Genomic DNA, 57,671 nt, shown 5'->3' with positions numbered 1-57,671 from the left:
AATGAAAGGCGCGGCGAGTGGAAGGCCTACGTAGTGACCACCGATGCCTACCTGTTTGAGTACGACATCCACGACAAAACCCCGCCCAACCTCGAAGGCGCTGTGCCTTGTAAACGCATGGCCAAGTCGGCGTCCTCGCGCTGCGTGATGATTCCTGATGCGACTCGCTCCACAAAAATCTGGCTGGGTTTCAGCGACGTAGCCTGGACAGCACGGGTGCTGGAGCGCCACCGGCAGCAGGCTTGCCGGGAACGCCATATGCGCTGCATCGATATCGGGGCGTGGTCCAACAGCCAGGGGCAGCAGGCGCACTTGGCCGGTTTGGCCACGGCCCACGAGTGCGTGGCCGAGTATCAGCTGCCGGCCCCGGGAGACGGGGCGTTGAGCGATTCGCCCCAGGTTTTTCAGAGCGGTCACGACGACCTTGAGCCGTTTTTGGCCAGTGCCCTGGCCTCAAGCCAAGGTGTGCCAGCCGCCATGGTGGCGCTGATGGACCCGGTGGGCATCGCCTTGGAACTCAACGGCTTGATCCACGGCCAGGTCGAGCGTTATGAAAGCAACGAGGAGCGTCACTGGAAAAAGTCCACCTCCAGCGCCATCCAGGGGCTGCGCCACATGCTTGAAGAGGATGCGCTGGCCCGTGCGTTAACCGTGCAGAAACTCGCGCGCCACACCCACCAAATGGACAGCCTCCTGTACTTCCCGCAGGACGAGGACGAGGCTCTGTCCGCCGAGCAAGAGCAACAGGTGCGCGCCGATGCCTGGGCCCGTTACACCGACAACTACCGCGAAACCGAGCGCCTTGCCTTCGAGGAACAGTCCCACGCAGCACTTGAACAGTTCATGCAAGCGACCCTCACGCCGCTGGTCCAAGCCTTTGTCGGCTGGTTCTGGAGCGCTCAGTTGCGCCAGCACCTGGGCAGCAACCACGACAGCGGGGAATGGGACAGTGGCCTGTGTTTTACCGACCAGGTGAGCGCGTGCCTGACCGGGTTGACGGGCCATCAACTGATTATCGACAAACTGCTGGAAGACCTGCGCGGCCGCTACGACGACCCCGACAACCTGACCCTGCGCGCCCTGGTGCTGAACAACGACCAGGTCGCCCGAGCCCTGGAAGACGCCGCGCCCCCCGCGATCGGGGCGGCCAACCCCTACGCCCTGCGCAACGTGCTCAACGCCTTCGGCCTGGTGCTGGATCACTATGACCAAGGCCTCCTCGGCGGCGGCCTGGCCCGCGTTGCCCGGCTCACGCACCAGATATCCGGGGCGGTGGTCAGCAGCCTGGGCAAACCCTTGAAGGCCGGGGCCTCGGGGGCTTACGACCTGAGCGTGCGTTACCGGATGGTCGGCCTGCTCGAAGCCCTGTCGGGTAAACAGATCGTGTCGCTCTCGACCATCGCATCCGACGGGCAAATGGCACACATCATCAGCGAAAAGATCGCCTTATTGCAGCCGGGCATCGACCGTAAAGCCTTGCAGGACAAAATCAGCCAAGAACTCAAACAACTGGACCAACAACCGGGCACCCGCAAAGCCACCGGCCAAAAAAACGCCCGGCAGAAAAAGACCTTCACCTGGAACCTGATGTACGACGCCGACGTGGGCAAAACCTTAAGCCTCGACCACCGCGGCAAAATCAAGGAAGGCAGCACGGTATTACTGACCCAAGACCAACTAAGGAAGGTCATCACCGACCGTCATTTGACCTTGCCAAGATTGGCGAACATGGAGGTGGGGGTCAGCGTCGTGGGCGGAATATTGGATGGATGGAACGGCTACATGGCGATGGAGTTGATGGAGAAAGAGGGCGTGACGGTTAAATCGGGCATCAACTTGACGGCGGCGGCCTTTAGTTTGACGGGGGCCGGGGTGGACATGGCGGACCGGGTGTTGAAGCGGTATCCGGAGGTGGGGAGTCGGTTGGCTAGGCCGTTTGGATCGACGGTGGAGAAAATAGTTAGGTCTTTGGGTGGGCTGGGGGGTATTGCGAAGGGGCTGAGTGTGGTTGGAGGTCTGCTCACGGCTGTGGTGGATGGGATAAGTGCATCTGAAGCAATAGCTAAGAGTGACTATCCTGTTTTTATTTTACGTTTAAGTACCGCCTCTTTAGGTACGGTGGCATCACTCGCATTATTGTTTAACTTTATGACTTTTGGTGTTGGTATTTTTCTTCTTTTAACGATCGCTGGGTTGTCATTGCTAGGAGATTGGATTATCAACTTGCTGCGCGATAATAAAATAGAACAATGGCTAGACAGAACGCCGTTTGGTAATAACGAGTCAATCCCTTTTGCATCTTTTACTGAACAAGATAAGGCGTGGAATGAGTTGTTGGGTCTGAGCGTGGAAGGTGACCTGTGAGTAAATATACGCGAGCCTACGATGGTTGGTTGACCCGCTATAAAATTAATAGGCCGCTGAGTAGGAGTGAGTTTGAAGGCAGGCTTGATGTAAAAGATTCGATCAGCCTGCCGCCAATAGATAGCGGGCTAATTAAGATTAATAGTGTATTTGTTGAGTGTATTGAGCGTTGGTTTTTTCAACGTGGATGGGCCGCTTTGGGGGGCGTGCCAGCGGCTGCGATTTGGGTGTATTTTTTGATTTTGTTTGGCTCGAAAATATATACCCCTCCCCAAGGTGAAAGTATTGCTTCGCTAGCTCATATAATTGCAGGCTGGTATGCCACTATGTTATGTCTTCTGTTAGTAGTTGCGATATTTTTTTTTGCTCTAGCAAAAGACTTTTTCTGTTATACCCATTACCCCATTCGCTTCAATCGAATAAATCGCAAGGTCTACCTCTTTCGGCACAATAAAAAGAACGGTGTCATGACCCTGGATTGGGATAAGGTCCATTGGTGTGTCGGGCGGGGTCGTGATGTGGGGCATTATATTTATGAGCTGCGCGGTCATGTGCTGGATGACGACGGTATCGTGCGTTATACCTTCGCCGTCGGCCAGTATTGTGAAAGCCATGCAGGAATCCTGCAGCACTGGGAAGCGCTTCGCTTGTATATGGAAGAATCACCAGCGGCCTTGCCTTATCCACCCCTTGCCTTATCGATCTCGACTCGGCCGACCTTTCGCAATTGTATGTTGCTGGTTATTAGTTGGTTTGACGGCTATCAGTCTATAAAGATGTTCTTATTCAGCATGCTGTATGGTTTTTTTCGTTGGCTTGCCTTAAGCACTTGTCGCGAACCTCGCTGGCCGAGTGAAGTTGAAGCCGAGTGCCAAATCCCGATCAATGATCCCTATCAACGAACAGCCCCCATGAATGTAGGCGAGTACCCCGATTTCGATGAAGAGGATAAGCGTCAACAAAACGAATATGTAGCATTCGCCAGAGCTGCTGCCGCTGCCTATGAAGAACACGGCTCACAATCAAGAGCGCCCGAAGCCTGAGTGCGACACCTGGTCATTAGTGATCCCGAAGCCGAACGTGTTGTCTGCGAGGAACCGTTTCAGGCAACGCTTTAGCGCTGCTTGCTCATCAGCAGAATGCGGGCTAATGCCGATCAGTTGAGCCCTCTCGCTTGAACTTTGGCTGCTGCAAATTAGACGAGAGGAATGCGTTTAGCCCTGGCCATCAGGCTTGATACCCCCGGAGTATCCGATCAGAAATAAAAATGCCAGTCAGCTTAACTGACTGGCATTAGCCCCTGAGGGCGTTTTTTTTGCAGCCGGGGCCTGAATCACTTCAGGACAATGGCGCCTTTCATCATCGAGTTGTGGCCTGGGAACGAGCAGAAGAACGAGTAACCGCCCGCATCGGTCAGTTTCGACACGTCGATGGTCAGCGAGTCTGTCTCGCCAGCACCGATGATCTTGGTGTGCGCGATCACACGAGCATCGCCTTCCTTCAGGTAGTTCTTGTCCAGGCCGGCGCTCATGCCGTCGGTGGCAACGCCTGCCATGTCAGCAGTCTTGGTCACGACCAGGTTGTGGCCCATGACGTTTTTCGGCAAGGCACCGGAGTGGGTCAGTTCCACGGTGAAGGTCTTGCAGCTCTTGTCGATGGTGATTTCCTTGGTGTTGAAGGACATCTGGTCGGTGGAATCGACAGTGACCTTGCACTCTGCAGCCAACAATTGGCCGCTGGCCAGTGTCAGCAGGGAAACCGCAACGAGTTTTGCAAACATGGTGAATCTCCAAGGCAGGGTTAACGAAAACGCTTATCACCCCAGATTGCCTTAAATAGCAAAAAGTTCCTATGACCTGTATCAACGAGCGGTCTACAACTTTCGGGCTATGGCAGCGATACACACAATCAAACGGCCATTAGTACTGCAGGCGCCCACAATCGGGCCTTTCCTTCCTCTCTGGAGCGCTTGTGATGCCCCTCAATAGCCTGTTATGCAGTTTGCTCGCCGCCTACGCCTGTGGCGCCAGCGGCACCTGTGAAACGCCGTCACGCCACGGCTAAGGCGCTCACGCCCCGAACGTCAGGCACTTCGCTCACGCCGGTTGGGGGTGCAGCACAGGGCCCGCTCGGCGACCACGGCAAAACCCTGGGGCTGCGGCAAGGGAACGGTTTCTACAAGAAACTCATCGTTTTTTTCGATCACGTCGTCGGCGAAGGCTTCGTGCGCGAGCAGCACCGTGCCATGCTGCAGGACGGCGAATCGCCGGCCACCCTGCTCGATGCGCTGGATGCCTGGCAACCGGTGGCACTGCCAAAGTGGGCCGGACAAAAACCCGGCTAACCCTTGTGCCTCGTTTACGGGCAGAATACGCGCCGCTCAACCTCACCTTCGACCCCAGAGGATCGCCCATGGCAAAACCTAATTACTCCTTCGCCAAACGTCAGCGAGACCTGGCCAAAGAGCAGAAGAAAGAGGAAAAGCTACAACGCAAGAAAGCCGCCGCCGATGAAGAGGCCGCCGCCCTGAACCCGGATGCCGAGGGTGAAGTGGATGCCCCCGACGCCGACACAGAAGAAACCCCGCTCCCGTAGGTAGGAAGCGGGTTCGCCCGCCCCGGGGTGCGTAGCAGCCCAAAAACCGACAACAACGATGTAACTGCGTAACTTGAACGAGTGCTTTAGGGGCGCCTCGCCTCCCGCGCGGGCTAGCCCACTTGCTACTTACGGCACTGGCATCACGGTCACCCGCACCTCCGGGTCGTGGTTGCCGCCCCCCAGAATGACCCCACGCAACGGCGACACATCGGAAAAATCCCGGCCCCAGGCCAGGGTGATGTGTTCCAGCGCCGGTTGCACGTTGTTGGTCGGGTCGAAATCCACCCAGCCCAGTTGCGGGCAATACACCGACACCCACGCATGGGACGCATCGGCGCCGATCAGCCGTGGCTGGCCGGGCGGTGGCTGGGTCAGCAGGTAACCGCTGACGTAGCGCGCCGCCAGTCCCCGCGAACGCAGGCACGCCAGCATCAGGTGGGCGAAGTCCTGGCACACCCCGCGCCGCCGCTCCAACACCTCCACCAGGGGCGTCGCCACCTGGGTCGCTTCGGCGTCGAAGGTGAACTCGCAAAAAATCTTTTCCATCAATGCCCGCCCCCCCAGCAACAGCGGGCGCCCCGGCGCGAAGCAACTGGCCGAGAACTCGACGAAGCTGCGCTTGAGGTGCACATAAGGCGACTCGAACCGGTAGCGGCAGGCCTGCAACGCCGGCGCGGCGAGGGGGCGCCCGCTGTAGGCGAGGCCGTCGCGAACCTGCTCCCAGGGCGGCGATTGGTTGAAGTCCAGCGCCGCCCGCGCCAGCACCTCGACGCTGAGCCGCGCACTGACCTGCAACTCATCGTGGGGCCGCTCGAACGCCAGGCGCGTCAAGGGGTTGCCGAACACGTCCAGCTCATCGCGGCGCGTCGAGGGTGGCGGGCTCACCTGCAATTGCTGCTCGGTGCAGCGCTGCCACGGGCATTCACGGGGCCACAGGTGAGCCAGTTGCTGGGCCAACGACACCGGGCTGTCGTAGCGGTAGTGGGTGTCGTGGAGGATCTGGTAGTGGGCGCTCATCACACGGACACCGTTTGCTGGCTGACATCATCGACGTGGGCAAAGTGGCGCAAGGCCAGGCGATCGGACACCTGGCCGCTGGCGTCGGCGATGCTCTGCAGCAGTTCGGCCAAGCCGTCCAGGGCCGCGCGCACGCTGGTTTCACCGAACAGCGGGTTTTCCAGGCAACCCAGGTCAAAACGCGCCAGCCGTTCGATCAACCCCGGCAGGACGCTGTCGCGGGGCGCGCCGAAGTCGTCGTTCAGGCGTTTGAGGGTACGCGCCACCAATTTGAGCTGGAATAGCAGCGCGTGGGGGTTCTGTTCGTCCAGCAACAACAGGTCGAGTACCGGGATCAACTGCGCCACCGCCAGGTAGCGCGAGCGGTAGGTGATGCTGCTGTTGCCCAATTCCAGCAACCATTCCAGCGCCGCTTGGTCTTGCGCCCCGGCGCCGCGCAGGAACGCCGCCAGGCTGTTGCCCAGAAACTGCAAACGCTCCAGGCGCCGGCCGATCATCAGAAACCGCCAGCCTTCGTCGCGGGTCATGTCGTCCAAGGCAAAACCGGACAGCGCCGCCAGAGACATCACCAAACGGTTGAGAAAATCCATCAGTTCGCCGAAGTCCGGCTCGTCGGTTTCCAGCTCCAGGGCTTCGCGCTGTAACTCCACCAGCGCTTGCCAGTTCTCCCGCGAGAGCTTGCCGCGCACCTGCGAGGCCGCCCACTGCAAGCGTTGCAGGTTGGCGCGCAGGCTACAGGCCCAGTCGTCCCCTAGCATCGCTGCCAGCAAGCGCTCAGGCAGTTCGCCCTCGTCGGGCAGCAGCAACAGGCGTTCGCCCAGGTCGACTGCCGCTTGCAGGGCCTGGGGGTCGTCGCCGTCCACGTAGCGGGTGAGCATGATGCGCAGCAGCCGCGCACTGTCGTCGCAGCGCTCGCAGTAGCGGCCGAACCAGAACAGGTTTTCCACCACCCGCGAGGGCAGGTAGGGGTCGCGCCGCACCAGATCGTGCACGCCCAGGGTGCGCTGGGTTTTCCATTGCTCGCCGGCGGGTGCGCGGTCTCCAAGCACCCAGGTGTCCTTGCTGGCGCCGCCGCGCTGCATCGACACCACTTGGGCGTGGGCCTGCGCCGCCACCCGGGTCAGGCCACCGGGCAGCACCCGATAACCCTCGGCGCTGGCCACGGCATAGGCGCGCATGCCGATGGCACGCGGTTGCAACTGGCCGCCATCGGCCTGCCACACCGGCGCCTGGGACAGCTGCGCCACTTCCTGGGCAACGTAGGCGTAGGGCCGCGCTCGCATGCGTTCGATCAAGGCTTCGCGTTCGGCCGTGCTGAGGTCGCGGCCCACCACCGGGGCGAAGCTCTGGGACGGGAACGCCGGTTTTATCAGCAGGTCTGGCAGTTTCTCCAGGGCCTGGGCCAGCACTGGCGCCTCGCCGCACCACCAAGTGGCGATGGACGGCAAGATCAGTTCTTCGCCGAAGAGAAATTCGCTGATCTTCGGTAAAAAACCCAATAACCCCGGAGATTCCAACACGCCGCTGCCCAAGGCATTGGCCACCAGCACCCGGCCCTGGCGCACCGCGTCGAGCAACCCCGGCACGCCCAGGGCCGAGTCGGTGCGCAGCTCCAGCGGGTCGCAGAAGTCGTCGTCCAGGCGCCGCATGATCGCGTGGACCCGGCGCAGGCCATTGAGGGTCTTGAGGTACACCGTGGCGTCGCGCACCGTCAGGTCGCCGCCCTCCACCAACGGGTAGCCGAGTTGGCGCGCCAGGTACAGGTGCTCGAAGTAACTCTCATTGAAGCGCCCGGGCGTCAGCAGCACCACCAACGGCGGCTCGTCCTCGGCGCCGGGAGCCTGGCGCGCCAGGGTTTCTTGCAAGGTGCGGAAGAACCCGGCCAGGTGCTGCACCTGCAAGTCGCGGTACAACTCGGGGAAGGCGCGGGAGACGATGGTGCGGTTCTCCAGGGCATAACCGGCGCCGGACGGGGCCTGGGTACGGTCGGCGGTGACCCACCAGCGGCCGTCCGGGGTGCGCGCCAGGTCCACGGCATACAGGTGCAGGAACGTGCCATCGGGGGGCGCGATGCCCTGGCAAGGCCAGAGGAAGTTGTTGTGGCCGAACACCAGTTCAGCCGGCAGCAGCCCTTGGGCTATCAGCCGTTGCGGGCCGTAGAGGTCGGCCAGCACCGCGTTGAGCAGGCGCGCACGCTGGGCGATGCCGGCACTCAGTTGCGGCCACTCTTCGGCGGCGATCACGTGGGGCAGCAGGTCCAGCTCCCAGGGCCGGTCGGCGCCCTTGGGGTCGGCGTAGACGTTGTAGGTCACGCCGTTTTCGTGGATCTGCCGCGCCAGCAAGGCCTGGCGTTGGGCCAGTTGCGCCGGGGTGCTGCGCTGCAACTGGTCGAACAGGCGCCGCCAATGGGCCCGCACCGCGCCGCTTGCGTCGAGCAGTTCGTGGTAGGTGCCGGGCGACAACGGGTAGCGGTCTAGCAGGTCTGGCATGGCAGGCTCGGGCAAAAATTCAGGTTGATCTGCAAACAGGTACACCCGCGCTTACTGCGCGGTGTGGTCAAAGCGGCGCAAATCCAGGGTCATGGGCAGTTCGTTGTTGATAACCGGCGGCGTCGCCGTCCACGGCCCGGGGCTGTGGCCCAGGCGGAAGAACCGCGCCATGCGTCGGCTCTCGGCTTCGTTGGCGTTTACCGGCAGGCTGTCGTAGTTGCGCCCGCCCGGGTGGGCGACGTGGTATTGGCAGCCGCCCAGGGAGCGCTGCATCCAGGTGTCGAACAGGTCAAAGACCAGCGGCGCGTGGGCCGCGATGGTGGGGTGCAGGCAATTGGCCGGTTGCCAGGCGCGAAACCTCACCCCAGCGACGAACTCGCCGATGCGCCCGGTGGCGTGCAGCGGCACCGGGACGCCGTTGCAGGTCAGCGTGTAGCGGTCCGGCGCCAGGCCCTTGAGCTTGACCTGCAAGCGCTCCAGGGACGAATCGACGTAACGCACCGCGCCGCCCGCCGCGCCCTCCTCGCCCAGCACATGCCAAGGCTCCAGGGCCTGGCGCAGCTCCAGCTCGACGCCGCCGACCGCGTAGTCGCCAACCTTGGGGAAGCGGAATTCCAGGTGCGCGGCGAACCACTCGGCGCGCAGGGCATAGCCGGCGGCGTTGAGTTCGACGATGACATCGGCGAAGTCCTGCTCGATAAAGTGCGCCAGCATGAAGCGGTCATGCAGCTCCGTGCCCCAACGCGCCAATTTGGCCGGGGCGTAGGGCTGGCGCCAGAACCGCGCCACCAGCGCCCGCAGCAGCAACTGCTGGGCCAGGCTCATGCGCGCATGGGGCGGCATCTCGAAGGCGCGTAACTCCAGCAGGCCCAGGCGCCCGGTGGCGCCGTCCGGGGAGTAGAGCTTGTCGATGCAGAACTCGGCGCGGTGGGTGTTGCCGGTAACGTCGATCAGCAGGTTGCGCAGCAAGCGGTCTACTCGCCAGGGCGGGCAGTCCTCACCCGGCGCGGGCATCTGTGCGAAGGCGATTTCCAGCTCATACAGGCTGTCGTTGCGCGCCTCGTCTACCCGTGGTGCCTGGGACGTAGGCCCGATAAACAGGCCGGAAAACAGGTACGACAGCGACGGGTGGTTGTGCCAGTAGCTAATCAGGCTGCGCAGCAGGTCGGGGCGGCGCAGGAACGGCGAGTCGGCCGGCGTGGCACCGCCGAGGACGAAGTGATTGCCGCCGCCAGTGCCGGTGTGGCGCCCGTCGATCATGAATTTTTCGCTGCTCAGGCGCGTCTGCCGGGCCTCTTCGTAGAGGAATTCAGTACGCTCCACCAACTCGTCCCAGGTGGCGGACGGTTGCACGTTGACCTCGATCACGCCAGGGTCGGGGGTGATGCGCAGGTTGCTCAGGCGCGGGTCGGCGGGCGGTTCGTAGCCTTCAAGGAGGATCGGGCAATGCAGCGCCTGGGCGCTGGCCTCGATGGCGCTGACCAGTTCCAGGTAATCCTCGAGCCGCTCCAGCGGAGGCATGAACAGGTACAAGCGGCCCTCCCGCGCCTCGGCGCACAGGGCGGTGCGGGTCAGCCAGTGGGCGGATTCATCCACCTCGGGCACGCGCTCGTTGGCCACGGCCGGTTCCCCCGGCGCGCGGTTGGCGGGCAGCTCGGGCAGTTCCTGGTTGGGGTCGCGCGGGTGGACGAAGGGGTATTCGGCGGCGCTCACCCAGGGTTGCGAGGCCAAGGGCAAGCGGTAGCCCAGGGGCGAATCTCCCGGCACCAAGCGGCAATCGTGGTCGCGCAAAAACCAGCGGCCGCTTTGCCACTGCTCGCCACTGGCAGTGCGCGCCAGCGGCAAGACCTGGCCGATGACCTTGCCCAGGCCCTGGCTGAACACTTTGCGCAAGCGCGCACGCTCCAGTTCATCCTCCAGGCGCGAATCTTCGGCGCGCACATTGACGGGCAAGGCGCCTTCGCGCCACAGGTAATAGACGTGGTCTTCATAGGCCGGGAACACGAAGCGGCTGGGCAACTTCAGGCGTTCGGCGACGCTGGCCAGAAAACGCCCGGCCAGTTCGCCATCGGCGCCGTAGTCTTGCTGCTCGTCGGCGATCAGCGCCTGGTTGTGCCACAGCGGCACGCCGTCACGCCGCCAGTACAGGTTCAGCGACCAGCGCGGCAGCGGCTCACCGGGATACCACTTGCCCTGGCCGAAATGCACCAGCCCCTGGGGGCCATAGCGTTTGCGCAGGCGCTGGAACAACTCGGCCGAGAGCCGGCGCTTGGCCGGGCCCAGCGCGGTGGTGTTCCACTCGGCGCCATCGGGGTCGTCGATGGAGACGAAGGTCGGCTCGCCGCCCATGGTCAGGCGCACGTCGCCGGCCGCCAGGTCGGCATCGATTTGCCGGCCCAGGGCCTGGATCGCCAGCCACTGGTCGTCGGTGTAGGGCTGGGTGACCCGCGGCGCTTCCCAAATCCGCTCCACGGACATTTCGTGGCTGAACTCGCACTCGCTCGGTTCCACCAGGCCACTGATGGGTGCCGCCGAAGACGGATCGGGGCTACAGGCCAACGGGATATGCCCTTCCCCGGCAAACAGCCCGGAGGTGGCGTCCAGGCCGATCCAGCCTGCGCCGGGCAGGTACACCTCGCACCAGGCGTGCAGGTCGGTGAAGTCCACCTCGGTGCCGGACGGGCCGTCCAGGGCTTTGACGTCGGCGGTGAGCTGGATCAGGTAGCCGGACACGAACCGCGCCGCCAGCCCCAGGTTGCGCAGCAGTTGCACCAGCAACCAGGCCGAGTCGCGGCACGAGCCGCTGGCGTGCGCCAGGGTGTACTCGGGGGTTTGCACCCCCGGCTCCATGCGGATCAGGTAGCGGATGTCGTTGCTCAGGCGCTGGTTGAGGGCCACCAGAAAGTCCACGGCCGGCAGCGGTGTGCGGTCGATGCCGTCCAGGTAGGCCTTGAAGGCTGGGGTCAGGGGCAGGGTTGCCAGGTACGGCGCCAGCTCCTTGCGTTCATCGGCGCCGTAGCTGAAGGGGATTTTTTCCGCGTAGGGCTCAAGGAAGAAGTCGAAGGGGTTGAACACCGCCATTTCCGCCAGCAGGTCGACCTCGATGCGCAGTTCAGCGGTTTTTTCCGGGAACACCAACCGCGCCAGGTAATTGCCCTGGGGGTCTTGTTGCCAGTTGATGAAGTGCTGCTCGGGCCACACCTTCAGGCCATAGGACAGCACCCGCGTGCGGCTGTGGGGCGCCGGGCGCAGGCGAACGATCTGCGGGCCGAGCTCGACGGCGCGGTCGTAGCGGTAATGCGTGACATGGTGCAATGCGACATGAATCGACACGGCGTGCCTCCTGCGAGCCTTGGGCGTCTTTGAAAGCGCGCAAGAGTTATGCCACCCGGCATCCTCGGCGCTTTCTCCATTTGCTCAACGCAGTACAGCACCAAAACCGCGCAATGCAGGATTTGTGCAGGTGGCAGGCGCACATAAATGTGGCGAGCCCTGCTCGCGATGCCCCCAACGCAAAACGCCAGCCCGAAGGCTGGCGTTCTATCCACAGGCGCTGGCGCTTAGCGCGGCACGACCGGTTTGCGCGCAGGTTTGGGGCCCTTGCCCTTGGCCGCGTCCTTGCGTTCCTTGGCGGCCTGCTGGTTGCGGGCGAACGCGGCGGCCTTGGCCTGTTCGCGCTTGTCCCAGGCATTGCCGCCGTCACTGGCACGCGGCGGCAGGCCGGTGTGCTGGGTGAGGATCTTGGTGGTTTTTTCCTGGGCCACTTTATGGCTGCCCGCCGGCGTGGAGTTCTTGCGCCGGGCACTCTGGTAGCTGTCGGTGGCCGGTTGGTGCAGCGGGATCAACTGGTTCTTGCCCGGCCCGATCAGGTCGGCACGGCCCATGCGGGTCAAGGCTTCGCGCAGCATCGGCCAGCCCTTGGGGTCGTGGTAGCGCAGGAACGCCTTGTGCAAGCGGCGCTGCTCCTCGCTCTTGACGATGGTCACGCTGTCGCTCTTGTAGGTGACCTTGCGCAGCGGGTTCTTGCCCGAGTGGTACATGGCGGTGGCGGTGGCCATGGGCGAGGGGTAGAACGCCTGCACCTGGTCGGCGCGGAAACCGTTGCCCTTGAGCCACAGGGCCAGGTTCATCATGTCTTCGTCGGTGGTGCCGGGGTGGGCGGCGATGAAGTACGGAATCAGGTACTGCTCCTTGCCTGCCTCCTTGGTGTACTTCTCGAACATGCGCTTGAACCGGTCGTAGGTGCCGATGCCCGGTTTCATCATCTGGTTGAGCGGCCCTTCCTCGGTGTGTTCCGGGGCGATCTTCAAGTAGCCACCCACGTGGTGGGTCACCAGCTCTTTGACGTACTCGGGCGATTCCACCGCCAGGTCGTAGCGCAGCCCCGAGGCGATGAGGATCTTCTTCACCCCCGGCAACGCACGGGCGCTGCGGTACAGCTGGATCAGCGACGAGTGGTCGGTGTTCAGGTTCGGGCAGATGCCGGGGAACACGCAGGACGGCTTGCGGCACGCTGATTCGATTTCCGGGCTCTTGCAGGCGATGCGGTACATGTTCGCGGTCGGGCCGCCGAGGTCGGAGATCACGCCGGTAAAACCAGGGACTTTGTCGCGAATTTCTTCGATCTCGCGAATGATCGACTCTTCGGAGCGGTTCTGGATGATCCGCCCTTCGTGCTCGGTGATGGAGCAGAAGGTACAGCCGCCGAAGCAGCCGCGCATGATGTTCACCGAGAAGCGGATCATGTCGTAGGCGGGGATTTTCTCCTTGCCGTACGCCGGGTGCGGAACGCGGGCGTAAGGCATGCCGAACACGTAGTCCATTTCATCGGTGGTCATGGGAATGGGCGGCGGGTTGAACCAGACGTCCACTTCGCCATGCTTCTGCACCAAGGCGCGGGCGTTACCCGGGTTGGTTTCCAGGTGCAGCACGCGGTTGGCGTGGGCGTAGAGCACCGCGTCGTTGCGCACTTTTTCCACGGAGGGCAGGCGGATCACGGTCTTGTCGCGGGTCATCTTCGGGCTGGCCAGCAGCTGCACAACCTTGGCTTCGCTCGGGTCTTCGACCGGGCCTTTTTCCTGCTCGATGGCGCAGGCCTGGGTGTCCTGGGTGTTGACGTAGGGGTTGATGATCTTGTCGACCCGGCCCGGGCGGTCGATGCGGGTGGAATCCACCTCGTACCAGCCTGCCGGGGTGTCACGGCGGATGAACGCGGTGCCGCGCACGTCGGTGATGTCTTCGATCTTGTGCCCGTAGGACAAGCGCTGGGCAACTTCGACAATGGCCCGCTCGGCGTTGCCGTACAGCAGGATGTCGGCGCTGGCGTCGATCAGGATCGAGTTGCGCACCCGGTCCTGCCAGTAGTCGTAGTGGGCGATGCGGCGCAGCGAAGCCTCGATGCCGCCCAGCACGATAGGCACGTTCTTGTAGGCTTCCTTGCAGCGCTGGCTGTAGACCAGGCTGGCGCGGTCCGGCCGCTTGCCCGCCATGCCGCCGGGGGTGTAGGCGTCGTCGGAGCGGATTTTCTTGTCGGCCGTGTAGCGGTTAATCATCGAGTCCATGTTGCCGGCCGCGACGCCGAAGAACAGGTTCGGCTCGCCCAGTTTCATGAAGTCGTCTTTGGACTGCCAGTTGGGCTGGGCAATGATCCCGACGCGAAACCCCTGGGATTCCAGGAGCCGGCCGATGATCGCCATGCCAAAGGACGGATGGTCGACGTAGGCATCACCGGTGACGATGATGATGTCGCATGAATCCCAGCCGAGCTGATCCATCTCCTCCCTGCTCATGGGCAGGAATGGCGCTGGACCGAAGCATTCGGCCCAGTACTTGGGATAGTCAAATAACGGCTTGGCTGTTTGCATGACGGTGACCGGTGTTGAGATGAAAAATCGCGGGCGCGGAATATAGCACAAAATTTGACCAATTCCGACCGCAACGGTCGGCCTTTACCGCCTCGCGCCCCACTCGCCTGTTTTGCCCCGCCCATGGCACTAGATATCCAACGCAGGCGCAGGCAGCGGAGCAATAGTCTGGCCCGAACGATGGCCCACTCATTCCGACCTGCGGTGACCCACTTGAACGACGCCTCTCCCGTTGCAAAAGCCCTGCCTCAGCACGCCCGCTTCATTCACTACCACTTGCCGACATGGCTCAAGCAAGCCACACCGCCCCTGCGTGCCGCCCTGCGCACCAGCCTGCTGGCCAGCAACCAGTCGCGGCATGACATGGCCGAGCTGCTCAGCCCCCTGCAAAACCCGGTCGAGTTTGCCAGCCCACTGCTCAAGAACGCCTTGCGCCAGGAGTTCCTCGACCTGCTGGACAGTGACCGCACCACACTGGTGCGCGAATGGAAAACCACCCACATCCTGGGCCTGGTAAAGACCCACCGGCAAACCACCACACAATCGCTGCTGGAAGCGGCCCTGCAGAATTTCGACGCGGCAGAGGCTGAGGATGGCGGGTTCGAGACCGGTTCCGGCCTGTACACCGACGAACACGGCAGACAGGAAAAAAGCGTCGTCACCCCGGTCATGTTCGCCGGGTTCTGCCGACGCCTGAACCTGGGCCAGCGCTTCCAGGAGCACCTGGACAGCGTGCTCAGCGCCACCAGCGGGCCGGACGCGGCGACCGTGTTACGCCGCTGCGAGCAGGACGCCCTAGCGGTGGCCGCCCATATCGCCAGGATCAAGGGGGTCATCTCCCCACGCCTGTATGAATCGCTAATCACTCTGCAAGCGAACGGCGAACACCCCGACCTGCGCTGCGCGCACTTGACCATCAACAACGTGCCACTGCCCGGCATTCTGGTGATTTACGACAAACACATCGACGCCGAGCAGGTGCTCTACATCCCCCAAGACCCCTACGGCCCCTTGTACCAGTACCCGTCGTTCCAGGCCCTGAAAGATGCGCTGGCCAACCGCCTGGAACAGCCGGGTTACGAGACGTTCTTCAAACGCTTCGTGCCCCAGCGCCACCACGGCCGCCTCTATACCCTTAAGCCCCACACGTACCGATGGGTCACCCACTGGCCCAACGGCCCCCGCCTCATCAACGAGCCGGCGAGCATCGTCGAGCCTGTGGCGCGCCAGTTGATCCAAGGCGATGTGCTGAGTGCCAGTGCCGCGCTGCACATCGCCAAGATCAAGGAGGATGCCAAAGTGCTCGCCGTGTCCTCAGCAGACGCCGATCTGGCCGCCCGTGAAGTACGCCTGCAAGGCTATGAGGACCTGGGCAAATCGCTGTTGTTCTTCGCCCTGTCCTTCGTGCCGGTAGTCGGCGAAGCGATGCTGGCGGTGACCGCCGCCGAAGTCATCCACTCGGTGTACCACGGGTTCGAATTCTGGAGCCGCGGGGACAGTGTCGCCGCCCTGAACGACCTGCTGGACGTGGCCGATACAGCCGCATCGCTGGTATTTACGGCGGCCGCGGTCAAGGCCGGCGGGGCCGTGGCCAAGCTGGTCAGCGTCAAATTGCGCAACGGCAACTGGCGCCTCTGGAACCCGGACCTGACACCTTACCGGCAAACCTTGCAGTTGCCCGGCGCCCTGCCCCCCGATAGCCGCGGTTTGTACGCGTTCAACGCCAGTCACTACGTGCGCCTGGACGACCAGCTCTACCAGGCGCAACTCGACACGGCCAGCAACCAGTGGCAACTGCTACACCCCCAGGACCCGGACGCCTACCGCCCGCCGCTGCTGAGTAATGGCGCCGGCGGCTGGCGCCTGCCCCATGAGCGCCCGCAGGAATGGAACAACCTCAAGTTGATAAAACGCCTGGGGGCAACCACCGCCCATATCCAGGCCGAGGATGTAGAGCCACTCATGCTCATCAGCGGCATCGACCAACCCGCGCTGCGCCAGTTGCATCAGGAAGGCATGCGCCCGCCCGCGCTGCTGCGCGACAGCGTGAAACGCCTGAACCTGGAACGGGCCATCGACGGTTTCGACCTGGCGCAAGCCGAAGGGCAAAAGCTGACACCCGAGTCGCCCTTTATCCAACTGCACCTGGTGACCCTACTGCCCGAATGGCCGGCCAATCACAGCGTGAAAGTGCTCGACCCGTCGGGCAACACCCTGCTCGCGCTACCCGCCGCCGAGCCGCAAGGCGAGCGCGAGATTCAAGTGCCGCTGGCCCGCTTGCACAACGGCCAATTGCTGCAATGCCTGGAAGAGCAACTCGACACCGACACCTACCTTGCCCTGATTGACGACACCTACTTGCCCTACGTCAGCAACCCCGACCGACTGGCCTTGCGCCTTCACGAAGAGGCCCTCGAATACAAGAAGGCCTTATTCGCGCGGCTCTACCAGGGCACCGAGCAACCGGAGACCACGACCGAAAAAACCCTGCGCCAACTGCTGCCCGACCTGCCCAAAAGCTACCTGCAAGACCTCAGCCTCAGCCTCGGCCACCCTGAGCAGCAACGCCTGGTGCGCGAGGAAAGCCTAAACCCGCTGATGCACGAAGAAGCGCTGCAGTACCACGAAGAGGTGCTGGCACGCGCGCCCTATGAAGGCCTGTTCCTCGACACCCTGCACAGCGCCGACAGCGATCTGCTGGCGTTTGTTTGCCTGGAGCAACTGCCCCGCTGGCCCCAGCACCTGCGCCTGGAGATGCGCGACGCCCTGCACAACAACCGTTTGCTGGGTAGCGTCGGCGATGAGACCGCTACTCAAACCCTCACCCTTTCCCGCAGCGCCAGCACCTATGTGGTCGCCGATACCCCACGCCAGACGCCCGCCGATCTGTTCACCACCCTCGCCCGCGCCCTGCCCGAAGCCGATCGCAACGCCCTGTTCGGCACGGCCCAAGTCGAACCCAGAGTCATTCACGACGCCCTACGCGCGACCGTGAAACAACGGGTGGAAAATGCCGTGGCCTACATGCAAGCGAGCACTGCGGTGGATACGGCCGCGGCCAGCCCTGGCGGGGGCTTCGATGAACTGTTCGCCGTGCCCACCACCCCGCCACGACTGACCCTGCGCGAAGACAATATCTATGAGCAGCCCCGCCGGGATGTGGGTGGCTACAACCATTACGTGCAGGAAAACAATCTGTATTACCAGGTGCGTAACGCCAACCCCGGCTGGCAACTGGTGGACGCCCGCAACCCCTGGCGCGCCTACAAACCCTACATCCGCCCCAAGACCGACGGCGGCTGGGAAATCGCCACAGACGCCGGCTTGCTGGGTGGCGGTATCGGTCCTTCGCGCTACCGGGCGGTGGAACCGAGCAGCAGCACCTTCTACACCGCTTCGGACTACCTCATGCCCGAGCCGTTTACGACGCAAGAGCTGGCACGCATGCGCCAACGCTCGGCGACCAACGGCGTACCCAACAAGATCGGGGAGTACGACCGGGTCAACAATGGCCGCTACCCACTGCGCGACAACTATGACCGACCGCTCTACATCACCCAGATCCGCCCGCCGAACGACGAACCACGCTTCGCCACGGAGCTGGTGATGCCTTATCTGGAGCGCGAGGGGTATGAACGGGTAGCACAGCTCTATGAGGAAAAACTGAAAGTGCGCACTTTTATCGAAAGCGACGCGCGCAGCCCGCAAGAACGGGTGATGATCGGCCAACACACAGTGGTGGCCCGCAGGGACCTGCGCAAGGATGAAATTCTGGGGGTTTATGGCGGGCGGTTGATCCCCAGGTGGCGTGCCGACCAGAGCAACAATGCCTTTGTGATCGACGTGGAAGACCTGCCCCCTTACAAACGGGCGATTCGCGAACGCTTGCGTGCTGGCGATTACTTGTCGGGCGACAACATCCTTTCGCGTATCAACACCCTGTTCGAGTTCCCCAGGAACCGCTCGCCCCGCCAGGCCCGCCAAGGCTATAACGCCCATATGGTGAGCTACGCGGTGAAGGCCAGCCGTGGCCAAGAGGAGGCGCAGAGCTTGCAGATCAGCGTGCTGTTCACCCTCACGGACATCCCCGCCGAAACGGAGCTGCGCTGGGACTACGGCTACACCTCGGAGCAGATCCGCCGGATCATGACCCGAGCGCCGTGAGAGAGGCGTTACTCGTCGTCAAAGTTGTAGCTGCCCGGCGCCAGGTTCTCGAAGCGCGTGTACTTGCCAATAAACGCCAAGCGCGCCGTGCCGATGGGGCCGTTACGCTGCTTGCCGATGATGATCTCGGCAATGCCCTTGTGCTCGGTCTCGGGGTGATACACCTCGTCGCGATACACGAACATGATGACGTCGGCGTCTTGCTCGATAGCGCCGGATTCACGCAAGTCGGAGTTGATCGGGCGCTTGTTGGGGCGTTGCTCCAGGGAGCGGTTGAGCTGGGACAGGGCCACCACCGGGCAGTTGAACTCCTTGGCCAGGGCCTTGAGGGAGCGGGAGATCTCGGAAATTTCGTTGGTGCGGTTGTCGCCCCCCGAACCCGGGATCTGCATCAATTGCAGGTAGTCGATCATGATGAGGCCGATGTCGCCGTGCTCACGCACCAGGCGCCGGGTGCGGGCGCGCATCTCCGAAGGGCTGATGCCGGCGGTATCGTCGATGAACAACTTGCGGTCGTTGAGTAGATTGACCGCCGAGGTCAGGCGCGGCCAGTCGTCATCCTCCAGGCGACCGGCGCGGACCTTGGTTTGGTCGATCCGCCCCAGGGACGACAACATACGCATAATCAGCGATTCGCCTGGCATCTCCAGGGAATACACCAGAACCGCCTTCTCGCTGCGCAACACGGCGTTTTCCACCAGGTTCATCGCGAACGTGGTCTTACCCATGGACGGACGACCGGCGACGATAATCAGGTCCGAAGGCTGCAAGCCACTGGTCATGCCGTCGAGGTCGGTGTAACCGGTGGACAGGCCCGTGATGGCGTTATCGGTGTTGAACAGGGTATCGATGCGGTCGATGGCCTTGGTCAGCAGGTCGTTGACGCTGACCGGGCCACCGGTTTTCGGCCGGGCCTCGGCGATCTGGAAAATCTGCCGTTCGGCTTCGTCGAGAATCTCCTCGGCGGTGCGCCCTTCCGGGTTGAAGGCACTGTCAGCGATTTCAGTGCTGATGGCGATCAACTGGCGCAGGGTGGCGCGCTGACGGACGATCTGTGCGTAAGCCTTGATGTTGGCGACCGACGGCGTGTTTTTCGCCAGTTCACCCAGATAACCGAGGCCGCCGACCTGGGCACTCTGGCCTTCCTTGTCCAGTTGCTCGGCCAGGGTCACTACGTCTATCGGTGAGTTCTGGTCCGCCAACTTGGCAATGGCGCGGAAGATCAGGCGGTGGTCATGGCGATAGAAGTCACCGTCCGAGACTTGATCGAGCACGCGTTCCCAGGCGTTGTTGTCCAGCATCAGACCACCGAGCACAGCCTGTTCGGCCTCGATGGAATGGGGCGGGACCTTCAGGGCAGCGGTTTGCAGATCGTATTGCTCGGGAACAGAGATATCGTTCATGGCCACTTGGAATTGGGGGTGGTGAAAAATCGGAAGCTGCAGAAAAACAAAAGGCACGACCTGTAAACAGGATCGTGCCCGATGTTAACCGTCCAGCACACAAGGTGCCAGACGATTGCGTGCTGCTTAAGCAGCCACCACAACAACGCGTACGGTTGCTTCGACTTCGGCGTGCAGGTGCACGGCCACGTCGAATTCGCCAACGTTGCGGATGGTGCCGTTTGGCAGACGAACTTCGCTTTTTGCCACTTCAACGCCAGAGGCGGTCAGTGCATCAGCGATGTCGTGGGTGCCGATCGAACCGAACAGCTTGCCTTCGTCACCAGCGGTGGCAGTGATAGTCACTTCCAGCTCAGCCAGTTGGGCAGCACGGCTTTCAGCCGAAGCTTTCTTGTCCGCTGCTGCTTTTTCCAGCTCGGCGCGACGCTCTTCGAACGCAGCCAGGTTGGCAGCGGTCGCAGCGGTAGCCTTGCCGTAAGGCAGCAGGTAGTTACGACCGTAGCCGGCCTTAACATTTACTTTGTCGCCCAGGTTGCCCAGGTTGGCGACTTTTTCCAGAAGGATCAGTTGCATGTGAAAATCCTCTTAACTTTTAACCTTCACCGTTCGCGCTATCGGCGTCTTTCGGCGCCAAACGACCGCGAAAATCAATCAGGCTGTCGACAATGGCCAACACCACGAGCAACGGATAGATCAGCTGCATGAACAGCAACAGCGTTACGTACAACCCCACCAGCCAAAACTTGGCCAGACGCTTATGCGCCACCAGCCCGTGCATCAGGGCCAGCCCGGCGAACACCAACGGTACGCTGCACAACGGCGTCAACATGGCCATCTGGGAACCGAAGTTCGGCCCCACAAGCATGCACGCCAGCAGCAACATCGCCGGCCCCAGCGGGATTCGGATGGCGCGAAACTCGCGACCAAAACCACCCGGGTTGTACAACAACGCCTGCCAATAACGCCCAAGCATCAGGCTCAACAAGCTGACGACCTGCAACAATGCCGCAATCAGGCCGGTTAGGACCGGTGCCACCAGTGCTGCGAGACGCGCTCGCTCCTCTACCGAGAACTGCTGGTAGAGATCCCCGAGGGCCAGCGGCAGGATTTTTATCAATTCCTGCGCCAAGCCTTCGATCTGAGGGCGGAAAGCCGCACCCAACACCACTGAAAACACCAACCCCATCGCTATGCTGACCAGCAGCACGCGGTTCCAGGACTCGCTTGCGCGCAAAACCAACGCAAGGCCCGAAGACCCCAGCAGCACCATGAGTGCGCGAGGATCTGAGGAGTACAGCCACCAGAACAAGGCCGGCAGCAATCCCAGGGCAACGACGCCCAAGGCATCCTTCAAACCGCGCCGCAGCAGCACAAGGCTTCCTGCGGCAGCACCCAACCAATACAACAGCGGCAATGCAGCACATCCGGCCACTACAGCAGTGGCCTGCACACGACCGCGCATGATGAACTCAGCTAAGGCGCGCATGCATTCAATCCCTTACTACGTGTCGACTGCCCGGTCTCAGCGGCCGTGGCTGTCGGTGTAGGCCAGCAGGGCCAGGAAGCGGGCGCGCTTGATAGCGGTGGCCAGCTGACGCTGATAACGAGCTTTGGTACCGGTGATGCGGCTTGGAACGATTTTGCCGGTCTCGGATACGTAGGCTTTCAGAGTGTTGAGATCTTTGTAATCGATCTCTTTCACGTCTTCAGCGGTGAAGCGGCAGAATTTACGACGACGGAAGAAACGTGCCATGTAATTGGCTCCTTAAAAGGTCCGTGGATTACTCGTCAGCGTTATCGCTGTTGTCGCTGTCATCACTATCAGCGCTTTCAGCGCCTTCGTGCTCAGGACGGTCGCGACGCTCACGGCGCTCACTGCGGTTTTCTTCAGCCTTGAGCATCTCGGATTGGCCAGTAACGGCTTCTTCGCGACGGATGACCAGGTTACGGATCACTGCATCGTTGTAGCGGAAGTTGTCTTCCAGCTCGGCCAGGGCCTTGCCGGTGCACTCAACGTTCAGCATCACGTAGTGAGCCTTGTGAACATTGTTGATTGCGTAGGCCAGTTGACGACGGCCCCAATCTTCCAGACGGTGGATTTTGCCGCCGTCTTCTTCGATCAGCTTGGTGTAACGCTCAACCATGCCGCCGACTTGCTCGCTTTGATCCGGGTGGACCAAAAAGATGATTTCGTAATGACGCATGAATGCTCCTTACGGGTTGTAGCCTGCCGCTCAAAAGCGGTCAGACAAGGAGTGAATGACACTTATGGACCTTGCCACGGTGAGGCACATGCGTGCCTGCCATGAAGGCAAGGGGCGCAATAGTAGAGAAGGAGGCTCTAAGCTGCAAGCTGCAAGTGACAAGCTGCAAGCGCATCGACGCTTAACTTGCAGCTTAGGGCTGATTTACTTGCGTGTAGCGGCGGCTTTTTTCGCGCCGCGCTGGCGCTGGGCCTCGAACAGGCATACGCCGGTCGCCACGGACACGTTGAGGCTGCTGACGCTGCCCGCCATCGGCAAGTTCACCAGGTAGTCACAATGTTCGCGGGTCAGGCGGCGCATGCCTTTGCCTTCGGCACCCATAATCAGGATGGTCGGGCCGGTCAGGTCTTGGTCATAGATGCTGACCTCCGCCTCCCCTGCCGTGCCCACGACCCACAGGCCGCGCTGCTGGAGCTTTTCCAGCGTCCGGGCCAGGTTGGTCACGGCCACTAGCGGGATCACTTCCGCCGCACCGCAGGCCACTTTTCGTACAGTCGGCGTCAGGGTTGCCGACTTGTCCTTGGGCACAATTACCGCCAGCGCACCCGCCGCATCGGCCGAACGCAGGCAAGCGCCGAGGTTGTGCGGGTCGGTCACACCGTCGAGCACCAGCAACAGCGGCGCGCCTTCGGTGCGATCCAGGAGCTCATCGAGCATGGCTTCGCCCCAGACCTGGCTCGGGCTCACATCCGCGACTACGCCCTGGTGCACGCCTTCGACCCAGGCATCCATCTCGCGACGTTCGGCCTGGCCGACCGCAACGCGGTTTTCGTTGGCCAGCTCGATCAGGGTCTGCACCCGCGGATCATTGCGGCCTTCGGCCAGCCAGATCTGCTTGACGCGCTTGGGGTGGTGACGCAGCAACGCTTCCACGGCATGCACGCCGTAGATTTTTTCCAGACTCATGACTTGGCCTTAGGTTTGCGCGCCCCGCCGCTTTTCGCAGCCGGGGCCGAGCCTGCCTTGGGCGGGCCCTTACGGTGTTTACTCGGTTTGCTCAACTTGTCCGACGCTGCGGGCTTTCCCCCAGACGCCGCTTTACCACCGCTTTTCGCTTCGGCCAACAATGCCTGTTTCAATTCACGGCTTTTGCGCAACTCGGCGTTCTTCGCCGCGGCATCGCTTGGGCGATAGGCTTCGCTGGCCTTCTCTTTGGTCGAAGTGCGACGCCCGGTTTTCGCCGGTGCAGGTTCGGCGGCGGCCTTGGCGGCTGGGGCGGTTGCTTCTGCCCCCCGTTTCTTGCGGCCGATCGGCGCGCTGATGGTTTTTTCAGCCATCTCGAAGTCGATCTTGCGCTCGTCCAAATCGACGCGCATGACCCGTACTTCCACGGTGTCGCCCAAGCGGAAGCTACGGCCGGTGCGCTCGCCAGCGAGGCGGTGGTGCACAGGATCGAAGTGGTAGTAATCGCCCGGCAATGCCGTGACGTGAACCAGGCCTTCGACGTAGATATCGGTCAGCTCGACGAACAGACCGAAACCGGTCACGGCGGTAATGACCCCCGGGAACGACTCGCCCACGCGATCTTTCATGAACTCGCACTTGAGCCAGTTCACAACGTCGCGGGTCGCTTCGTCGGCACGGCGTTCGCTCATCGAGCACTGCTCGCCGAGTTGCTCCAGGGCCGCTTCGTCGTACGGATAGATCCGCGCCTTGGGAATGCTCATGGCACCGGCGCGCTTGACGTGCGGGGTGTTCATCTTCGAATGGATCACGCTGCGGATCGCCCGGTGCGTGAGCAAGTCCGGGTAGCGGCGGATCGGCGAGGTGAAGTGGGTATAGGCTTCGTAGTTCAGGCCGAAGTGGCCCTGGTTATCAGCGCTATACACTGCCTGGCTCAACGAGCGCAGCATGACGGTCTGGATCAGGTGGAAATCCGGACGATCCTTGATGCTGGCCAACAGTGCCTGGTAATCCTTCGGCGATGGGCCGTCCTTGCCTTTATGCAGGGACAAACCGAGTTCACCCAGGAAGGCGCGCAGTTTTTCCAGGCGCTCCGGCGGCGGACCATCGTGCACCCGGTACAGAGCTGGAATTTCATGCTTTTTGAGGAATTCCGCGGTGGCCACGTTGGCCGCCAGCATGCACTCTTCGATCAGCTTGTGGGCATCGTTGCGGGTGGTCGGGGTGATTTCCGCGATCTTGCGCTCGGAGCCGAAGATGATTCGGGTTTCCTGGGTTTCAAAGTCGATGGCACCGCGCACATGACGAGCGCCCAGCAGCACCTTGTACAGCGCATAAAGCTGCTTGAGGTGCGGCACGACATGGCCGTACTCACCGCGCAGGGCCTTGGCCTCGCTGGTTTTCGGCTGCTCCAGGATGGTGCTGACCTTGTTGTAGGTCAGGCGCGCCTGAGAGTGGATCACCGCTTCGTAGAACTGGTAATCGGTCATTTCGCCGGTCTTGGACATGGTCATCTCGCACACCATGGCCAAACGGTCGACTTTCGGGTTCAGCGAGCACAAGCCGTTGGACAGTTGCTCCGGCAGCATCGGGATCACGCGCTCGGGGAAGTACACCGAGTTACCGCGTACCTGGGCTTCATTGTCCAGGGCCGAGCCAATCTTCACGTAGCTGGAAACGTCGGCAATCGCCACGTACAACTTCCAGCCGCCGGAGAACAGGCGCAGCTTGCCCGGCTTGGCTTCGCAGTACACCGCATCGTCGAAGTCGCGGGCATCTTCGCCGTCGATGGTGACGAATGGCAGGTGGCGCAGGTCGATGCGCTTCTCTTTGTCCTTTTCCTCGACTTCCGGCTTGAGCTTGGCGGCTTCTTTGAGCACCGCTTCAGGCCAGACATGGGGAATGTCGTAGGTACGCAGCGCGACATCGATTTCCATGCCGGGTGCCATGTAGTTGCCCACCACTTCCACCACATCACCTTGCGGCTGGAAGCGTGGCGTCGGCCAGTGGGTGATTTTCACCTCAACGAATTGGCCGACTTTGGCGCTGGCATTGCGACCCGGAGTCACCAGCACTTCCTGCTGGATCTTCGGATTATCGGCAACCACGAAGCCGATGCCGCCCTCCTCGAAATAGCGACCGACGATTGTCTCGTGGGCACGGGACACCACTTCGACGATCACGCCTTCGCGGCGGCCACGACGATCCAGACCGGAAACACGGGCCAACGCGCGGTCACCATCGAACACTAGGCGCATTTGCGCCGGACTCATGAACAGGTCGTCGCTGCCGTCATCCGGCACCAAGAAGCCAAAGCCGTCACGGTGGCCGCTGATGCGCCCCAGGATCAGGTCGAGCTTGTCCACCGGCGCATAAGTGCCACGGCGCGTGTAGATCAGTTGAGCATCGCGCTCCATGGCACGCAGGCGGCGGCGCAAGGCTTCGAGCTGGTCTTCGGTGGTCAGGCCGAATTCTTCTACCAGTTGCTCGCGGCTAGCAGGCGAACCCCGATCAGCAAGGTGCTGAAGGATCAGTTCACGGCTAGGAATAGGGTTTTCATATTTTTCCGCTTCACGAGCGGCCTCGGGATCGAGGGACTGCCAATCGGCCATTAGAGAGTTTTCACCTTGTCTATATGCGGGTTAGTTTGGCATAGGCGTAATGAAACGGGAAATTTCAGACTCCAAGAGCCCCTTAAAAGCCCTTTGACCTACGCAGAAAACGCATTAGAAGACCGCTTGCGAATTTTTCGCTGGTTTTTTGATAACAGGGGTTTACAGCTCAAAACTGCCTCCGTATAGTGCGCGCCATCGACGACGTAGCCGTTGCCGATACTGCCCAGATGGTGAAATTGGTAGACACGCCAGCTTCAGGTGCTGGTGACCGCAAGGTCGTGGAAGTTCGAGTCTTCTTCTGGGCACCAAATTCAGAGCTTGAGGTTAGTTCAACTTTGAAGCTCACACAAAAACCCGCGAAAGCGGGTTTTTGCATTCCAAGTGTTTGATTTCATTCCAAGTATTCGGTTTATTAAAACGAAAACAGGGGTTTACAGATCAAAACTCTCTCCGTATAGTTCGCCCCATCAACAGCGCGAAAATGTTGTTGATACTGCCCAGATGGTGAAATTGGTAGACACGCCAGCTTCAGGTGCTGGTGACCGCAAGGTCGTGGAAGTTCGAGTCTTCTTCTGGGCACCAATTCAAGCATCAGCCTTCCACGCTGGTGTTTCACAAAAACCCGCGAAAGCGGGTTTTTGCATTTCTGGCTTTTTGATTTGCAAAACTGCGTACACCTCCTCAGCAAGCCCTCCCCATTTCCCTCCTCGGCAGTCAAGCGGTATCCATCCGCACTTGAGAAACAATATCGTTTATTATTGTTACAAGTTTTTGCAATGCGACCGCGAGGAACCCTGCGAATGATGCTTCGATATACCCGACGTGCAACCTCCCTTCTACGTGGCTTGATCCTCTCCCTGCTGGGCCTGGCCCTGTTCGCACCACTCGCCCAGGCTGGCGACCCGGTCACCCTGACGCTCTACAACGGCCAGCACAAGGAAGTGGGGGACGCCGTGGCCAAGGCGTTTGAGGCCAAGACCGGTATTCACGTCAACGTGCGCAAGGGCAGCAGCAACCAGCTCGCCAGCCAGATCGTCGAAGAAGGCGACCGCTCCCCCGCCGATGTGATCTACACCGAGGAGTCCCCTCCCCTGAACAAACTCGGTGAACAAGGCCTGCTGGCCAAAGCCGACGACGCCACACTCACCGTGTTGCCCAAGGACTACGTGGCGAGCAATGGCACCTGGATCGGCGTGACCGCTCGTGTGCGCGTGGTGGCGTTCAACCCGAAACTGATCGACGAAAAAGACCTGCCCAAAACCGTGCTGGATTTCGCCAACCCCGAGTGGCAGGGCAAAGTCGGCTTCGTGCCCACCAGCGGCGCGTTCCAGGAACAAGCGGTGGCGATCATCAAATTACATGGCATGGACGCGGCCGAAGAATGGCTCACCGGCCTGCGCGCTTTCGGCAAAACCTACAGCAACAACATGGTGGCGCTCAAAGCCGTGGAGAACGGTGAAGTCGCCACCGTGCTGGTGAACAACTACTACTGGTTCGCCCTGCAACGGGAAAAAGGCCAGCTCGACTCCAAACTGCACTACTTCACCGATGGCGACGCCGGCGGGCTGATTACCGTGTCTAGCGCTGCGGTCATCAAGTCCAGCAAATACCCAAAAGAAGCCCAACAGTTGCTCGCCTACATGGTCAGCGAAGAAGGCCAGCGCGTGATTACCCAGACCACCGCCGAATATCCGCTGCATAAAGGCATGGAGTCGGATCGCGGGCTCAAGCCGTTCAGTGAACTGCAGGCGCCGAAAGTCACCCCGGCGGACCTGGGCAACGCCGAAGAAGCCCTGGACCTGGAACGTGACGTTGGCCTGAACTGATGGGCACATCGCTGCGCGCGCGCGCCCAAGGCTCGAACTATGTGCCCGGGCGCAAACGCCCCTCGATCTGGCTGCTGCTACCGGTGTTGCTGCTGATCGGCCTCAGCTTGCTGCCCCTGCTATATGTGGGGCTCAAGGCCTGGCAGGCCGGCTGGGCCGAGGCGGTGCATCTGCTGTGGCGGCCTTATGTGCTGCGCCTGCTGAGCAACACCTTACTGCTGATGGTTGGCGTGACGATGGCTTGCGGGGTCATTGGCCTGTCGCTGGCCTGGTTGCTGGAGCGCAGCAACCTACCTGGGCGACGCCTGTGGGGCGTGATCCTGTGCTTGCCGTTCGCGGTACCGGCGTTTGTCAGCAGCTTCACCTGGGTATCTTTGAGCGCCAGTTTCGAGGGCCTGGGCGGGGCGATTCTCGTAATGACCCTGTCCAAGTACCCGCTGGTGTTTTTGCCGGTGGCGGCGACGCTGCGCAACCTCGACCCATCCCTGGAGGAGTCCGCCCGCACCCTGGGGCAAAACCGCTGGGGAGTGTTCTTTCGTGTCACCTTGCCCCTGCTCTGGCCATCGTTGCTGGCCGGCTCACTGCTGATTGCCCTGCACATGCTGGTGGAGTTCGGCGCCCTGTCGATCATTGGCCTGCAAACCTTTACCACGGCGATTTACCAGCAGTTTGAACTGGAGTTCAGCAACGCCAACGCTGCGATGCTCTCGGCAGTGCTGCTCGCCCTCTGCCTGGTGCTGCTGTGGCTGGAGTTACGGGTACGCGGCAAGGGCCGCCACGTGCGCACCGGCCAAGGCGCGGCGCGCCAAGCAGAGCAGGTGCGCCTGGGCAAATGGGCACTGATGGGGCAGGCCTATTGCCTGATGCTGGCGATCATTGGCAGCGGTGTGCCCCTGGGGATGCTGGCTTATTGGTTGGCGGTGGGGTCTTCGGCGGCCTTTCCCGTGGCGGCCATCAGCGAGGCCTTGCTCTCGTCCCTGGCCCTGTCCCTGGGCGGCGCGGCGCTGTGCCTAGTGCTGGCGGTGCCCGTCGGCTTGCTGGTGGTGCGCTACAAAGGTGCCTTGGCCCTGTGGGCCGAACGCCTGCCGTACCTACTGCACGCTCTGCCGGGACTGGTGATCGCACTGACCCTGGTGTTCTTCGCCCTCCATTACGTGCCCGTGCTTTATCAGACGTCGGCCTTGCTGCTGATCGCCTACGCCCTGTTGTTTCTGCCCTTGGCGCAGGCACCGATCCGCACCGCACTAAACAAAGCCGCGCCGCAATTGGAGGAAGCCGCACGCACCCTTGGCGCCAGCTCCTTCAGCGCGTTTTGCCGGGTGACCCTGCCGATCATCTTCCCGGCCCTGGGCGCTGCGTTTGCGCTGGTGTTCCTGGATGCCATGAAAGAGCTCACCGCGACCCTGCTGCTCAGCCCCACCGGGCTCAACACCCTGGCCACCGAGGTGTGGGCGCATACGGCGAATGTGGAGTTCGCCGCCGCCGCACCCTATGCGGCGCTGCTGATCCTGGTGTCGGGGTTACCGGTGTATTTGCTGACGACGCGGATGTACCTGAGCCGTTGAAATAGGCCTGGTGGCTGTGGGAGGGAGCCCGCTCCCACAGAAGATCTACAACCCACCTAAGCCTTGAACTGCCCCAAGCTCGCCTTCAGCTGCGCCGCGAGGCCATCGAGCACCTTGCCGCTGGCCGTAGTCTCTATCACCGCTTGCGCCGCTTGCTCGGCCTGAGCGTGGATGGTTTCAACCCGTCCCCGCACCGCGTGCGCGCCCTGAGCCTGATGCGCCGCCGCCTGCGTCGCCAGGCCAATGGCCGCGTGAACTTGCTCCACCGATGACTGCACCGATTGCTGCAAGCGTGCACTGTCGCGCAGCACCAACAAGCCTTCACTGGCCTGGCGCCCGGCCTGACCAATCGCAGCCACCGCCTCCCGCGCGCCCTGCTGCAAGGCGCCGATGTGGGCCTGGATATCGCCGGTGGAACTCTGGGTCTTGCTGGCCAGCGCGCGCACCTCGTCGGCCACCACCGCGAAACCGCGCCCGGTTTCACCGGCTCGCGCCGCCTCGATAGCCGCGTTCAACGCCAACAGGTTGGTCTGCTCGGCGATCCCGTGGATCACCGTCAGCACCACCTCGATCTGCTCGCTCTGCTGCGCCAGGCGCTCGATAACCTTGGCCCCGGTGTCCACCTGCCCGGCCAGCGCCTCAATCAGGCTACCCACCTGAGCCGAAGTGCGAGTGTTCTCGTCCGTGGCCTGGCGGATCTCCACCACTTGCTGCAATGCCGACTGCATGGCCTGGCTCTCTGCCTGCGCTTCATCGGCCATCTGCGACAGCGCCCGCAGGCTTTCGGCCACTTCGTCGCGCTGGGACGCGGCCGCCGCATCGGCACCCGCATTGCGCCGGGTCATGGCGCCGATTTCCACGCCAGTACGCTGGGCCACATCGCCCGCCTCGCGCACGATGGGCTGCAATTTATCCACAAAGCGATTGACCGCCGAGGCCATGTCGCCGATTTCATCCTTGCTGTTGATTTGCACACGCTTGGTCAGGTCGCCGTCCCCGGCCGCCAGATCGTCCATGGCCGCAATCAGCAGGTGCAAGCGATTGACCACCCGACGCCCCAGCACCACAGCCAATAGCAGCAAGACGCCAAAGCCCACCAGGGCCAGGGCCAGGCCAATGCGCCAGCGCAACGTCGCCGCCGCTTCCTGCACGGTGCTGGCGGTGTTGTCTTTCATTGCCGCCGCCGTGCCCTGGGCAGATTGCAGGCGCGCGCGCATAGCCGTGGCGCTGTCAGCCGCCGCGCCCTTGAGGCTGTCATCCACCAATTGGTCGCTGCTGGCGATCAACGCGCTAAAGCGTTTGTCCAGCGCCGCCAGGTCGGTTTCCACCGACGCTGTCGACACGCCCATCAGCACCTTGCCGATTTCCACGCCATTGGGGTTGATGGAGGCTTCCAGGTAGTACACCGACTTATCGTTCTTCGCCGCGTCCAGCACCTTATCCAGCGCCCGCTCGCCTTGGCCTTTTTCCAGAAGGGCCTTGTTGATCGGGTTTTCCCGGTTCAGGTAGCGGGTCAGATGCTGGCCCGTAGCGTCGTCATACACCACGAACAACACGTTGGGGTTGCGCTGCGCGCGTCGTGCGAATTCAGACAGGGTTGGCACATCGTTGTCCCACATGGCGCGCGGCGCCACGGAGGCCAGGAGCTGGGCCATATCGTTAGCCGAATCCTGAAGGTCTTTCTCCAACGTGGCGCGAAGTTGCGCCTGCTCATCTTCCAGGCGCGACGAAAGCCCCGCCGTGAGGCGCTGACGCGTGCTGCTGGAGAGACCGTCGAGACTCGACGTCACCTCGCGCCCGGCCTGCTCCAATTCACCCGAAAGCTTCTGGCTATCCACACCCAACCGATTGGCCAAATCGGCCTCCAACGCGGTCACCGTGCTCCGAGTTAGTGCAACGGCCACCAGCACTTGCACCAAAAGAGCGATACCAAGGGTAACGAACACCGGTCGCAACAGCCGGCTTTGTAACAATGAGAGAACGGCAGACATTGGGAATCCCTCCACCTAGGGTGCTATTAAATTGATAGCACCACCAAAGAGGGAAACACAGCAAGGGTCGTGCCGCTTGTCAGGCAGAAACGACAAAGGGCCCAATCGAGGGCCCTTTGCTTTTTACATCAACAGCTTATTACGCGAACGGATGACGCAGAACGATGGTTTCGTTGCGGTCCGGGCCCGTCGAAATAATGTCGATCGGCGCGCCGATCAGCTCTTCGACGCGTTTGATGTAAGCACGGGCGTTGGCAGGCAGCTCTTCCAGCGTCTTGGCGCCCACGGTGGACTCGGTCCAGCCCGGCACTTCTTCGTACACAGGCTGCAGGCCCACGTAGCTGTCAGCGTCAGTCGGGGCTACGTCTTTACCTTCTGCATCTTTGTAGCCGATGCAGATGTTGATGGCTTCCAGACCGTCGAGTACGTCCAGCTTGGTCAGGCAGATGCCCGAAATGCTGTTCACGTCGATAGCGCGACGCAGGATAACGGCGTCGAACCAACCACAACGACGAGCGCGACCGGTGGTGGCACCGAACTCGTGACCTTGTTTGGCCAGGTGCGCGCCGACTTCGTCGAACAGCTCGGTCGGGAACGGGCCCGAACCGACGCGCGTGGTGTAAGCCTTGGTGATGCCCAGGATGTAGTCCAGGAACATAGGGCCCACACCCGAACCGGTAGCAACGCCGCCCGCGGTGGTGTTGGAGCTGGTTACATAGGGGTAGGTACCGTGGTCGATGTCCAGCAACGAGCCCTGGGCGCCTTCGAACATGATGTCTTTGCCAGCACGACGCAGGTCGTGCAGCTCGGCCGTCACGTCCAGCATCAGCGGCTTGAGCAGCTCGGCGTACTCCTTGCACTCGGCCAGGGTCTTGTCGAAGTCGATGGCCGGCTCTTTGTAGTAACCCACCAGCATGAAGTTGTGGTAATCCACCAGTTCACGCAGCTTGTCTTCAAAACGTGGCATGTTGAGCAGGTCGCCCACACGCAGGCCACGACGCGCAACCTTGTCTTCGTAAGCCGGGCCGATGCCGCGACCGGTGGTACCGATCTTCAACTCGCCACGGGCCTTTTCACGGGCTTGGTCCAGCGCAACGTGGAAGGACAGGATCAACGGGCAGGAAGGGCTGATACGCAGGCGCTCACGCACCGGTACGCCTTTCTCTTCCAGCTTGGTGATTTCCCGCAGCAGGGCGTCCGGTGCAACCACCACGCCGTTGCCGATCAGGCACTGCACGCCTTCGCGCAGTACTCCCGACGGGATCAGGTGCAAGACGGTTTTCTCGCCGTCGATCACCAGGGTGTGGCCCGCGTTGTGGCCACCTTGGTAGCGCACTACGGCGGCAGCATGTTCGGTCAGCAGATCAACGATCTTGCCTTTGCCCTCATCACCCCATTGGGTGCCCAGGACTACGACATTCTTACCCATAACACTTGTCCTCATTCGCGCAAACTTGGTGCCGGCAGCCGCCGGCAGGAAAACTCAAGAAGCCAGCGGCAATACTTGCCAAAGCCCGTTCTGCTGAATCAATTGCCGGTCGCAGTCCGCTTCACGGGCGGCGGCCAACAGCTGCCCAGGCAAGGCCTGGACAACGCGCTGACCCTCACTGCGCAACTGGCAAACGTGCTGCCAGAGTGCTGCATCCGTACTGTCAGGCATCCAGATACCGCCAGACGGTAGCTCGATCTCAGCACGCCCCAGGGTCACCAGGGTTTTCAAATCGGTGGAAAAACCAGTCGCTGGACGGGCACGACCAAAATCGGCGCCGATATCGTCGTAGCGACCGCCCTGGGCGATGGATTGACCCACGCCCGGTACGAACACGGCGAACACCACGCCGGTGTGGTAGTGGTAACCGCGCAGCTCGCCCAGGTCAAAATACAGCGGCAACTGGGGGAAACGCGCGGACAGACGCTCGGCAATCGCCAGCAAATCGTCCAGCGCCGCCAGTACCGGGGCCGGCGCGTTCGCCAGGCGCACACGGGCGGCCTCCAGCACTTCGCGACTGCCACACAGGTCAACCAGCGCCCGCAGCATTGCGGCCAATTCGGCCGGCAGGCCTTCGGTCAGCGCGATCACTTCGTCAATGGCCTTGCGTTGCAGGGCGTCGAACAACTGCTGCTCCACTTCGCCGGACAGACCGGCGGCGCGTGCCAGGCCACGATAGATGCCGACATGCCCCAGGTCCATGTGCACATCCGGCACATCGGCCAGTTGTAGCATGGCCAGCATCAGGCTAATGACTTCCACGTCGCTGCTGGGGCTGGCATCGCCGTACAACTCGGCGCCCAACTGGATTGGGCTGCGCGAGGAGGACAACGCACGCGGCTGCGCATGCAGCACGCTACCGGCGTAGCACAGGCGGCTTGGGCCTTCGCGGCGCAGGGTGTGCGCATCGATGCGCGCCACCTGCGGCGTGATGTCTGCGCGAAACCCCATCTGCCGACCCGATTGCGGGTCGATGACCTTGAAGGTGCGCAGATCCAGGTCCTGGCCAGCACCGGTCAACAGGGATTCCAGGTACTCGATATGAGGGGTTACGACAAACTCGTAGCCCCAGCTCTGGAACAGATCCAACACCTGGCGGCGCGCTACTTCGATGCGCGCCGCTTCAGGCGGCAGTACTTCTTCGATGCCATCTGGCAGCAGCCAGCGGTCTACCGTTGCCATTACGCCATTCCCCTATGATCCGGGCGGCGAGCCGTCGGGCTAGCCTTGAGTGAAGCAGAAAATGGTTACCTGCCGCCCAAGAGCGACGGGGCGAAAGGCCTGAAATCGGCTTCGCCACCACATTCCTCGAAAAAACTGTCGAGCCAATCAACTCGTTCTGAAGCAATCAAACATGCAGACGCAAAAAAGCCGGGAATTTCCCGGCTGCCGCATCATACACCCGTTTTCCCAAAGGATCACCCCGCCAAGCGCTTTAGCCGCTCGACGGGGTGTCGCAGGGGTCAAGGCTTGGCTTTTTCCAGGTAGCGGAAAAAGTCGCTGCTTGGGTCAAGCACCATGACATCGGTTTTGTTCGCGAAGCTTTCACGGTAGGCACGCAGGCTACGGTAAAACGCGTAGAACTCCTGATCCTGGCCGTAGGCCTTGGCGTAGATCGCCGCTGCCTGGGCATCACCATCACCGCGCGCCTCTTCAGACTCGCGATAGGCTTCAGCCAGCAGTACGCGACGCTGACGATCGGCGTCGGCACGGATGCCTTCTGCCAGTTCGTTACCTTTGGCGCGGTGCTCGCGAGCTTCACGCTCACGCTCTGTGCTCATCCTCTCGAACACGCTGCGGTTCACTTCCTTCGGCAGGTCGATGGCCTTGACCCGGACGTCGATCACTTCGATGCCCAGCTCTTTCTCGGCCATCTTGTTGAGCGAAGCGGTGATATCCGCCATCAGCGCATCGCGCTCGCCGGACACCACTTCGTGCAACGTACGCTTACCGAACTGGTCGCGCAGGCCCGATTCCAAACGACGGGACAGACGTTCGTCAGCAATCTGCTTGAGGCCGGAAGTCGCGGTGTAGAAGCGCTCAGCATCTTTCACGCGCCACTTGGCAAAAGCATCGACCATGACGGCTTTCTTTTCCAGTGTCAGGAAGCGCTGTGTCGGCGCATCCAGCGTCATCAGGCGAGCATCGAACTTACGCACCTGGTTGACGTATGGCACTTTCACATGCAGGCCCGGTTGGACATCAGCCTGGACCACCCGACCGAACTGCAGCAACACCGCACGCTCGGTCTGAGCCACGATGTAGAAGCAGTTCCAGGCAGCGATCGCCACGACGACGCCGACAATAAGGGCGATCAGCGATTTATTGCTCATCAGCGACTCTCCCTGGAACGCGTTGGCTGTGGCTGCGAATCCGCGCCGCTGTGCGTGCCCGCATCATTGTTGCTGGCTGCGGCGGCGCCAGTTACTGGCGAGGAGCCAGTGCGGCCACTTTCGATCATCTTGTCGAGCGGCAGGTAAAGCAGGTTGCTCTGGCCACCTTTATTACCGGTCACCAACACTTTACTGGTGTTGCTGAAGACTTCCTGCATGGTGTCCAGGTACAGACGCTCGCGGGTGACTTCAGGGGCTTTGCGGTACTCAGCCACCAGTTTGGTAAAGCGGTCGGCTTCACCCTTGGCGCGGGAAACCACTTCATCGCGATAACCGTTGGCATCCTCGATGATGCGCTGGGCCTGACCACGGGCTTCCGGCACGACGCCGTTGGCGTAGGTTTCAGCCTGGTTGCGCGAACGCTGCTCATCTTCGCGGGCGCGGATCACGTCATCGAAGGCTTCCTGCACTTCGCGCGGTGCAGCAGCGCTCTGTACGTTGACCTGAGTAACGGTGATACCGGTGCGGTAAGTGTCGAGGAAGCGTTGCAGACGCTCCTTGATTTCGCTCGCCATCAATTCACGACCTTCGGTCAGCACCTGATCCATCGCGGTGGAACCCACCACATGGCGCAGAGCACTCTCGGTCGCGTGCTGCAGGCTGATTTCCGGCTGATCGACGTTCAGCACGAAATCCCGCAGGTTGCTGATTTTGTACTGCACGGTCAAAGGGACTTCGACGATGTTCTCGTCTTCGGTCAGCATTTGGCCTTGCTTGGTATAGGCACGCTCACGCGTGACGTTTTCCATGTACTTCTTATCAATCGGCGGGAAGTAGATGTTCAGGCCCGGGCCGACAGTCTCGTAGTATTTGCCGAAGCGCAGCACCACGGCCTGCTCCTGCTCGTCCACGACGTAGACGGCGCTGTACAACCAAACGGCTGCCAGCACGACAAGCCCCAGGCCGAGCAGGCCGTAGCCACCACCCTTGCCAGAGCTGCCATTGCCGTCGTCACTGCCACGTTTTTTTCCACCACCGAACAACCCGTTCAGGCTTTCCTGTAGCTTTCGGAAGGCCTCGTCGAGATCTGGTGGCCCCTTGCGGTCGCCATTATTGCGGCGCTTACCACCCCAAGGATCCTGATTATTCGAGTTGCCACCCGGCTCATTCCAAGCCATAGCGCTCTCCATCTGATAAAGCAAAGACGCGCCCACGGCGCGTCGGCCAATGCTACAGAATGCCTACGACAGCGGCACAACCGCTTTTCCAGGCTTTTATTGCAAAGTGTGTTGCTCGAGAAACTCCATCGGTTGCAAGCCCTCGCGACTGACCAGTCGATTCAACTCGATCCGGGGCAGGCGCACAGCCAGCAAACTCAGGCCTTCTTCGTCGTGTTCTTCTTTCTGTACCGCACCCGCTGCGAAGAACTGAGCACGCAGTCGAGCAAAACGCTGAGGCAAGCGCAAGGTGCCGACGAACAAATCGTTGCCGAGCAATTCCGCGATAGCTTGCTTGAGCAGATCCAACCCTTGACCGTCCCGCGCCGACAACCAGACCCGCTGCGGCTTGCCATCGGCATCGCGCTGGATCTGCGGCTCTACACCTTCGAGCAAATCGAGTTTGTTATAGACCTCGAGGATGGGCAAGTCCTGGGCGCCAATCTCACCCAGCACCACCATCACCTGCTCGATTTGTAGCATGCGGTCGGGTTCGGCGGCATCGATCACATGCAACAACAGGTCGGAGTTGCTCGACTCTTCGAGCGTGGCCCGAAAGGCCTCGACCAGTTTGTGAGGCAAGTGCCGGATAAAACCAACGGTGTCGGCCAGGACAATCGGCCCCAGGTCATCCAGGTCCAGGCGACGCAAGGTCGGGTCGAGCGTGGCGAAGAGTTGATCCGCCGCATACACGTCCGATTGCGTCACCGAGTTAAATAGCGTGGATTTGCCGGCGTTGGTATAGCCCACCAGCGAAACCGTGGGGATATCCGCACGCTTGCGCCCTCGACGGGACTGCTCGCGCTGGCTGCGCACCTTCTCCAGCCGCCCCTTGATCTGCCGCAGGCGAACCCGCAACAGACGCCGGTCGGTTTCAAGCTGAGTTTCACCCGGGCCGCGCAGGCCGATGCCACCCTTTTGCCGCTCAAGGTGGGTCCAACCGCGCACCAGACGCGTACTCATGTGCTCAAGCTGGGCCAGTTCTACCTGGAGCTTGCCTTCATGGGTGCGGGCACGTTGGGCAAAGATGTCGAGAATCAAACCCGTGCGGTCGATCACGCGACACTCGAAAACACGTTCGAGGTTACGTTCCTGACTGGGCGTGAGGATGTGATTGAAAATGACCAGATCGACCTGTTCGGCGCTGACCAGGTCGCGCAGTTCCTCGACCTTGCCGCTGCCAATCAGGTATTTGGCGGTTGGCCGATGACGCGGCACGTTAAAGAACGCAACGGTCTCGGCGCCGGCCGATAGAGCCAACTCCTGAAACTCCTGCGGATCTTCGCGCGCCTCAGGGTCCTGTCCATCCAAGTGAACGAGGATTGCCCGCTCACCACCACCGTGGCGCTCAAAGAACAAAGGAGACTCCTATCAGGCGTTACCTGGAGCAGGATCAGCGTCGCCCTGTTCGTTTTCGGTTGCGCTAGGCAGACGAATTGGACGAACCGGCACTACTGTGGAGATAGCGTGCTTGTACACCATCTGGCTGACGGTGTTCTTGAGCAGGATGACGAACTGGTCGAAGGATTCGATCGTGCCTTGCAGCTTGATCCCGTTGACCAGATAGATGGAAACCCCCACTTTCTCTTTACGTAAAGTATTCAAGTAAGGGTCTTGTAGCGAATGCCCTTTTGACATGTGCCGCACTCCTTTAAGGATCAATAATAAAAAATTAGAAAACAGATGGCTTGTGGCCGCCACACCCCCAAGGATAGACGGCAATTGCAAGGACTCAGCTCAATATGGAGACCGTTCCCAAGTATTTCAAGGCGCGTGGCAGATTGTCGCAAGCCAGGCTGTCCAACCACTGTAAATCAGCCCAACTGCGTAGCCAGGTGAACTGACGCTTCGCCAATTGGCGCGTGGCAATGATGCCGCGCTCCTGCATCTCGGTGAATGTCAGCTTGCCATCCAGGTGATCCCAGACTTGTCGATAACCCACGGCACGTATAGACGGCAACCCGGCGTGCAAGTCACCTCTGGAGCGCAGTGCTATGACTTCGTCAACGAAACCCTGTTCCAACATTTGTGTGAATCTTTGTGCAATGCGCTCATGCAGTACTTGGCGGTTCGCCGGGGCGATGGCCAAGTTCGCGACAGTATAGGGCAATTGTCCTCGCCCCGAAGCGGCTGCTTCAGTACTTTGCGCAGATTGTCGCTCGCGGTGGGCGGTCATGCTTTGGCCGCTGACACGATAAACTTCCAGCGCCCGGCTCAAGCGCTGCGGGTCGTTAGGGTGAATACGCGCCGCCGACACCGGGTCAACCGCCGCCAATTGGTCGTGCAGGGCTTGCCAGCCAAGGCGCGCAGCCTCTTGCTCGATATCGGCGCGAACCTGCGGGTCCGCCGCTGGCATCTGCGCCAGGCCGTCGAGCAAAGCCTTGTAGTAGAGCATTGTGCCGCCCACCAGCAGCGGGATTTTGCCGCGCGAGGTGATGTCCGCCATCGCTTCCAAGGCATCACGGCGGAAATCCGCGGCCGAATAAGCCTCGGCCGGGTCGAGAATGTCGATCAAACGATGGGGATGCTCGGCCAGCAGTGCCTTTGAAGGCTTGGCGGTGCCGATATCCATGCCGCGATAGACCAGTGCGGAATCCACGCTGATGAGTTCGCACGGCAACACCTTGGTCAGCTCGATGGCCAGGTCGGTCTTGCCCGCGGCCGTAGGGCCCATCAGGAAGATGGCGGGAGGTAAATGGCTCATCAGCGACCGCGCAAGAACAGTTTGTCCAGATCGTCCAGGCCCAATTGGGTCCAGGTCGGTCGGCCATGGTTGCATTGACCACTGCGTTCAGTGTTTTCCATGTCCCGCAGCAAGCCGTTCATTTCCGGCAAGGCCAGGCGCCGGTTGGCGCGGATCGCGCCGTGGCAGGCCATGGTGCCGAGCAGTTCGTTCAGGTGAGCCTGAATCCGGTCGCTGGTGCCGTATTCCATCAGGTCTGCCAGCACGTCACTGACCAACCGATTGGCCTCGGCCTGCTTAAGCAGTGCCGGGATCTGGCGAATGGCCAGGGTTTCCGGGCCTAGGCGCTGGAGCTCGAAGCCCAGGCGCTGGAACCAGGCGACGTGCTCTTCGGCGCAGTCCGCTTCACGTTGGCTCAGGGCCAAGGATTCGGGCACCAGCAGCGGCTGGCCACTGAGACCCTCGCTGGCCATGGCGACTTTCAAACGCTCGTACATGATCCGCTCGTGAGCCGCGTGCATATCCACCAGCACCAGGCCCTGGGCGTTTTCCGCGAGGATATAGATGCCCTTGAGCTGCGCCAGGGCATAACCCAATGGCGGAACATCGCCCTGCCCCTCGGGCAACGCCACGGCGCCGGCCCCAGGCAGTGGCGCGAAGAACTCACGGTACGCCGCCTGGGCTTCTGCGGCCGGCACAGCGGACGTTGGCCGCGGCGTGTATTGATACTGATAACCCGCCCCCGCGCCGGAGCCCGGCGCATGAACGTTCGGTTGCCCCTGGGGCTGCTCCAGCAAGGCATTGGCCGCCAGGCGCATTTCGCCCTGGGGGCCGAACTCGCCGGCGTCGATGCCGGTCGGGCGGACCATACCCGCGACCGCCGCAGGCGCGGCGAGCTGGTCCTCGGGGCGCACATCACCCAAGGCACGGTGCAGGGTGCCATATAGAAAGTCGTGAACCATGCGCCCATCACGAAAACGCACTTCGTGCTTGGTCGGGTGCACGTTGACGTCAACCACCGCCGGATCGACCTCGAAAAACAGCACGAAGGTCGGATGACGGCCGTTGAACAGCACGTCGCGGTACGCCTGGCGCACCGCGTGGGCCACCAGTTTGTCGCGCACTGCGCGGCCGTTCACATAGAAGTACTGCAAGTCAGCCTGGCTACGGGAGAACGTCGGCAAGCCGACCCAGCCCCACAAATGCAGGCCATTGCGCTCAACTTCAATCGGCAGCGCCTGCTCCAGGAAGCCCGCCCCGCACACCGCGGCCACGCGCCGGGCACGCGCCGCGTCATCGTGGGCTTCGTGCAGGCTGAGGATGGTCTTGCCGTTATGGCGCAGGTGGAAGGCCACGTCGAAACGGGCCAGGGCCAGGCGTTTAATGACTTCTTGCAGGTGATCGAATTCGGTTTTTTCGGTTTTGAGAAATTTGCGCCGCGCCGGGGTGTTGAAGAACAGGTCGCGCACTTCCACCGACGTGCCCACCGGATGGGCCGCAGGCTGGACCCGGGGCGCCATGTCGCGGCCCTCGGTTTCCACCTGCCAGGCCTGCTCGGCCTCACGGGTGCGCGAGGTGAGGGTCAGGCGCGCCACCGAGCTGATGGACGCCAGGGCCTCGCCGCGAAACCCCAGGCTCATTACTTGTTCCAGGTCTTCCAGGTTACGGATCTTGCTGGTGGCGTGGCGCGCCAGGGCCAGGGGCAAATCGTCGGAGGAGATGCCACTGCCATCGTCACGCACCCGCAGCAGCTTGACGCCGCCCTGTTCCACATCCACGTCGATACGCCGCGCGCCGGAGTCGATGCTGTTTTCCAGCAATTCCTTGATGACCGACGCCGGGCGCTCGACCACTTCGCCCGCGGCGATCTGGTTCGCCAGCCTTGGGCTGAGCAGTTCGATGCGAGCGCTGTTGTTCACGATATCGTTCATTCCTTGACCGCCAGTTCCGTGCTCGGAATGTTGAGGGTCTGGCCGATTTTCAGCTCATCGGTCTTGAGATTGTTGGCGCTGCGCAAGGCACCCGCCGACACCTGGTAGCGCACAGCAATCATCGCCAACGTTTCGCCTGGGCTGACCCGGTGATCCCGCGGCCCCTGCGCAATCTTGCCGGCGTCACGCAGCCAGGCGATGTAGGTGCCCGGCGGCGGGTTCTGCTGGAAGAACTGGCGCACGCCGCTGCTGATGGAGCGGGCCAGCGCCTGCTGGTGGCTGGCAGCAGCCAGTTTCGAGGCTTCGTTGGCGTTGGAGATGAACCCGGTTTCGACGAGGATCGACGGAATATCTGGGGATTTGAGCACCATGAACCCGGCCTGCTCCACCCGCTGCTTGTGCAGCGGCGTGACACGGCCGATGTTGCTCAGCACTTTCTGGCCCACGTTCAGGCTGGAGGTCAGGGACGCGGTCATCGACAGGTCGAGCAGCACCCCGGCAAGCATGCGGTCCTTGTCGTCGAGACTGACGTTACCGGCCCCGCCGATCAGGTCAGAACGGTTTTCACTGTCGGCCAGCCAGCGTGCGGTCTCGGAGGTGGCGCCGCGATCGGACAGCGCGAACACCGAGGCGCCGAACGCCGCTTTGGAGGGGGCCGCGTCGGCGTGGATCGAGACAAACAGGTCGGCGCCCTTCTTGCGGGCGATTTCGGTACGCCCACGCAACGGGATGAAGTAGTCGCCAGTGCGGGTCAGTTCGGCGCGAAAGCCCTTGATGCCGTTGACCTGGCGTTGCAATTCCTTGGCGATAGCCAGCACCACGTCTTTTTCCCGCTGGCCGCGCGAGCCCGAGGCACCCGGGTCTTCGCCGCCGTGGCCGGCGTCGATGACCACAATGATGTCGCGCTTTCCGGCCGGCGCTGGTGGCAGATTAATAGCAGGCTTGGGTGCGGTCACCGGCACGGCCGGCACCGTGGCCACGCTGGGGGTCGGTGTAGGCGGCGAAGCGGCGTCGGACGGGTTGTCGAACAAGTCGACCACCAGGCGATTACCGTATTGGGCGTTGGGCGCCAGCACGAAGCTTTTCGGTGTGACGGCTTGCTTGAGGTCAATCACCACCCGCAGGTCGCTCGGCGTGCGCTGGGCCGAACGCATGGCGGTGATGGGGGTGTTGGCGGTGGAGACGTTCAGCGGCGCGCCTAGTGTTGCGCCGTTGATGTCGATCACCAGGCGATCCGGGGCACTGAGCGTGAAAACGCTGTGCTGCACTGGGCCGGACAGGTCAAACACCAGTCGCGTGTTATCCGGTGCGCGCCACAGGCGCACACTGCGCACCTGCGAAGCGGCCAGAGCATTGACAGTCATTGCCGCAAGCAACACCCCTACGACAGTAACCAACGCGCGAAAGCGCATACCTAACCCCATTATTTATTTGAATTTCAATGCCAAGGCTGCGCACCACGACTCACCGCGCGCACCTTGGGACAACACATGCAGCGAACGCCCGGCGTTATGCGGCCTAATGGTAATGGTCAGGTCGGGCTTTGGCAAAAAGCCTGCACCCTTTTCGGGCCATTCGATCAGGCACAGCGCGTCATCGTCGAAATAATCGCGAATCCCCAAAAACTCCAGTTCTTCTGGGTCAACCAACCGATACAGGTCGAAGTGGAAGGCGCGGACGCCCCCGATCTCGTAGGGCTCGACCAAAGTGAAGGTAGGACTTTTTACCGCGCCGACGTGTCCCAGCCCGCGAATAATGCCCCGCGACAGGGTGGTTTTACCCGCACCCAGGTCACCATCGAGAAAAATCAGACCATGGCCTTGGGTGATTCGGGCAAGCACGCCGCCCAAATCCGTCATAGCCTGTTCATCCGCCATAAACAGCGTTACTTCACGCACGGCGATTGCTCCTCCAATAACTGACGAATGGCTGGAATCAGGTCGCTGGCCGCCAGGCCTCGACCCAATCGGCCTTGTTGTTCACCGGCGCAGGCATGCAGCCACACGGCCAGGCACGCCGCGTCGAACGCGCTCAAGCCCTGGGCCAGCAAGGCGCCGATCAACCCGGCCAGCACATCCCCCAGGCCCGCGCTGGCCATGGCCGGATGCCCCCGGTCGCAACGGGAAACCCGCCCATCCGGGCTCGCGATCAAACTGCCAGCCCCCTTGAGCACCACCACCGCGGCGTATTTGGCGCTCAACGCGCGCGCCACCTTAGTACGGTCGGCCTGAACCTCGGCTGTCGATACGCCCAGCAAGCGCGCCGCCTCCCCCGGATGGGGCGTGAGCACGCAGCCTGCGGGCAGGTTGATGCCGCCGTCGGCCAGCAGGTTGAGGGCATCGGCGTCCCACACCTGGGGCAGCCCGGTGTTGGCGGCAGCCGATAGCAGGCTGCGGCTCCAGGCCGACTGCCCCAACCCGGGGCCGACCACCAACACCGAGGCCTGGGCCAGCAAGCCCATCAACTGATTGGCCGAGGCAATACCCCGCGCCATGGCTTCCGGCAACCGCGCCAGGGCCGCCGGCACGTGCTCGCTGCGGGTGGCCAGCGACACCCGCCCCGCGCCGCTGCGCAAGGCGCTTTCGGCGCTGAGCAGAATGGCGCCGGCAAAACCGCGATCACCACCTATCAGTAAAACATGGCCGAACTGGCCTTTATGGGCACTCGCCCCGCGAGGTAAAAGGCCCGGCAGATGGCCGGGCGCGAGGTGTTGTACGTCGGGCAATGGTTGATTTGTCTGCGGCATGCGTCTTCGGGCTCCGATGTCTGGCAGAATTATACGCACCTCAGCCCCGGTTTCTCTCGTCTCATGCCTGTCACCTCTCCCGACTTCCCCGCCCTGGCCCAAACGATCAAGGCGCTGGGCCGTGAACTGGGCTTTCAACAAGTCGGCATCAGCGGCCTGGACCTGGGCGAACACGAACAGCACCTGCAACGCTGGCTCGATGCCGGCTACCACGGCGAAATGGATTACATGGGCGCCCACGGCAACAAGCGCTCGCACCCCGAAGAGCTGGTGCCCGGCACGCTGCGGGTGGTTTCTCTGCGCATGGACTACCTGCCTGGCGACACCCAAATGGCCCAACGCCTGGCCCAACCGGAAAAAGCCTACGTTTCCCGTTATGCCCTGGGCCGCGATTACCACAAGCTGATCCGCAAACGCGTACAGCAACTGGCCGAGCGCATCCAGGCACTGATCGGCCCCTTTGGCTACCGCGCTTTCGTCGATAGCGCCCCGGTGCTGGAAAAAGCCCTGGCCGAGCAGGCTGGGCTGGGCTGGATCGGCAAAAACACCCTGGTGCTCAACCGCAAGGCCGGCAGCTACTTCTTCCTCAGCGAACTGTTCGTCGACCTACCGCTGCCTGTGGACCCGCCCCACGCCAGCGAACACTGCGGGCGCTGCACCGCGTGCCTGGACATCTGCCCCACCAACGCCTTCGTCGGGCCTTATGTGCTGGATGCGCGGCGCTGTATTTCCTACCTGACCATCGAACTCAAGAGCGCCATCCCAGAAGACCTGCGGCCGCTGATTGGCAACCGGGTGTTCGGCTGCGACGACTGCCAAATCGTCTGCCCCTGGAACCGCTTCGCCCGCCCGTCGGGCGAAAGCGACTTCAAGCCCCGGCACAATCTGGATAACGCCGAGTTGGCGCAATTATTCCTCTGGGACGAAGCGCAATTTCTCAGCAGCACCGAAGGCTCGCCGCTGCGCCGTGCCGGCTATGAGCGCTGGCTGCGCAACCTGGCGGTGGGCCTAGGCAATGCACCCTCGACCATCCCTGTGCTGGAGGCCTTGAAGGCGCGGGCGGACTATCCGTCGGAGCTGGTGCGCGAGCACGTGGCGTGGGCACTCAAGCAGCATGCGACGCGGGATCAGTGCTCGTCGTTGTAGACGAACTTGGGCATTTCCCAGTGAAAGCGGATCGCCAGCAGGCGCAGCAGGAAGCCGCCAAACAGAGTGATAAGGATGGCTTGCTCGCCCGGCAGGTTCAGCCACAGGCAGAACATGTAGCACCAGGCTGCGGCGAAGGAGACGCTGGCGTAAAGCTCGCGGCGGAAGATCAGCGGGATGTCGTTGCAGAAAATATCCCGCAGGATGCCGCCGAAAACGCCGGTAATGACCCCGCTGACGGACGCCACCAACATGCCGTGGCCCATTTCCAGGGAGGTCATGCAGCCGATCAGGGTAAACGCCACCAGGCCCACGGCGTCGAGCACCAAAAACAGCGAGCGCAGATGGCGCATCCAACGCGCGGTAAACACCGTGAACATCGCCGCCACCGTGGTCAGCACCAAGTATTCCGGGTGCTTGACCCACGTCAGCGGGTAGTGGCCCAGCAGCACGTCACGCACCGAACCGCCCCCCAGCGCCGTCACACAGGCGATCAGCACCACGCCAAACCAATCCATGCCACGGCGCCCCGCAGAGAGTGCGCCGGTCATGGCTTCAGCGGTAATGGCAATCAAATAGAGCATCAACAGCATGATGGCGGTCCTGACAGGAAGGCGCGCAGTCTAGCCATTATGTGATGGCACCAAAAGAGGGCGGTGCCAGGAAAACCGTGGGGCGGCTCCCACAGGTTCGCAGATGCCCTGTAGGAGCGGGCTTGCCCGAGATGGGGCCTTCAGCCCCTCTACACAATCAAAACTTGATGAAGTGCTTGCGGTAATGCTGCAACTCGCCAATGGACTCGCGGATGTCGTCCAGGGCCAGGTGGGTGCTGCCTTTGTGGAAGCTGTCCTTGACCTCAGGCGCCCAGCGCGCGGCCAACTCCTTGAGGGTGGAGACGTCCAGGTTGCGGTAGTGGAAGTAGCTTTCCAGCGCTTTCATGTGGGTATAGAGGAAGCGCCGGTCCTGACAGATGCTATTGCCGCAGATCGGCGATTTGCCCTTGGGCACCCACTGCTCCAGGAAAGCGATGGTCTGCGCTTCGGCCTCGGCCATGCTGATGCGGCTGTCGCGCACGCGCTGGGTCAGGCCCGAGCCGCCGTGCTGGCGTGTATTCCACTCGTCCATACCGGCGAGGATTGCGTCGCTGTGGTGGATTGCGATCACCGGGCCTTCGGCCAGGGTGTTGAGGTCGCTGTCGGTGACGATGGTCGCCATCTCGATGATGACGTCGGTGTCGGGGTTCAACCCGGTCATTTCCAGGTCGATCCAAATCAGATTCTGTGGGTTTTGCATGGGTTGGCTCCTCCGGTAGTCGCGCAGTTTAGCCTAGGGGATAGCGCGAGCGTGCTAAACTCGCGGCCGTTTTACCTCTTCGCTGCATTCTCAACACGGAACACCCATGGCCAAACGCCAACTCAATCGTCGTCAAAACTGGCGCATCGAAAAAATCCAGGGCGAGCGCGCTGCCCGCGCCGCAAAACGCGAGTCCTCGGCGGTGCAAGCCCTGGAGGGCGGCGACCTGGGCCCCGAACAAACGGGCCTGGTGATCGCTCACTTCGGCGTGCAGGTCGAGGTCGAGGCCCGCGAAGGCGAGTCGGCCGGCCAGGTGTTCCGCTGCCACTTGCGGGCCAACCTGCCGGCGCTGGTGACCGGCGATCAGGTTGTATGGCGAGCCGGCAACCAGGGCATCGGCGTGATCGTGGCGCAACTGCCGCGCAACACCGAACTGTGCCGCCCCGACAGCCGCGGCCAGCTCAAGCCTGTGGCGGCCAACGTCGACATGATCGTGATCGTCTTCGCGCCGCTGCCCGAGCCCCACGCCAACCTGATCGACCGCTACCTGGTAGCGGCCGAGCACGCGGGCATCCGGCCGCTGCTACTGCTCAACAAATTCGACCTGATCGACGAGCAGAACGCCCCAGCGCTCAATGCCCTGTTGGCCGTCTACCGCACCCTGGGCTACCCGGTGCTAGAAGTGTCAGCGCACCACGGCAACGGCATGGAGCAACTGCAACAGCAGCTGGACGGGCGCATCAGCGTGTTCGTCGGCCAGTCGGGCGTGGGCAAATCGTCCCTGGTCAACAGCCTGTTGCCGGAAGTGGAAACCCGCGTCGGCCCACTGTCGGAGCTGTCCGGCCAGGGTACCCACACCACCACCACCGCGCGCCTGTTCCACTTTCCTGGCGGCGGCGAGCTGATCGACTCCCCGGGCATCCGTGAATTTGGCCTGGGCCACGTCAGCCGCGCCGATGTGGAGGCCGGGTTCATCGAGTTCAACGACTTGATCGGCACCTGCCGCTTCCGCGACTGCAAGCACGACCGCGAACCCGGTTGCGCCCTGCTCAAGGCGCTGGAAGATGGCCGCGTGCAGCAGCAGCGGATGAACAGCTACCGCTCGATCATCGCCAGCCTGCCCGAAAGCAGTTACTAGGCCAGCGGCGCACTAAAAAGCCCCCGCGACAGTGAATGTCGCGGGGGCTTTTTTTTGTCGCGGTGGTTACTGCGCCGCCGGCGCCTTGGCGCCGCCATCCTCGAAGATGTTGAGCTTCTCGCGCAGCTCGTGGGGCGGCAGCGGCACCTTGTCGGCCGGCAAGGCGTTCGGGTCGGCCGGCACTTCGCCCGGCGCGCCCTCGCCCTGGGTCGGCGTAGTCGGCTCGGCGGGTTGCTGCTCGCCTTCGATGGCTCGCTGGGCCTTGCGAGTCATCACCACGATGTCGATGCGACGGTTGACCGGGTTGAACGGCTTGGCCCGGTCAAACAGCGCCGAGGAGGCAAAGCCCACCACCCGCGCCACTTGTGGATCGGGGTAACCGCCGGCAACCAAGGCCCGGCGTGCCGCGTTGGCGCGGTTGGCCGACAGCTCCCAGTTGCCGAACTCGCCGGCACCCGAATAAGGCGTGGCGTCGGTATGGCCGCTGATGCTGATCTTGTTCGGCACCGCTTTGATGGTGTCGGCCATGGCCAGCAGGATGTCCTCGAAATACGGCTTGAGGCGTGCACTGCCGGAGTCGAACATCGGCCGGTTCTCGGCGTCCATGATCTGGATGCGCAAACCGTCCGGCGTGATCTCGAAGAGGATCTGGTCCTTGAACTTTTGCAGTTGCGGGTTTTCATCGACCTTGTTCTGCAACTCTTGCAGCAGCAGCTCTAGGCGCTCCTGCTCGACCTGCTCGGCCATGCCTTCGACCTGGTCGGTATCGACCGTGACCTTGTCCGGTTGCGGCTGGGACTTGACCTCGGGGTTGAGGGTAGTGTCCGGCGCCAGCTCCGGCGAGCCGCCCAGGTCGATGATGTAGGGCGTACCGCTTTCGGAAAAACCGATGGGGTCTTTGAAGTAACCGGCGATGGCGATCTTCTGTTCCGGCGTGGCGGTGGACAGCAGCCACAACACCAGGAAGAACGCCATCATCGCTGTCGCGAAGTCGGCGAAGGCGATTTTCCAGGCGCCCCCGTGGTGTCCGGCAGCGAAGCGCTTGACCCGCTTGATGATAATCGGCTGGTTGTTTTCCATGGCTTAGCGACCGCGAACCGCTTGTTCCAGCTCCGAGAAGCTCGGGCGATGCAGCGGGTAAAGCACCTTGCGCCCGAATTCCACCGCCAGGGACGGCGGCATGCCGGAAGCCGAAGCCACCAGGGAAGCCTTGATGGCTTCGTAGACGTTCAGCTCTTCCTTGGCGTCGTGGGCCAGGGACGTGGCCAACGGGCCGAAGAAGCCGTAGGCCGCGAGAATACCGAAGAAGGTACCCACCAGCGCCGCACCAACGTGCATGCCGATGGCCGCCTGGTCACCCTCGCCCAGCGACGCCATGGTCACCACGATACCCAGTACCGCCGCGACGATACCGAAGCCCGGCATGCCGTCGGCGATGCCGGTCACCGCATGGGAAGGATGCTCCAGCTCTTCTTTCATGCTGAACAGCTCCATGTCGAACAAGCCTTCGAGCTCGTGCGGTGCCATGTTGCCCGAGGACATGATGCGCAGGTAGTCGCAGACGTAGGCCGTCATGCGGTCGTCCTTGAGCACGGTGGGGTATTTGGCAAAGATCGGGCTGGCGGCGGCGTCTTCGATATCCGCCTCGATGGCCATCATGCCTTCGCGGCGGCTCTTGTTGAGGATCTCGTAGATCAGGCCCAGCACTTCAAGATAAAAAGCGTGGCTGAAACGCGAGCCAAACATGCCAAGGGACTTTTTAATGACATGCATCGTCATATGCCCAGGGTTTGCCTGCAAGAATGCACCGAAAGCCGCGCCCCCGATAATCAACACCTCGAAAGGTTGGATCAGGGCGGCGATCTTGCCGTGGGAAAGCACGTATCCGCCGAGCACGCTCGCGAACACGACGATGATGCCGATAATTTTAGCCATAGTAGGGAAGTACTTATTGAGTCGGGTTCAAGGTCATATTCGGAAGTTAATGAATCTCTTCTTCTGCTTATCGGCAAAACTGCGCCAGACTATAGCCAGTTCAGGCGAAAAGCCAATTTGGCCCGTTGCGGGCGCACTGCCAGTCAATAGTGATCGCGATCAACCATGACTAATGAAACGACAGTCCCAACTTCACGCCCCCACACGCTTGAAGGCTGGGTAAAGTTGCTCGATGCCGTGCGCCTGCCGGTGCCGCAGGCGAGCCATGACCGTGTGTGCAAGGCCATCGCCGACAGCCGCAGCTCCATGCGTGATATCGCCGAGCTGATGCAAGACAGCCCAGCCCTAGCCCTGAGCGTGATCCGCGAGGCCAACCAGCACACCCACGGCAGCATGACCGAGACTGCGGAAAACCTTGAAGTGGCCCTTAATCGCCTGGGCCTCAAGCGCACCGAGCAACTGCTGGCCCACCTCCCCGCCCGCCCTGAAAGCGAGATCCCCATCGCGCTGCGCCAGTTGCAGCTCATCAGCCAGCACGCCACCCAGCAGGCCAACGGCCTATTCGGCAGTCGCCTGGCGCGGCTTTGGCAAGACATTCATTGGGGTAGCCTGCTGTTCCTGTCGCCGCTGTGGCCATTGGCGCTGACCTACCCGCAACTGCTCGATGAGTGGGAATTACGGGTGATCCGCCGCGGGCAATCGGCCCACAAGGTGGAAAAGGAACTGTTCGGCGTGCGCCTGCTGGTGCTGTGCCAAGCCCTGGTGGACCTGTGGCGGCTGCCGATCTGGGTGCAGCAGGGTTATCGCCTGCTGCTGAACGAACAGCGTTTGCTGGTCCAGGTCCTGCACATCGCCCGTGGCGCGGACAACCCGCTGCACCAGCAGCAACTGCTCGATGCCGACCCGGCGCTACGCCGCTGGCTCAACCAACCGGCCAACACCGTGCTGCTGGCCAATGGCATTGCCCTGGCGGCGCAACAATCCTGGTCCTGCCCACACCTGCTGCGCTGGCAATTCCTCACCAGCCTTTACCTGCAAACACCCATGGACGAGTTGCAGCAGCACATACACCAGCAAGCCGTGCGCAGCGCCCAGCACCACGCCATGGCAGACCTGTGGCACCCGGCCATTTCCCTGATCTGGCCCTGGGGCGCCGAGCACCTGCACCCCGGCCAATTACCGGCGCCGGCACCCACCGCTGAAGATCTGGCGCTGTGGCGCAAGCTCTGCGGGCAACTGCTGGCCGAGCCCAGTGTGTTCACCAACGCCATGCACCTGACCACATTCGCCCGCGACGCCCTGGTGGCGTGCGGCATGCACCGGGTGATGATCCTGATGACCGACCGCAACCAAAGTGTGCTGCGCGCCCATCAGACCGCCGGCCTGCCCAAGGGCATGGCCACCTTGAGCCTGCAAGTGAACCAGAGCACTGTGCTGCAACGCCTGCTCAGCCAACCGGCGCAGGTGCGCCTGAGCCCGGCCAACAACGCCCAGTTCTCCGCCCACCTGCCCGCCAGCCTGCGCGCGCCCTTCGATGGCAATCATTTGCTGCTGCGCTCGCTGTCCAACAACGGCCGGGTGGTGATGGTGGTCATGGCGGATCAGGGCGGTGGGCCGTTCTCGGAAATCACCGTGCAAGCCTTCGGCAAAACCGCGCAGTGCATCGAAAAAGCCCTGCACAGCTTTACCGCCCACGGCTAAGCGCTACAATCGCTCCCTTTGTGCTCTGGAGACGCAGATGTCCGACTTCTCTGGCTTGACGCTGGTCATTGAGCCCAGCGACCTGCTCGCGCGCCTCGATGCCCGCGACCTGATCCTGGTAGACCTCACCAGCGCCGCCCGCTACGCCACCGGGCATATTCCCGGCGCCCGCTTCGTCGACCCCAAGCGCACCCAACTGGGCCAGCCGCCAGCGCCGGGGCTGCTGCCCAGCCAGGTAGCCCTGGAAAACCTGTTCGGCGAACTGGGGCACCACCCCGACGCCACCTACGTGGTTTATGACGACGAGGGCGGCGGTTGGGCCGGGCGCTTTATCTGGCTGCTCGATGTCATTGGCCACGCCCGTTACCACTACCTCGACGGTGGCCTGCCGGCGTGGCTGGCCGAAGGCCTGCCGGTTTCGACCGAAACCCCTGCGCCAGCCGCCGGCCCGGTGGCGCTGCCCCTGCACGACGAACCCACCGCAACCCGCGAATACCTGCAAAGCCGCATCGGCGCCGCCGACCTGGCGATCTGGGACGCCCGCAGCCCGCAGGAATACAGCGGCGAAAAAGTCCTCGCCGCCAAGGCCGGGCACATCCCCGGCGCTGTGAACTTCGAGTGGACCGCCGCCATGGACCCGGCGCGCCACCTGCGCATGCGTACTGACCTGGCGCCAACCCTCCAAGGCCTGGGCATCACCCCGGACAAAGAAATCATCACCCACTGCCAGACGCATCACCGCTCCGGCTTCACCTACCTGGTGGCCAAGGCGCTGGGTTACCCGCGCGTCAAAGGCTATGCCGGCTCCTGGGGCGAATGGGGCAACCACCCCGACACCCCTGTCGAGATTTAAGGTTTTTTAAGGACCCCCAATGAAAAAGCGTTTGTTTATCCTCAGCCAGTACCTGCTGCCCCACCACTTGCTCTCGCGCCTGGCCGGCTGCATCGCCGAATGCCGCGTGCGCTGGTTCAAAAACGCCTTCACCGCGTGGTTCGCCAAACGCTATGAGGTGGACATGTCCCAGGCCTTGGTCGAAGACCTGACTGCCTACGAGCACTTCAACGCGTTCTTCACCCGCGCCCTCAAAGAAGGCGCACGCCCGCTGGACGAAACCCCAGGGGCGATTCTCAGCCCGGCCGACGGCGCCGTCAGCCAACTGGGCCCGATCGAGCACGGCCGCGTGTTCCAGGCCAAGGGCCACAGTTTCAGCGTGCTGGAATTGCTCGGCGGTGATGCCGCGACAGCAGCACCGTTCATGGGCGGCGATTTCGCCACCATTTACCTGTCGCCCAAGGACTACCACCGCGTGCACATGCCGCTGGCCGGCACCCTGCGGGAAATGGTGTATATCCCTGGGCGGATTTTCTCGGTCAACCAGACCACCGCCGAAAACGTGCCGGAGCTGTTTGCCCGCAACGAGCGCGTGGCCTGCATTTTCGACACCGAACGCGGCCCGATGGCCGTGGTGCTGGTGGGCGCGATGATCGTCGCCTCCATCGAAACCGTGTGGGCCGGGCTGGTCACGCCGCCCAAACGCGAGCTGAAGACCTTTCGCTACGACGAAGCTGCCCGCGGCCCGATCCACCTGGAAAAAGGCGCCGAGCTGGGTCGTTTCAAACTGGGCTCGACCGCCGTCGTGCTGTTTGGCCCGGATCAGGTGAAGTGGGTCGAAGCGTTGGCGGCGGGTTCGCCGGTGGTGATGGGCCAGGGTCTGGCATTGCCCAAGGCGTGATCTAAAAACACCGCAAAAGCAGTGTGGAAGCGGGCTTGCCCGCGATAGCGAACGGTCAGAAGCCTGTAGATCGACTGTGCTGCCGCCCTCGCGGGCGCGCCCGCTTCCACCTTATGAGAAGGGTTGTTCAGCCAGCCTTAAAGCTGCCCATCCCGGTCCCGAAAGCCCAGCAGATACAGCACGCCATCAAGCCCCAGCGTCGAAATGGCCTGCTTAGCAGACTGCTTGACCAGCGGCTTGGCGCGAAACGCCACGCCCAGCCCCGCAATCGCCAGCATCGGCAAGTCGTTGGCGCCGTCGCCGACCGCAATGGTCTGCTCCAGACGCAAGCCTTCCTTGTGCGCCAATTCGCGCAGCAAATCCGCCTTGCGTTGCGCGTCGACAATCGGCTCCACCGCCACGCCCGTGACCTTGCCGTCCACCACTTCCAGCTCGTTGGCGAACACATAGTCAATGCCGAGCTTGGCTTGCAGTTGCTTGGCGAAGTAGGTGAAGCCACCCGACAGGATCGCGGTCTTGTAGCCCAGGCGCTTGAGTTCGGCGAACAGGGTTTCGGCGCCCTCGGTCAGGCGCAGGGAGGCACCGATGGAGTCCAGCACGCTAACGTCCAGGCCCTTGAGCAGCGCGAGGCGTTCCTTGAAGCTGGCGCGAAAATCCAACTCGCCGGCCATCGCCCGCTCGGTGATGGCCGACACCTGCTCGCCCACGCCCGCGGCCTTGGCCAGTTCGTCGATGACTTCGGCCTCGATCAGGGTCGAGTCCATGTCGAACACCGCCAGGCGCCGGTTACGGCGGAACAGCGAGTCTTCCTGGAAGGCGATATCAACGTTCAGTTCCTGGGCCACGCTGAGGAACTCGGCGCGCAAGGCCTGGGGGTCGCCCGGCTCGCCGCGCACGGAAAACTCGATGCAGCCCTTGCCCTGGTCGGCCGGGGTGTCCAGCGGCATGCGCCCGGACAAGCGATCGATATGGTCGATATTCAAACCGTATTCGGCGGTGATCGAGCTCACGCGCTGCAATTGCTCGGCGGTGACCTTGCGGGTCAGCAGGGTGACGATATGGCGCTTCTTGCCCTGGCCCGCCACCCAATGCTGGTAATCGGCCTCGGACACGGGTGTGAAACGCACCTGCTGATCCAGCTTGTAGGCGGTGAAGAGGATGTCCTTGAGCACCGACGAACCCTGCTCGGTGCTGGGGATCTCGACCAGGATGCCGAACGACAGGGTGTCGTGGATCACTGCCTGGCCGATGTCGAGAATGTTCACACCACCCTGGGCCAGAACGCCGGTAATGGCCGCCGTCAGACCGGGACGGTCGACGCCAGTGATGTTAATCAGGACAATTTCACGCAAGGCGCACCCCCGCAGGTGGAAAAAAACCGCATTCTACCCACTTTCAGTGACCATCGGGCATAGCCAGCGCTTTGCCGGTATGTGGCCTGTCGCTATACTGCGCGTCAACTTCACGGACAAGAGCCGAGCTCAGTGAACCGGCCTACGCCAGTCAAAACCGATAACTTCTTTCTGCTGATCTTCCGGGCACTGCGCCATCGCCGTGTACCGATCGCATTACGCATCGCCAGCCATAACGTGATCCTGGTCGCCCTGGCCCTGGTGATTTACGCCTGTGTGATGGGTTTGCAGTTCAAGCAGGCCATGCACGAGCAGGCTGACGCCTTGGGCCAGAGCCTGACCACCCAGACCGCGACCTCCGCCACCGAGTTGCTGGTGTCCAACGACATCCTTAGCCTCAACGTGCTGCTCAATAACCTGACCAAAAATCCGCTGGTGGCCCACGCCGCCATCTATAGCGTGGACAACCGCATTCTCGCCGAAGCCGGCCAACGCCCGAAAAACAGCCTGCTGGGCGAAGTCGAAGGCCTGTACCAAACCAAGATCACTTTCCAGGACGTGACCGCCGGGCACCTGCGCATCAGCCTGGACATGGACCAGTTCCAGCAACCAATGACCATCAGCCTGCAAAGCATGGGCATCCTCAGTGCCATTTTGCTGGCGTTGGCCCTGGCCTTGAGCTTGCGCCTGGGGCGGCATATCTCCACGCCGCTGATGCAATTGCGCGTGTGGCTGCGCGACATCGACGAACACACCCCGGCCACCCAGCGCCAGGACGAAATCGGCGACCTCGCCCGCCAGTTGCACACCAGTTTCGCCCCGCAGCGGGTCGAGCCTGAACCCCAGGCCGAAGCCGACGACAACGACGATGACGAACCTGAGTTTGAAGTGCGCAACCTGCGCGATCCCAGTTTCGACGAAAGCGCCCCGCTGCCGAGCCTGAAAGCCGCGCCCCGGCATGTGCTCAACGCCGAAGAAGACCTGCCGGGCGAAGAAGACCCCTTCGCCGACCTGCGTGACGACACCGCCGTGGCCAAGCTACAACCCCGGCCGGTCGTACCAGCCGTGCCCCAGCACAGCGCCGTACTGGCGGTGCAATTGGGCGCCCAGGATCAATTGCGGCGCCTGCCCCGCGCTCGCCTCACGGAACTCCTGGATCGCTACCGTGACTGCCTCGACCAGGCTGCCTCGCTGTACCAGAGCGAACTGCACACCCTCAACGACGGCAGCACCCTGATGCTGTTCCACAGCGAAGACAGCGGCGAAGACTACCTGACCAACGCCATCTGCTGCGGTGAACTGCTGCGAGCCTTGGGCCATCAGTTGCAGATCGAAGTGGCGGACAGCGGTATCACCTTGCAACTGCAACTGGGCCTGACCCTGGGCGAAGGGCTGTTCGGCCTGAGCCAGATCGACCTGCTGCTGACCGAGAGCGCCCAGGATGCCTTGGCCTTGTCCCAACACAGCCGCAACCTGCTGCTGGTGGAGCGCAAGATCAGCGACGACAACCTGATTCGCCAACGCGCGCGCATCCGCCCCATCGCCAGCCCCGAAGGCGCCTGCTGCGTCGAACGTCTGATGGAGCCCTACCCGTCGATGTTGGAACGGCAACTGGCGCGGATGCACGAAACCCGCGCCTGAGGGTTCTACCCCGGTGGGAGCGAGCGTGCTTGCGGTGGTGTCAGTTGAGCTACATCAAGGTCGCCTGACCCACCCATCGCGGGCACGCCCGCTCCTACAGGAAGGCACTCCAAGCCTGTCCTTACAGCCTATAAATGCCGCCCAATAAAAAGGCCCGCTCAGTCAGCGGGCCTTTTTTGTCTGCGCTCGGCTCAGAACCTGAACACTTCCATGTCGGTACGGATCGGCGCAGCCATCGGGATTTTCGGTTGCTTGTCCTGGGCCGCAGGTTTGGCCGGGGCCGGGGCCTGGCGGCGCGGAGCTTCGACGATGGGCGGCTGATTGGCCAGGGGCTTGAGGGCCACCGACAACTGCTGCGCCAAGCGTTGCAGCAACACACCCTGGGCCTGGACCTGGGCCGCAGTGCTGCCAGCGTGGACTTCCTGCAGGTGGATGATGCGGTTGTCGCGCACCTGGCCACGGCGGTCGATCAGGCGCCATTGGGCGTCCAGCACCGCCGGTTGCGACACGCCCGAATCCAGGCGCGTGATCGACAGCAGCACTTGCACGTCTGGGGTGAAGCCCTGGCTCGCCGGGGCCAGCACTACGCGCTGGCTGTCCAGGTGCCCGGCCACTTGGCGCAGCAGCAATTGATCGATATCCGAAGACAAGCTGCCTGCCCATCGACCATCGGTGGCCGCTTGCAGGCTACCGTCGGGCTGGCGTTGCAGCAGGGTTTCGCGTTGCAGGTAGTCGGCCACCAGCACCGGACCAAGCAACACCGCCATGCCGCCGCTTTGCGCGGGCTGGGGCGGGGTGCCGCTGTCGAGCTGATACAGCGACACCGGTTGGTGCACGCTGCAACCCGCCAGGCCAAGAACGCCAGCGAGCAGCAAAATAAAAGGAAGGCGCAGAGCAGTCATCGTCCCATCCAGGTGGCGGCCGCACGGCCGACCACAGTGTCAATACTCAAAATCCTGAAGAACGCTCAGCCACGCTGGCGCTTGAAGGGCCATATCATCCGTGAATCTGCGCCATGACTCCAGCGCGAAAGCGTCGATCCACGGGTTAAATCGCAGATCGAACGCTCTGGGCAGCCGCTACGGCGCCGGGCGCCGCCCTCAGTTGGGCGTATCGACCAACAGGGCATCGACCCGCTGGAAGCCGCGCGGCAGTTTGTTGCCGCGCCGCCCGCGCTCGCCCTTGTAGTGCTCCAGGTCATCGGCCTTGAGGGACAAGGTGCGCTTGCCGGCCTGCAACACCAGGGTCGCGCCCTCGGGCAGCACGGCGATGTCGGTGACGTACTCCTCGCGGCTGGCCACGCGCTCGCCGGGGATGCCGATGATCTTGTTGCCCTTGCCTTTGCCCAGTTGCGGCAGGTCGCTGATTTTGAAGATCAACAAGCGCCCCTCGGTGGTCACCGAGGCCAGCCAGTTGTTCTCGCGGTCGCTGACCGGGCGCGGGGCGATCACCTTGGCGTTGTTGGGCAGGCTCAACAGCGCCTTGCCGGCCTTGTTCTTGGCTTGCAGGTCTTCGCCCTTGACCACGAAACCGTAACCGGCGTCGGAGGCGATCACATACAGCGCGTCGTCTTCGGGCAGCAGCACGCACTCGAAATTCGCCCCCGGCGGCGGCGTCAGCCGCCCAGTCAACGGGTCGCCCTGGCCACGGGCCGACGGCAGCGTGTGGGCCGCCACCGAATAGCTGCGCCCGGTGGAGTCGATAAACACCGCGAATTGGTTAGAACGCCCCGCCGCCGAGGTCTTGAAGCCATCGCCGGCCTTATAGGACAACCCGGTAGCATCGATTTCATGGCCCTTGGCCGAGCGCACCCAGCCTTTTTCCGAGAGCACGACGGTGATTTTTTCGTTGGGCAGCAGTTCGGTTTCGGTCAGGGCCTTGGCTTCGGCGCGCTCGACAATCGGCGAGCGGCGGTCGTCGCCATAGGTTTCGGCGTCCTTGAGCAGCTCGGTGCGCACCAGTTTCTTGAGCTTGGCTTCGCTGCCCAGCAGGGCTTGCAGCTTGGCCTGTTCCTTGAGCAGTTCATCTTGCTCGGAGCGCAGCTTCATTTCTTCCAGGCGCGCCAACTGGCGCAAACGGGTGTCGAGGATGTAGTCGGCCTGGATTTCGCTCAGGGCGAACCGCTCGATCAGGCTGGCCTTGGGGTGTTCCTCGGTACGGATGATGTGAATCACTTCGTCCAGGTTGAGGTAGGCGATCAGCAAGCCGTCCAACAGGTGCAGGCGCCGCTCCACCTTGTCGAGCCGGAATTGCAGGCGCCGGCGTACGGT

General features: G+C 62.3%; 43 protein-coding genes, 2 tRNA genes and 1 pseudogene (2 of these 46 cut by a window edge). 15 read left to right on the top strand and 31 right to left on the bottom strand.

Annotation, left to right across the window (positions count from 1 at the left end):
• On the top strand, window positions 1–2,364 hold the 3' portion of the coding sequence (locus CKW13_RS14835; protein WP_095109375.1) for a T6SS effector BTH_I2691 family protein. 213 nt of this gene lie to the left of the window's left edge; only the last 2,364 of its 2,577 coding nucleotides appear in the window; its start codon lies beyond the left edge, outside the window; its stop codon occupies window positions 2,362–2,364.
• Window positions 2,361–3,407 carry a DUF6708 domain-containing protein gene (locus CKW13_RS24230; protein WP_141233979.1) on the top strand — a complete coding sequence of 349 codons (1,047 nt, stop codon included), beginning with the start codon at window positions 2,361–2,363 and terminating at the stop codon, window positions 3,405–3,407. The genes CKW13_RS14835 and CKW13_RS24230 overlap by 4 nt, the downstream gene beginning before the upstream one ends.
• Window positions 3,408–3,697: 290 nt before the next feature.
• On the opposite strand, the gene azu is transcribed toward CKW13_RS24230, so the two are convergent.
• Entirely contained in the window at window positions 3,698–4,144 is a 447-nt protein-coding gene (gene azu / locus CKW13_RS14820) for an azurin (protein ID WP_095109372.1), read from the bottom strand.
• A 342-nt stretch (window positions 4,145–4,486) separates the two neighbouring features.
• On the opposite strand from azu, the pseudogene CKW13_RS14815 reads away from it, so the two are divergent.
• Window positions 4,487–4,708, top strand: a pseudogene (locus tag CKW13_RS14815) (TIGR00730 family Rossman fold protein); the annotation flags it as partial.
• A 68-nt stretch (window positions 4,709–4,776) separates the two neighbouring features.
• Window positions 4,777–4,959, top strand: coding sequence for a hypothetical protein (locus tag CKW13_RS14810; RefSeq protein WP_095109371.1), 183 nt, complete (start codon window positions 4,777–4,779; stop codon window positions 4,957–4,959).
• A 129-nt stretch (window positions 4,960–5,088) separates the two neighbouring features.
• Here CKW13_RS14810 and CKW13_RS14805 read toward each other — a convergent pair whose 3' ends face one another.
• From CKW13_RS14805 to CKW13_RS14790, 4 genes are all read right to left on the bottom strand, one after another.
• Complete coding sequence (locus CKW13_RS14805; protein WP_095109370.1) at window positions 5,089–5,979, bottom strand: transglutaminase family protein; 891 nt, start codon at window positions 5,977–5,979, stop codon at window positions 5,089–5,091.
• On the bottom strand, window positions 5,979–8,468 hold the full coding sequence (locus tag CKW13_RS14800; RefSeq protein ID WP_095109369.1) for a circularly permuted type 2 ATP-grasp protein: 2,490 nt from the start codon (window positions 8,466–8,468) through the stop codon (window positions 5,979–5,981). The genes CKW13_RS14805 and CKW13_RS14800 overlap by 1 nt, the downstream gene beginning before the upstream one ends.
• A gap of 51 nt (window positions 8,469–8,519) precedes the next feature.
• The gene (locus CKW13_RS14795; protein WP_095109368.1) at window positions 8,520–11,801 is read right to left on the bottom strand and encodes a DUF2126 domain-containing protein; all 3,282 of its coding nucleotides are present in this window, start codon (window positions 11,799–11,801) and stop codon (window positions 8,520–8,522) included.
• A gap of 227 nt (window positions 11,802–12,028) precedes the next feature.
• Window positions 12,029–14,332 (bottom strand): YgiQ family radical SAM protein, encoded by a 2,304-nt coding sequence (locus CKW13_RS14790; RefSeq protein ID WP_095109367.1) that lies wholly within the window; start codon window positions 14,330–14,332, stop codon window positions 12,029–12,031.
• 180 nt (window positions 14,333–14,512) lie between these two features.
• Here CKW13_RS14790 and CKW13_RS14785 point away from each other — a divergent pair, with 180 nt between their 5' ends.
• A complete protein-coding gene (locus CKW13_RS14785; protein WP_095109366.1) occupies window positions 14,513–18,496 on the top strand; it encodes a dermonecrotic toxin domain-containing protein in 3,984 nt (1,327 codons plus the stop codon).
• 8 nt (window positions 18,497–18,504) lie between these two features.
• Here CKW13_RS14785 and dnaB read toward each other — a convergent pair whose 3' ends face one another.
• The 7 genes from dnaB to rnr all read right to left on the bottom strand — a co-directional run bounded on the left by dnaB (window position 18,505) and on the right by rnr (window position 25,678).
• Complete coding sequence (dnaB, locus tag CKW13_RS14780) at window positions 18,505–19,899, bottom strand: replicative DNA helicase (protein ID WP_095109516.1); 1,395 nt, start codon at window positions 19,897–19,899, stop codon at window positions 18,505–18,507.
• Between the two features lie 126 nt (window positions 19,900–20,025).
• The gene (gene rplI / locus CKW13_RS14775) at window positions 20,026–20,472 is read right to left on the bottom strand and encodes a 50S ribosomal protein L9 (RefSeq protein WP_027617542.1); all 447 of its coding nucleotides are present in this window, start codon (window positions 20,470–20,472) and stop codon (window positions 20,026–20,028) included.
• A gap of 19 nt (window positions 20,473–20,491) precedes the next feature.
• A complete protein-coding gene (locus CKW13_RS14770; protein ID WP_095109365.1) occupies window positions 20,492–21,385 on the bottom strand; it encodes a hypothetical protein in 894 nt (297 codons plus the stop codon).
• A gap of 36 nt (window positions 21,386–21,421) precedes the next feature.
• Window positions 21,422–21,652, bottom strand: coding sequence for a 30S ribosomal protein S18 (rpsR, locus tag CKW13_RS14765; RefSeq protein WP_002551829.1), 231 nt, complete (start codon window positions 21,650–21,652; stop codon window positions 21,422–21,424).
• A 28-nt stretch (window positions 21,653–21,680) separates the two neighbouring features.
• Window positions 21,681–22,103, bottom strand: coding sequence for a 30S ribosomal protein S6 (gene rpsF, locus CKW13_RS14760; RefSeq protein WP_003217491.1), 423 nt, complete (start codon window positions 22,101–22,103; stop codon window positions 21,681–21,683).
• 204 nt (window positions 22,104–22,307) lie between these two features.
• On the bottom strand, window positions 22,308–23,069 hold the full coding sequence (gene rlmB, locus CKW13_RS14755; RefSeq protein WP_095109364.1) for a 23S rRNA (guanosine(2251)-2'-O)-methyltransferase RlmB: 762 nt from the start codon (window positions 23,067–23,069) through the stop codon (window positions 22,308–22,310).
• Window positions 23,066–25,678, bottom strand: a complete 2,613-nt coding sequence (rnr, locus tag CKW13_RS14750; protein WP_095109363.1) for a ribonuclease R — start codon at window positions 25,676–25,678, stop codon at window positions 23,066–23,068. Before rnr ends, rlmB begins: the two co-directional genes overlap by 4 nt.
• A gap of 224 nt (window positions 25,679–25,902) precedes the next feature.
• Here rnr and CKW13_RS14745 point away from each other — a divergent pair.
• The 4 genes from CKW13_RS14745 to CKW13_RS14730 all read left to right on the top strand — a co-directional run bounded on the left by CKW13_RS14745 (window position 25,903) and on the right by CKW13_RS14730 (window position 29,072).
• Window positions 25,903–25,989 (top strand) — tRNA-Leu (locus tag CKW13_RS14745).
• 187 nt (window positions 25,990–26,176) lie between these two features.
• A tRNA-Leu gene (locus tag CKW13_RS14740) sits at window positions 26,177–26,263 on the top strand.
• Window positions 26,264–26,481: 218 nt separating this feature from the next.
• The gene (locus CKW13_RS14735; RefSeq protein ID WP_095109362.1) at window positions 26,482–27,507 is read left to right on the top strand and encodes an extracellular solute-binding protein; all 1,026 of its coding nucleotides are present in this window, start codon (window positions 26,482–26,484) and stop codon (window positions 27,505–27,507) included.
• Window positions 27,507–29,072: an iron ABC transporter permease gene (locus CKW13_RS14730; RefSeq protein WP_095109361.1), complete on the top strand. Its 1,566-nt coding sequence runs from the start codon at window positions 27,507–27,509 to the stop codon at window positions 29,070–29,072. Before CKW13_RS14735 ends, CKW13_RS14730 begins: the two co-directional genes overlap by 1 nt.
• Window positions 29,073–29,128: 56 nt before the next feature.
• Here CKW13_RS14730 and CKW13_RS14725 read toward each other — a convergent pair whose 3' ends face one another.
• The 12 genes from CKW13_RS14725 to CKW13_RS14670 all read right to left on the bottom strand — a co-directional run bounded on the left by CKW13_RS14725 (window position 29,129) and on the right by CKW13_RS14670 (window position 43,462).
• Window positions 29,129–31,063, bottom strand: coding sequence for a methyl-accepting chemotaxis protein (locus tag CKW13_RS14725; protein WP_095109360.1), 1,935 nt, complete (start codon window positions 31,061–31,063; stop codon window positions 29,129–29,131).
• Between the two features lie 139 nt (window positions 31,064–31,202).
• On the bottom strand, window positions 31,203–32,492 hold the full coding sequence (locus tag CKW13_RS14720) for an adenylosuccinate synthase (protein ID WP_095109359.1): 1,290 nt from the start codon (window positions 32,490–32,492) through the stop codon (window positions 31,203–31,205).
• Window positions 32,493–32,546: 54 nt separating this feature from the next.
• Window positions 32,547–33,734 carry an ATP phosphoribosyltransferase regulatory subunit gene (locus tag CKW13_RS14715; protein ID WP_095109358.1) on the bottom strand — a complete coding sequence of 396 codons (1,188 nt, stop codon included), beginning with the start codon at window positions 33,732–33,734 and terminating at the stop codon, window positions 32,547–32,549.
• Window positions 33,735–34,015: 281 nt separating this feature from the next.
• A complete protein-coding gene (gene hflC, locus CKW13_RS14710) occupies window positions 34,016–34,885 on the bottom strand; it encodes a protease modulator HflC (RefSeq protein WP_095109357.1) in 870 nt (289 codons plus the stop codon).
• On the bottom strand, window positions 34,885–36,063 hold the full coding sequence (gene hflK, locus CKW13_RS14705; RefSeq protein ID WP_095109356.1) for an FtsH protease activity modulator HflK: 1,179 nt from the start codon (window positions 36,061–36,063) through the stop codon (window positions 34,885–34,887). Before hflK ends, hflC begins: the two co-directional genes overlap by 1 nt.
• A gap of 96 nt (window positions 36,064–36,159) precedes the next feature.
• Window positions 36,160–37,461 (bottom strand): ribosome rescue GTPase HflX, encoded by a 1,302-nt coding sequence (gene hflX, locus CKW13_RS14700; protein WP_095109355.1) that lies wholly within the window; start codon window positions 37,459–37,461, stop codon window positions 36,160–36,162.
• 12 nt (window positions 37,462–37,473) lie between these two features.
• Complete coding sequence (hfq, locus tag CKW13_RS14695) at window positions 37,474–37,740, bottom strand: RNA chaperone Hfq (protein WP_095109354.1); 267 nt, start codon at window positions 37,738–37,740, stop codon at window positions 37,474–37,476.
• Between the two features lie 94 nt (window positions 37,741–37,834).
• Complete coding sequence (gene miaA / locus CKW13_RS14690) at window positions 37,835–38,806, bottom strand: tRNA (adenosine(37)-N6)-dimethylallyltransferase MiaA (RefSeq protein WP_095109353.1); 972 nt, start codon at window positions 38,804–38,806, stop codon at window positions 37,835–37,837.
• Window positions 38,806–40,716, bottom strand: coding sequence for a DNA mismatch repair endonuclease MutL (gene mutL, locus CKW13_RS14685; protein WP_095109352.1), 1,911 nt, complete (start codon window positions 40,714–40,716; stop codon window positions 38,806–38,808). Before mutL ends, miaA begins: the two co-directional genes overlap by 1 nt.
• Complete coding sequence (locus CKW13_RS14680; protein ID WP_218192055.1) at window positions 40,713–42,140, bottom strand: N-acetylmuramoyl-L-alanine amidase; 1,428 nt, start codon at window positions 42,138–42,140, stop codon at window positions 40,713–40,715. The genes mutL and CKW13_RS14680 overlap by 4 nt, the downstream gene beginning before the upstream one ends.
• A gap of 3 nt (window positions 42,141–42,143) precedes the next feature.
• Window positions 42,144–42,614, bottom strand: a complete 471-nt coding sequence (gene tsaE, locus CKW13_RS14675) for a tRNA (adenosine(37)-N6)-threonylcarbamoyltransferase complex ATPase subunit type 1 TsaE (RefSeq protein WP_095109350.1) — start codon at window positions 42,612–42,614, stop codon at window positions 42,144–42,146.
• Window positions 42,602–43,462 (bottom strand): NAD(P)H-hydrate dehydratase, encoded by an 861-nt coding sequence (locus tag CKW13_RS14670; protein WP_095109349.1) that lies wholly within the window; start codon window positions 43,460–43,462, stop codon window positions 42,602–42,604. Before CKW13_RS14670 ends, tsaE begins: the two co-directional genes overlap by 13 nt.
• Before the next feature lie 63 nt (window positions 43,463–43,525).
• Here CKW13_RS14670 and queG point away from each other — a divergent pair, with 63 nt between their 5' ends.
• Window positions 43,526–44,608, top strand: coding sequence for a tRNA epoxyqueuosine(34) reductase QueG (gene queG, locus CKW13_RS14665; RefSeq protein ID WP_095109348.1), 1,083 nt, complete (start codon window positions 43,526–43,528; stop codon window positions 44,606–44,608).
• On the opposite strand, the gene CKW13_RS14660 is transcribed toward queG, so the two are convergent.
• Window positions 44,590–45,204 carry a trimeric intracellular cation channel family protein gene (locus tag CKW13_RS14660; RefSeq protein WP_176465113.1) on the bottom strand — a complete coding sequence of 205 codons (615 nt, stop codon included), beginning with the start codon at window positions 45,202–45,204 and terminating at the stop codon, window positions 44,590–44,592. The genes queG and CKW13_RS14660 overlap by 19 nt on opposite strands.
• A 154-nt stretch (window positions 45,205–45,358) precedes the next feature.
• Window positions 45,359–45,901, bottom strand: a complete 543-nt coding sequence (gene orn, locus CKW13_RS14655; RefSeq protein ID WP_095109346.1) for an oligoribonuclease — start codon at window positions 45,899–45,901, stop codon at window positions 45,359–45,361.
• A 106-nt stretch (window positions 45,902–46,007) separates the two neighbouring features.
• Here orn and rsgA point away from each other — a divergent pair, with 106 nt between their 5' ends.
• Complete coding sequence (gene rsgA, locus CKW13_RS14650; protein WP_095109345.1) at window positions 46,008–47,039, top strand: small ribosomal subunit biogenesis GTPase RsgA; 1,032 nt, start codon at window positions 46,008–46,010, stop codon at window positions 47,037–47,039.
• Window positions 47,040–47,105: 66 nt separating this feature from the next.
• Here the strand turns inward: rsgA and motB are convergent, their stop codons facing one another.
• Both motB and motA read right to left on the bottom strand, forming a co-directional pair.
• Window positions 47,106–48,119: a flagellar motor protein MotB gene (gene motB, locus CKW13_RS14645; protein ID WP_095109344.1), complete on the bottom strand. Its 1,014-nt coding sequence runs from the start codon at window positions 48,117–48,119 to the stop codon at window positions 47,106–47,108.
• Window positions 48,120–48,122: 3 nt separating this feature from the next.
• A complete protein-coding gene (gene motA, locus CKW13_RS14640; protein ID WP_095109343.1) occupies window positions 48,123–48,974 on the bottom strand; it encodes a flagellar motor stator protein MotA in 852 nt (283 codons plus the stop codon).
• A 165-nt stretch (window positions 48,975–49,139) separates the two neighbouring features.
• Between motA and CKW13_RS14635 the strand changes: the two genes are divergently transcribed.
• From CKW13_RS14635 to asd, 3 genes are read left to right on the top strand one after another with little or no spacing between them, the layout of a single operon-like run.
• Window positions 49,140–50,675, top strand: coding sequence for an HDOD domain-containing protein (locus CKW13_RS14635; RefSeq protein WP_095109342.1), 1,536 nt, complete (start codon window positions 49,140–49,142; stop codon window positions 50,673–50,675).
• A gap of 37 nt (window positions 50,676–50,712) precedes the next feature.
• A complete protein-coding gene (locus CKW13_RS14630) occupies window positions 50,713–51,528 on the top strand; it encodes a rhodanese-like domain-containing protein (protein WP_095109341.1) in 816 nt (271 codons plus the stop codon).
• Window positions 51,529–51,547: 19 nt separating this feature from the next.
• Complete coding sequence (gene asd / locus CKW13_RS14625) at window positions 51,548–52,408, top strand: archaetidylserine decarboxylase (protein ID WP_095109340.1); 861 nt, start codon at window positions 51,548–51,550, stop codon at window positions 52,406–52,408.
• A 137-nt stretch (window positions 52,409–52,545) separates the two neighbouring features.
• On the opposite strand, the gene serB is transcribed toward asd, so the two are convergent.
• Entirely contained in the window at window positions 52,546–53,760 is a 1,215-nt protein-coding gene (serB, locus tag CKW13_RS14620) for a phosphoserine phosphatase SerB (protein ID WP_095109339.1), read from the bottom strand.
• A 132-nt stretch (window positions 53,761–53,892) separates the two neighbouring features.
• Here serB and CKW13_RS14615 point away from each other — a divergent pair, with 132 nt between their 5' ends.
• Window positions 53,893–55,401 (top strand): AhpA/YtjB family protein, encoded by a 1,509-nt coding sequence (locus tag CKW13_RS14615; protein WP_095109338.1) that lies wholly within the window; start codon window positions 53,893–53,895, stop codon window positions 55,399–55,401.
• 191 nt (window positions 55,402–55,592) lie between these two features.
• On the opposite strand, the gene CKW13_RS14610 is transcribed toward CKW13_RS14615, so the two are convergent.
• Both CKW13_RS14610 and parC read right to left on the bottom strand, forming a co-directional pair.
• Complete coding sequence (locus CKW13_RS14610; protein ID WP_095109337.1) at window positions 55,593–56,303, bottom strand: membrane integrity-associated transporter subunit PqiC; 711 nt, start codon at window positions 56,301–56,303, stop codon at window positions 55,593–55,595.
• Between the two features lie 198 nt (window positions 56,304–56,501).
• Window positions 56,502–57,671: the 3' portion of a DNA topoisomerase IV subunit A gene (gene parC, locus CKW13_RS14605; RefSeq protein WP_095109336.1), read on the bottom strand. 1,095 nt of this gene lie beyond the right edge of the window; only the last 1,170 of its 2,265 coding nucleotides appear in the window; its start codon lies off the right edge, out of view — the gene reads right to left on this strand; it ends in the stop codon at window positions 56,502–56,504.

This window comes from Pseudomonas sp. Irchel 3E20, from assembly GCF_900187645.1.
Taxonomy (GTDB): Bacteria; Pseudomonadota; Gammaproteobacteria; order Pseudomonadales; family Pseudomonadaceae; genus Aquipseudomonas.
The sequence above is the reverse complement of the archived record's forward strand: the minus strand, read 5'-3'. Positions and strand labels throughout refer to the sequence as shown.

Bases quoted from the DNA above. Each gene is read 5' to 3' on its own strand.
- rplI (WP_027617542.1), bottom strand. From the start codon at position 20,472: ATGCAACTGATCCTTCTGGAAAAAGTCGCCAACCTGGGCAACCTGGGC.
- CKW13_RS14785 (WP_095109366.1), top strand. From the start codon at position 14,513: ATGGCCCACTCATTCCGACCTGCGGTGACCCACTTGAACGACGCCTCT.
- dnaB (WP_095109516.1), bottom strand. From the start codon at position 19,899: ATGAACGATATCTCTGTTCCCGAGCAATACGATCTGCAAACCGCTGCC.
- CKW13_RS14610 (WP_095109337.1), bottom strand. From the start codon at position 56,303: ATGACTGCTCTGCGCCTTCCTTTTATTTTGCTGCTCGCTGGCGTTCTT.
- CKW13_RS14725 (WP_095109360.1), bottom strand. From the start codon at position 31,063: ATGTCTGCCGTTCTCTCATTGTTACAAAGCCGGCTGTTGCGACCGGTG.
- queG (WP_095109348.1), top strand. From the start codon at position 43,526: ATGCCTGTCACCTCTCCCGACTTCCCCGCCCTGGCCCAAACGATCAAG.
- CKW13_RS14730 (WP_095109361.1), top strand. From the start codon at position 27,507: ATGGGCACATCGCTGCGCGCGCGCGCCCAAGGCTCGAACTATGTGCCC.
- rsgA (WP_095109345.1), top strand. From the start codon at position 46,008: ATGGCCAAACGCCAACTCAATCGTCGTCAAAACTGGCGCATCGAAAAA.
- rpsR (WP_002551829.1), bottom strand. From the start codon at position 21,652: ATGGCACGTTTCTTCCGTCGTCGTAAATTCTGCCGCTTCACCGCTGAA.
- hfq (WP_095109354.1), bottom strand. From the start codon at position 37,740: ATGTCAAAAGGGCATTCGCTACAAGACCCTTACTTGAATACTTTACGT.
- miaA (WP_095109353.1), bottom strand. From the start codon at position 38,806: ATGAGCCATTTACCTCCCGCCATCTTCCTGATGGGCCCTACGGCCGCG.
- CKW13_RS14735 (WP_095109362.1), top strand. From the start codon at position 26,482: ATGATGCTTCGATATACCCGACGTGCAACCTCCCTTCTACGTGGCTTG.
- mutL (WP_095109352.1), bottom strand. From the start codon at position 40,716: ATGAACGATATCGTGAACAACAGCGCTCGCATCGAACTGCTCAGCCCA.
- CKW13_RS14630 (WP_095109341.1), top strand. From the start codon at position 50,713: ATGTCCGACTTCTCTGGCTTGACGCTGGTCATTGAGCCCAGCGACCTG.
- motA (WP_095109343.1), bottom strand. From the start codon at position 48,974: ATGGCTAAAATTATCGGCATCATCGTCGTGTTCGCGAGCGTGCTCGGC.
- azu (WP_095109372.1), bottom strand. From the start codon at position 4,144: ATGTTTGCAAAACTCGTTGCGGTTTCCCTGCTGACACTGGCCAGCGGC.
- CKW13_RS14635 (WP_095109342.1), top strand. From the start codon at position 49,140: ATGACTAATGAAACGACAGTCCCAACTTCACGCCCCCACACGCTTGAA.
- CKW13_RS14805 (WP_095109370.1), bottom strand. From the start codon at position 5,979: ATGAGCGCCCACTACCAGATCCTCCACGACACCCACTACCGCTACGAC.
- CKW13_RS14680 (WP_218192055.1), bottom strand. From the start codon at position 42,140: ATGGGGTTAGGTATGCGCTTTCGCGCGTTGGTTACTGTCGTAGGGGTG.
- CKW13_RS14715 (WP_095109358.1), bottom strand. From the start codon at position 33,734: ATGGCAACGGTAGACCGCTGGCTGCTGCCAGATGGCATCGAAGAAGTA.
- hflC (WP_095109357.1), bottom strand. From the start codon at position 34,885: ATGAGCAATAAATCGCTGATCGCCCTTATTGTCGGCGTCGTCGTGGCG.
- CKW13_RS14720 (WP_095109359.1), bottom strand. From the start codon at position 32,492: ATGGGTAAGAATGTCGTAGTCCTGGGCACCCAATGGGGTGATGAGGGC.
- orn (WP_095109346.1), bottom strand. From the start codon at position 45,901: ATGCAAAACCCACAGAATCTGATTTGGATCGACCTGGAAATGACCGGG.
- CKW13_RS14770 (WP_095109365.1), bottom strand. From the start codon at position 21,385: ATGCGCGCCTTAGCTGAGTTCATCATGCGCGGTCGTGTGCAGGCCACT.
- CKW13_RS14800 (WP_095109369.1), bottom strand. From the start codon at position 8,468: ATGCCAGACCTGCTAGACCGCTACCCGTTGTCGCCCGGCACCTACCAC.
- rpsF (WP_003217491.1), bottom strand. From the start codon at position 22,103: ATGCGTCATTACGAAATCATCTTTTTGGTCCACCCGGATCAAAGCGAG.
- motB (WP_095109344.1), bottom strand. From the start codon at position 48,119: ATGGAAAACAACCAGCCGATTATCATCAAGCGGGTCAAGCGCTTCGCT.
- rnr (WP_095109363.1), bottom strand. From the start codon at position 25,678: ATGGCCGATTGGCAGTCCCTCGATCCCGAGGCCGCTCGTGAAGCGGAA.
- CKW13_RS14790 (WP_095109367.1), bottom strand. From the start codon at position 14,332: ATGCAAACAGCCAAGCCGTTATTTGACTATCCCAAGTACTGGGCCGAA.
- CKW13_RS14670 (WP_095109349.1), bottom strand. From the start codon at position 43,462: ATGCCGCAGACAAATCAACCATTGCCCGACGTACAACACCTCGCGCCC.
- rlmB (WP_095109364.1), bottom strand. From the start codon at position 23,069: ATGAGTCTGGAAAAAATCTACGGCGTGCATGCCGTGGAAGCGTTGCTG.
- CKW13_RS14810 (WP_095109371.1), top strand. From the start codon at position 4,777: ATGGCAAAACCTAATTACTCCTTCGCCAAACGTCAGCGAGACCTGGCC.
- hflK (WP_095109356.1), bottom strand. From the start codon at position 36,063: ATGGCTTGGAATGAGCCGGGTGGCAACTCGAATAATCAGGATCCTTGG.
- asd (WP_095109340.1), top strand. From the start codon at position 51,548: ATGAAAAAGCGTTTGTTTATCCTCAGCCAGTACCTGCTGCCCCACCAC.